General features: G+C 43.7%; 55 protein-coding genes and 2 tRNA genes (1 of these 57 running past the window's edge). 26 read left to right on the top strand and 31 right to left on the bottom strand.

What is annotated here, in order from left to right; all coding sequences use genetic code 11:
• A protein-coding gene (locus VXQ92_RS12655) for a DedA family protein (RefSeq protein WP_064102442.1) crosses the window boundary here: on the top strand, position 1 shows a 1-nt sliver of it. Its footprint begins 617 nt before the window's first position; a 1-nt sliver of its 618-nt coding sequence is all that appears in the window; its start codon lies off the left edge, out of view; the stop codon is cut by the window's left edge — 1 of its three bases falls inside, at position 1.
• Between the two features lie 29 nt (positions 2-30).
• The gene (locus VXQ92_RS12650) at positions 31-462 is read left to right on the top strand and encodes an ABZJ_00895 family protein (protein ID WP_144724353.1); all 432 of its coding nucleotides are present in this window, start codon (positions 31-33) and stop codon (positions 460-462) included.
• Positions 463-525: 63 nt separating this feature from the next.
• On the opposite strand, the gene VXQ92_RS12645 is transcribed toward VXQ92_RS12650, so the two are convergent.
• Complete coding sequence (locus tag VXQ92_RS12645) at positions 526-1,050, bottom strand: YecA family protein (protein ID WP_416681968.1); 525 nt, start codon at positions 1,048-1,050, stop codon at positions 526-528.
• A 71-nt stretch (positions 1,051-1,121) separates the two neighbouring features.
• A complete protein-coding gene (locus VXQ92_RS12640) occupies positions 1,122-1,328 on the bottom strand; it encodes a PA3496 family putative envelope integrity protein (RefSeq protein ID WP_064096359.1) in 207 nt (68 codons plus the stop codon).
• 374 nt (positions 1,329-1,702) lie between these two features.
• Between VXQ92_RS12640 and rpoD the strand changes: the two genes are divergently transcribed.
• The 6 genes from rpoD (at position 1,703) to VXQ92_RS12610 (ending at position 8,274) form a co-directional block, all read left to right on the top strand.
• Entirely contained in the window at positions 1,703-3,616 is a 1,914-nt protein-coding gene (gene rpoD / locus VXQ92_RS12635) for an RNA polymerase sigma factor RpoD (protein WP_416681984.1), read from the top strand.
• 114 nt (positions 3,617-3,730) lie between these two features.
• On the top strand, positions 3,731-4,018 hold the full coding sequence (locus VXQ92_RS12630) for a YbeD family protein (RefSeq protein WP_064096361.1): 288 nt from the start codon (positions 3,731-3,733) through the stop codon (positions 4,016-4,018).
• 149 nt (positions 4,019-4,167) lie between these two features.
• Positions 4,168-4,827 carry a lipoyl(octanoyl) transferase LipB gene (gene lipB / locus VXQ92_RS12625; RefSeq protein WP_064096362.1) on the top strand — a complete coding sequence of 220 codons (660 nt, stop codon included), beginning with the start codon at positions 4,168-4,170 and terminating at the stop codon, positions 4,825-4,827.
• A 74-nt stretch (positions 4,828-4,901) separates the two neighbouring features.
• The gene (locus VXQ92_RS12620) at positions 4,902-5,435 is read left to right on the top strand and encodes a hypothetical protein (RefSeq protein ID WP_416681967.1); all 534 of its coding nucleotides are present in this window, start codon (positions 4,902-4,904) and stop codon (positions 5,433-5,435) included.
• Between the two features lies 1 nt (position 5,436).
• Positions 5,437-6,621: an iron-containing alcohol dehydrogenase gene (locus VXQ92_RS12615; protein ID WP_064096364.1), complete on the top strand. Its 1,185-nt coding sequence runs from the start codon at positions 5,437-5,439 to the stop codon at positions 6,619-6,621.
• A gap of 264 nt (positions 6,622-6,885) precedes the next feature.
• A complete protein-coding gene (locus tag VXQ92_RS12610; protein WP_064096365.1) occupies positions 6,886-8,274 on the top strand; it encodes an APC family permease in 1,389 nt (462 codons plus the stop codon).
• A gap of 69 nt (positions 8,275-8,343) precedes the next feature.
• Here the strand turns inward: VXQ92_RS12610 and VXQ92_RS12605 are convergent, their stop codons facing one another.
• From VXQ92_RS12605 to rplU, 8 genes are all read right to left on the bottom strand, one after another.
• On the bottom strand, positions 8,344-8,823 hold the full coding sequence (locus VXQ92_RS12605) for a hypothetical protein (RefSeq protein WP_416681964.1): 480 nt from the start codon (positions 8,821-8,823) through the stop codon (positions 8,344-8,346).
• An 88-nt stretch (positions 8,824-8,911) separates the two neighbouring features.
• The gene (locus VXQ92_RS12600) at positions 8,912-9,388 is read right to left on the bottom strand and encodes a tRNA (cytidine(34)-2'-O)-methyltransferase (RefSeq protein ID WP_064096367.1); all 477 of its coding nucleotides are present in this window, start codon (positions 9,386-9,388) and stop codon (positions 8,912-8,914) included.
• Positions 9,389-9,419: 31 nt separating this feature from the next.
• Positions 9,420-10,793 carry a siroheme synthase CysG gene (gene cysG, locus VXQ92_RS12595; RefSeq protein WP_144724351.1) on the bottom strand — a complete coding sequence of 458 codons (1,374 nt, stop codon included), beginning with the start codon at positions 10,791-10,793 and terminating at the stop codon, positions 9,420-9,422.
• Between the two features lie 75 nt (positions 10,794-10,868).
• The gene (gene serS / locus VXQ92_RS12590; protein WP_064096369.1) at positions 10,869-12,140 is read right to left on the bottom strand and encodes a serine--tRNA ligase; all 1,272 of its coding nucleotides are present in this window, start codon (positions 12,138-12,140) and stop codon (positions 10,869-10,871) included.
• 100 nt (positions 12,141-12,240) lie between these two features.
• Positions 12,241-12,999 carry an RsiV family protein gene (locus VXQ92_RS12585; RefSeq protein WP_416681962.1) on the bottom strand — a complete coding sequence of 253 codons (759 nt, stop codon included), beginning with the start codon at positions 12,997-12,999 and terminating at the stop codon, positions 12,241-12,243.
• Between the two features lie 166 nt (positions 13,000-13,165).
• Entirely contained in the window at positions 13,166-13,861 is a 696-nt protein-coding gene (lolA, locus tag VXQ92_RS12580) for an outer membrane lipoprotein chaperone LolA (RefSeq protein ID WP_416681961.1), read from the bottom strand.
• Between the two features lie 247 nt (positions 13,862-14,108).
• Entirely contained in the window at positions 14,109-14,363 is a 255-nt protein-coding gene (gene rpmA, locus VXQ92_RS12575) for a 50S ribosomal protein L27 (RefSeq protein WP_004280639.1), read from the bottom strand.
• A gap of 19 nt (positions 14,364-14,382) precedes the next feature.
• Positions 14,383-14,694, bottom strand: a complete 312-nt coding sequence (rplU, locus tag VXQ92_RS12570) for a 50S ribosomal protein L21 (RefSeq protein ID WP_004651211.1) — start codon at positions 14,692-14,694, stop codon at positions 14,383-14,385.
• Between the two features lie 444 nt (positions 14,695-15,138).
• On the opposite strand from rplU, the gene sdsA reads away from it, so the two are divergent.
• From sdsA to VXQ92_RS12525, 9 genes are all read left to right on the top strand, one after another.
• Complete coding sequence (gene sdsA, locus VXQ92_RS12565) at positions 15,139-16,116, top strand: All-trans-nonaprenyl-diphosphate synthase (RefSeq protein WP_416681959.1); 978 nt, start codon at positions 15,139-15,141, stop codon at positions 16,114-16,116.
• Between the two features lie 15 nt (positions 16,117-16,131).
• Positions 16,132-18,174 (top strand): site-specific recombinase, encoded by a 2,043-nt coding sequence (locus tag VXQ92_RS12560; RefSeq protein ID WP_416681957.1) that lies wholly within the window; start codon positions 16,132-16,134, stop codon positions 18,172-18,174.
• 158 nt (positions 18,175-18,332) lie between these two features.
• Positions 18,333-18,935: a phosphatase PAP2 family protein gene (locus VXQ92_RS12555; RefSeq protein ID WP_416681955.1), complete on the top strand. Its 603-nt coding sequence runs from the start codon at positions 18,333-18,335 to the stop codon at positions 18,933-18,935.
• 37 nt (positions 18,936-18,972) lie between these two features.
• Positions 18,973-20,235: an efflux RND transporter periplasmic adaptor subunit gene (locus VXQ92_RS12550; RefSeq protein WP_416681954.1), complete on the top strand. Its 1,263-nt coding sequence runs from the start codon at positions 18,973-18,975 to the stop codon at positions 20,233-20,235.
• A 13-nt stretch (positions 20,236-20,248) separates the two neighbouring features.
• Complete coding sequence (locus tag VXQ92_RS12545; RefSeq protein WP_064096376.1) at positions 20,249-23,425, top strand: efflux RND transporter permease subunit; 3,177 nt, start codon at positions 20,249-20,251, stop codon at positions 23,423-23,425.
• A complete protein-coding gene (adeK, locus tag VXQ92_RS12540; protein ID WP_064096377.1) occupies positions 23,425-24,897 on the top strand; it encodes a multidrug efflux RND transporter AdeIJK outer membrane channel subunit AdeK in 1,473 nt (490 codons plus the stop codon). Before VXQ92_RS12545 ends, adeK begins: the two co-directional genes overlap by 1 nt.
• 106 nt (positions 24,898-25,003) lie before the next feature.
• On the top strand, positions 25,004-25,360 hold the full coding sequence (locus VXQ92_RS12535) for a YbjQ family protein (protein WP_064096378.1): 357 nt from the start codon (positions 25,004-25,006) through the stop codon (positions 25,358-25,360).
• Between the two features lie 3 nt (positions 25,361-25,363).
• Entirely contained in the window at positions 25,364-25,804 is a 441-nt protein-coding gene (locus VXQ92_RS12530) for a YbjQ family protein (RefSeq protein ID WP_064102450.1), read from the top strand.
• Positions 25,805-26,020: 216 nt separating this feature from the next.
• The gene (locus VXQ92_RS12525) at positions 26,021-26,695 is read left to right on the top strand and encodes a DUF1345 domain-containing protein (RefSeq protein WP_064096380.1); all 675 of its coding nucleotides are present in this window, start codon (positions 26,021-26,023) and stop codon (positions 26,693-26,695) included.
• Positions 26,696-26,809: 114 nt separating this feature from the next.
• On the opposite strand, the gene VXQ92_RS12520 is transcribed toward VXQ92_RS12525, so the two are convergent.
• From VXQ92_RS12520 to VXQ92_RS12510, 3 genes are all read right to left on the bottom strand, one after another.
• Positions 26,810-27,307: a DUF2505 family protein gene (locus tag VXQ92_RS12520; RefSeq protein ID WP_064102452.1), complete on the bottom strand. Its 498-nt coding sequence runs from the start codon at positions 27,305-27,307 to the stop codon at positions 26,810-26,812.
• 150 nt (positions 27,308-27,457) lie between these two features.
• Positions 27,458-27,733, bottom strand: a complete 276-nt coding sequence (locus tag VXQ92_RS12515; protein WP_064102453.1) for a hypothetical protein — start codon at positions 27,731-27,733, stop codon at positions 27,458-27,460.
• Positions 27,734-27,979: 246 nt separating this feature from the next.
• Complete coding sequence (locus VXQ92_RS12510) at positions 27,980-28,465, bottom strand: hypothetical protein (RefSeq protein ID WP_144723990.1); 486 nt, start codon at positions 28,463-28,465, stop codon at positions 27,980-27,982.
• 383 nt (positions 28,466-28,848) lie between these two features.
• Between VXQ92_RS12510 and VXQ92_RS12505 the strand changes: the two genes are divergently transcribed.
• Positions 28,849-29,316, top strand: coding sequence for a GNAT family N-acetyltransferase (locus tag VXQ92_RS12505; protein ID WP_416681982.1), 468 nt, complete (start codon positions 28,849-28,851; stop codon positions 29,314-29,316).
• Here the strand turns inward: VXQ92_RS12505 and VXQ92_RS12500 are convergent.
• The 5 genes from VXQ92_RS12500 to VXQ92_RS12480 all read right to left on the bottom strand — a co-directional run bounded on the left by VXQ92_RS12500 (position 29,313) and on the right by VXQ92_RS12480 (position 34,130).
• Entirely contained in the window at positions 29,313-31,124 is a 1,812-nt protein-coding gene (locus VXQ92_RS12500) for a diguanylate cyclase domain-containing protein (protein WP_416681980.1), read from the bottom strand. The genes VXQ92_RS12505 and VXQ92_RS12500 overlap by 4 nt on opposite strands.
• 231 nt (positions 31,125-31,355) lie before the next feature.
• Positions 31,356-31,694 carry an FKBP-type peptidyl-prolyl cis-trans isomerase gene (locus VXQ92_RS12495; RefSeq protein ID WP_004280661.1) on the bottom strand — a complete coding sequence of 113 codons (339 nt, stop codon included), beginning with the start codon at positions 31,692-31,694 and terminating at the stop codon, positions 31,356-31,358.
• A gap of 85 nt (positions 31,695-31,779) precedes the next feature.
• Entirely contained in the window at positions 31,780-32,403 is a 624-nt protein-coding gene (locus VXQ92_RS12490; RefSeq protein WP_416681951.1) for an MgtC/SapB family protein, read from the bottom strand.
• A gap of 87 nt (positions 32,404-32,490) precedes the next feature.
• Positions 32,491-33,021: a YaeQ family protein gene (locus VXQ92_RS12485; RefSeq protein ID WP_416681949.1), complete on the bottom strand. Its 531-nt coding sequence runs from the start codon at positions 33,019-33,021 to the stop codon at positions 32,491-32,493.
• A 101-nt stretch (positions 33,022-33,122) separates the two neighbouring features.
• Positions 33,123-34,130 carry a CobW family GTP-binding protein gene (locus VXQ92_RS12480; RefSeq protein ID WP_416681947.1) on the bottom strand — a complete coding sequence of 336 codons (1,008 nt, stop codon included), beginning with the start codon at positions 34,128-34,130 and terminating at the stop codon, positions 33,123-33,125.
• 389 nt (positions 34,131-34,519) lie between these two features.
• Between VXQ92_RS12480 and VXQ92_RS12475 the strand changes: the two genes are divergently transcribed.
• Together VXQ92_RS12475 and VXQ92_RS12470 are read left to right on the top strand one after the other, a co-directional pair.
• On the top strand, positions 34,520-34,765 hold the full coding sequence (locus VXQ92_RS12475; protein WP_416681946.1) for a hypothetical protein: 246 nt from the start codon (positions 34,520-34,522) through the stop codon (positions 34,763-34,765).
• A 347-nt stretch (positions 34,766-35,112) separates the two neighbouring features.
• Positions 35,113-36,717, top strand: coding sequence for a bifunctional 3-(3-hydroxy-phenyl)propionate/3-hydroxycinnamic acid hydroxylase (locus VXQ92_RS12470; RefSeq protein ID WP_416681944.1), 1,605 nt, complete (start codon positions 35,113-35,115; stop codon positions 36,715-36,717).
• Positions 36,718-36,910: 193 nt separating this feature from the next.
• On the opposite strand, the gene VXQ92_RS12465 is transcribed toward VXQ92_RS12470, so the two are convergent.
• The 7 genes from VXQ92_RS12465 to VXQ92_RS12435 all read right to left on the bottom strand — a co-directional run bounded on the left by VXQ92_RS12465 (position 36,911) and on the right by VXQ92_RS12435 (position 43,202).
• On the bottom strand, positions 36,911-37,525 hold the full coding sequence (locus tag VXQ92_RS12465; protein ID WP_064102548.1) for a glutathione S-transferase family protein: 615 nt from the start codon (positions 37,523-37,525) through the stop codon (positions 36,911-36,913).
• Positions 37,526-37,747: 222 nt separating this feature from the next.
• Positions 37,748-38,641 (bottom strand): DNA-binding transcriptional regulator HcaR, encoded by an 894-nt coding sequence (gene hcaR / locus VXQ92_RS12460; protein ID WP_416681943.1) that lies wholly within the window; start codon positions 38,639-38,641, stop codon positions 37,748-37,750.
• Between the two features lies 1 nt (position 38,642).
• Positions 38,643-39,842, bottom strand: coding sequence for an MFS transporter (locus tag VXQ92_RS12455; protein WP_416681942.1), 1,200 nt, complete (start codon positions 39,840-39,842; stop codon positions 38,643-38,645).
• Between the two features lie 31 nt (positions 39,843-39,873).
• The gene (locus VXQ92_RS12450; protein ID WP_416681940.1) at positions 39,874-40,437 is read right to left on the bottom strand and encodes a TetR/AcrR family transcriptional regulator; all 564 of its coding nucleotides are present in this window, start codon (positions 40,435-40,437) and stop codon (positions 39,874-39,876) included.
• A 427-nt stretch (positions 40,438-40,864) separates the two neighbouring features.
• On the bottom strand, positions 40,865-41,386 hold the full coding sequence (locus tag VXQ92_RS12445) for an acyl-CoA thioesterase (protein WP_064096393.1): 522 nt from the start codon (positions 41,384-41,386) through the stop codon (positions 40,865-40,867).
• Between the two features lie 286 nt (positions 41,387-41,672).
• Entirely contained in the window at positions 41,673-41,849 is a 177-nt protein-coding gene (locus tag VXQ92_RS12440) for a hypothetical protein (protein WP_171254955.1), read from the bottom strand.
• Positions 41,850-42,197: 348 nt separating this feature from the next.
• Positions 42,198-43,202: a patatin-like phospholipase family protein gene (locus tag VXQ92_RS12435; RefSeq protein WP_416681938.1), complete on the bottom strand. Its 1,005-nt coding sequence runs from the start codon at positions 43,200-43,202 to the stop codon at positions 42,198-42,200.
• Between the two features lie 123 nt (positions 43,203-43,325).
• On the opposite strand from VXQ92_RS12435, the gene chrA reads away from it, so the two are divergent.
• Positions 43,326-44,531, top strand: a complete 1,206-nt coding sequence (chrA, locus tag VXQ92_RS12430; RefSeq protein ID WP_416681936.1) for a chromate efflux transporter — start codon at positions 43,326-43,328, stop codon at positions 44,529-44,531.
• A gap of 54 nt (positions 44,532-44,585) precedes the next feature.
• On the opposite strand, the gene VXQ92_RS12425 is transcribed toward chrA, so the two are convergent.
• Positions 44,586-46,061, bottom strand: a complete 1,476-nt coding sequence (locus VXQ92_RS12425) for an alanine/glycine:cation symporter family protein (RefSeq protein ID WP_191730547.1) — start codon at positions 46,059-46,061, stop codon at positions 44,586-44,588.
• A gap of 45 nt (positions 46,062-46,106) precedes the next feature.
• Positions 46,107-47,345 carry a sodium/glutamate symporter gene (gene gltS, locus VXQ92_RS12420; RefSeq protein WP_416681935.1) on the bottom strand — a complete coding sequence of 413 codons (1,239 nt, stop codon included), beginning with the start codon at positions 47,343-47,345 and terminating at the stop codon, positions 46,107-46,109.
• Between the two features lie 899 nt (positions 47,346-48,244).
• Here gltS and VXQ92_RS12415 point away from each other — a divergent pair.
• On the top strand, positions 48,245-48,952 hold the full coding sequence (locus VXQ92_RS12415) for a nitroreductase (protein ID WP_416681934.1): 708 nt from the start codon (positions 48,245-48,247) through the stop codon (positions 48,950-48,952).
• Positions 48,953-49,029: 77 nt separating this feature from the next.
• Here VXQ92_RS12415 and VXQ92_RS12410 read toward each other — a convergent pair whose 3' ends face one another.
• Entirely contained in the window at positions 49,030-50,247 is a 1,218-nt protein-coding gene (locus VXQ92_RS12410) for a multidrug effflux MFS transporter (protein WP_416681933.1), read from the bottom strand.
• A 138-nt stretch (positions 50,248-50,385) separates the two neighbouring features.
• Between VXQ92_RS12410 and yccS the strand changes: the two genes are divergently transcribed.
• The 4 genes from yccS (at position 50,386) to VXQ92_RS12390 (ending at position 56,854) form a co-directional block, all read left to right on the top strand.
• Positions 50,386-52,560 carry a YccS family putative transporter gene (gene yccS, locus VXQ92_RS12405; protein ID WP_416681932.1) on the top strand — a complete coding sequence of 725 codons (2,175 nt, stop codon included), beginning with the start codon at positions 50,386-50,388 and terminating at the stop codon, positions 52,558-52,560.
• A gap of 85 nt (positions 52,561-52,645) precedes the next feature.
• Positions 52,646-53,206, top strand: a complete 561-nt coding sequence (locus tag VXQ92_RS12400) for a YcxB family protein (RefSeq protein ID WP_064096401.1) — start codon at positions 52,646-52,648, stop codon at positions 53,204-53,206.
• Between the two features lie 170 nt (positions 53,207-53,376).
• On the top strand, positions 53,377-55,959 hold the full coding sequence (locus VXQ92_RS12395) for a PepSY domain-containing protein (protein ID WP_416681930.1): 2,583 nt from the start codon (positions 53,377-53,379) through the stop codon (positions 55,957-55,959).
• A 100-nt stretch (positions 55,960-56,059) separates the two neighbouring features.
• Entirely contained in the window at positions 56,060-56,854 is a 795-nt protein-coding gene (locus VXQ92_RS12390) for a YdcF family protein (RefSeq protein ID WP_064096402.1), read from the top strand.
• A 24-nt stretch (positions 56,855-56,878) separates the two neighbouring features.
• Here the strand turns inward: VXQ92_RS12390 and VXQ92_RS12385 are convergent, their stop codons facing one another.
• The 3 genes from VXQ92_RS12385 to VXQ92_RS12375 all read right to left on the bottom strand — a co-directional run bounded on the left by VXQ92_RS12385 (position 56,879) and on the right by VXQ92_RS12375 (position 57,671).
• On the bottom strand, positions 56,879-57,340 hold the full coding sequence (locus tag VXQ92_RS12385; RefSeq protein WP_064096403.1) for a DUF2750 domain-containing protein: 462 nt from the start codon (positions 57,338-57,340) through the stop codon (positions 56,879-56,881).
• A 72-nt stretch (positions 57,341-57,412) separates the two neighbouring features.
• A tRNA-Val gene (locus VXQ92_RS12380) sits at positions 57,413-57,488 on the bottom strand.
• 106 nt (positions 57,489-57,594) lie between these two features.
• Positions 57,595-57,671, bottom strand: a tRNA-Asp gene (locus VXQ92_RS12375).

Below are 57,671 nucleotides of genomic sequence, written 5' to 3'. Positions count from 1 at the left end.
AATAGACCTCAGCATAAGGAGGTCAAAACGATGTCGCATTATCTGAAATATTTTGCCACCGTTTATCTGATCTTGGTTCTATTGGTGGGCCTATTCGTCTATTTATTTGGTCTGGGCGCTATTCTCCTGATTCCTGCCCTGATTGCTTCTGCCTTTCTCAGTGCCCGGTACTTCGTTAAACACCAACACCGCTTACCAACCCAGGAGGAGAAAAAACCACTCATCTGGGGTTCTACGATTATTGCCATGACCTTTGAGTTTATATTTTTATTTGTGCTGATCTGGATGTCCCCTCAGACAGATGAAATTTATAGAACCATCGCTTATACAGGAAGAGGACCTAACTCATTTCTGGTGGCTGCCAGCATTGCCTTACATGCCTTGCTGTTCCATATCGCCTACAATGGTTATGCCCGCTATAGTCTGTCCAAACGCGCAGGTCTGGAGAAAAACCGGGATTGAATATCTTTACCCATGTAAAAGTCCAAAGCTAAAAAAAGCACCGTGCGGTGCTTTTTTTATGAATTATTCTGGCGTGTGGTACATCAGATACAATTCATTCAGGTTTTCTGGAATTTCTTCTGCAAGCTCATCCATTAACTGGCCGTTGCGACGGAAAGTTTCCATTTGTGGATCTTCATCATCGATGCCGCTGAAGACCATGATTGGCAAGGTTAAATCAACCAGTTGTTCTTCAAACTCTTCAGTAAACCAAGCATCTTCGTTCAGGAACATGGCATCTACAAAGCCCACGCTCCAGTCACCCAAGCTTGATTCGGTATCTGCTTCTTCAATTTCAAACGGGAATGTAATCCCTTCTTCATTGGCTAAGCTTTGACGAATAGACTCTAACCATGCTTGCACCTGACTGATGATTTCTGCAGGCACTTTCTTTTGATTGTTATCAAAAAGTTCGTCTAACCATTTGTCAAATTTTGGGCCTACTGCAATAGCACATAAGAAACCATGGGTTGCTGCGAAATCTAGACCGTGTTCATTCTGGTCACCATCTAGATATTCACTCAACAGGTCTAAATCTAAAGCACTCATCTAACATCCAAACTTAGAAAACCGAAAGGTTTAGCATAGCATTTATTCAGGCGATGCTAAATCCGAATTCGTTAATCTTCGTCATCAAAATCATCGTCATCGTCGAAGTCGTAGTCAAAATCTTTGAGTTCGCGTTCCAAGCGACGCTGTGAAAGTAAATCATCAATCAGACGACGTTTTTCCAACGACTCTTTGGCACTCAGCTTACTGGAAGCCTCATCGAAATTAACATCATCCTCACCGAAGTTATCATCTAGTTCAAAATCTGTAGAAGACACTAAAACTTCCTCATAGTGAAAAATGTAAATGGTTTTAGCGCTATTTATCTTGCCTATAATCACAAGTCAAGTTTTATTTAAATTTTCCTAGGTTAAAATTGTAAATAGGGCTTTTTTTCTAGCTCCATTGTGTGGCATGATATAATCCACCCTGCGTCCTTATGTTTTTTGACTACACATTTTTTTGGTCAAATATACATATGCATGGGTTGGACTTGAAAATAACAAATTCATCCCCACCTTAAATTACTGAATTTCATTTTAAATATTTTATCAGTGAGCTTTAATGCTAATTACCCTGATGAAATAAGTAGGCTATTCACTAAATTTAATGAGCTTAAATCGTGCATACCTAATTGTACGATTTTTTTACTATCACAGATTCAACGAAGAGTAAGCAAAAGATGAGCGATATGACTTCCCCTACTTCTCAAGTAGCGGCTCTGATTAGCCGAGGCAAAGAACAAGGTTACTTAACCTTCGCTGAGGTTAACGATCATCTGCCGGACTCCATCACAGAAAGCGAGCAGATTGAAGACATTATTCAGATGCTGAATGATGTGGGTATTCCTGTACATGATCGCGCGCCTGAATCTGATGATACGATGTTCGAGGACACTGCAGAAGCTGCCGATGAAGTTGCAGAGGAAGAAGCTGCAGCAGTACTTGCATCTGTAGAAAATGAGCCAGGTCGTACAACTGACCCTGTGCGTATGTATATGCGTGAAATGGGTACCGTAGAGCTTTTAACACGTGAAGGCGAAATTAGCATTGCAAAACGCATCGAAGAAGGTATTCGTGATGTTTTGCATTCGATTGCTTACTGGCCAAATGCAGTTGAAGTAGTACTGCAAGAATACAAAGATTATGAAGCGGGTGAACGCCGTCTTGCTGACCTTTTATCCGGTTATTTAGATCCCGAGTCAGATGAAGAAATTCCTGAAGTTCTAGAAGAAGAAGCCGTTCTTGTTGAGGAGACTGACTCGACCAAATCGACCAAAGACGTAAAACTGGACGATGATGAAGAGGAAGAAGAAGCTGAGTCAGATGACGAATCAGAAGCAGATTCTGGTCCAGATCCTGAAATTGCCAAAGCGCGTTTCACTGAACTCGAAAATGCGTGGCTGAAAACCAAAGCAGCCATTGAAAAATATGGTCGTGATAGCAAACAGGCTGAAGAAGCCTTACAGGCCCTTGCCACCGTATTTATGATGTTCAAATTCACTCCGCGTCTATTTGATATCATTTCTGAAATGATTCGTGGCACGCATGACCAGATTCGTGGTGCAGAACGTGAAGTGATGCGTTATGCGGTACGCCGTGGCCGCATGGACCGTACCCAGTTCCGTACCAGCTTCCCTGGTCAGGAATCGAATCCGGCCTGGTTAGACGAACAGATCGCGAAAACACCAGCAGACCAGAGAGCCTATCTGGAAAAAGTACGTCCAGACGTATTGGCCTTTCAGCAAAAGATTGCCGATATCGAGAAAGAGCTAGGTCTTGATGTGAAAGGCATTAAAGACATTGCCAAACGCATGGCTGTGGGGGAAGCAAAAGCACGTCGTGCCAAGAAGGAAATGGTTGAAGCAAACTTGCGTCTGGTAATTTCGATTGCCAAGAAATACACCAACCGTGGTTTGCAGTTCCTGGATCTGATTCAGGAAGGTAACATCGGTCTGATGAAAGCGGTAGACAAGTTTGAATACCGTCGTGGTTATAAGTTCTCGACCTATGCCACTTGGTGGATTCGTCAGGCAATTACCCGTTCGATTGCGGATCAGGCACGTACCATTCGTATTCCGGTCCATATGATCGAAACGATTAACAAGATCAACCGTGTATCTCGTCAGCTTCTACAGGAAATGGGACGTGAACCGACTCCTGAAGAACTGGGTGAACGTCTGGAAATGGACGAGGTCAAAGTACGTAAAGTTCTGAAGATTGCGAAAGAACCAATTTCGATGGAAACCCCAATCGGTGATGATGAAGATTCGCATCTGGGTGACTTCATTGAAGACAGCAATATCACTTCACCGATTGATGCGGCAACCTCTGAAGGCCTGAAAGAAGCAACACGTGAAGTTCTGGAAAACCTCACTGAACGTGAAGCCAAAGTCCTGAAAATGCGTTTTGGTATCGACATGCCGACCGACCATACTTTGGAAGAAGTAGGTAAACAGTTTGACGTGACACGTGAACGTATTCGTCAGATTGAAGCGAAGGCGTTACGCAAGCTTCGTCATCCATCGCGTTCTGAACACTTACGTTCATTCCTTGAGAATGATTAAGATTTGATGCTTGATGTGGAGACTTGAAATTTAATCATCAGTCTCCATTTTAAGTAGCTAAGACAGACCCAAACGCCTGCATCATTGCAGGCGTTTCAAATCAGGGGGACTACCATGTTAGACCGTACACCATCTCGCGAACTTCAAGAACATCTTTGGGTGTTCCCAATGGACTATCCAATTAAATTAATTGGTTTGGCTGGCGAAGAACTCCATCAGGCCGTGAATGATATTTTTGTAAAGCATTTTCCTGACTTTGATGGCAGCCAAATGACTGTAACGCCTTCACGTACTGGTAAATATCATTCGATCACTGCCCAGCTGCGCTTCCTGGAATTAGAACAGGTTCATGCAGTATATGCTGACTTGGCAGCATGTCCGTTGATTAAAACAGCACTTTAATCAAAAACACAAAAGACACGCTTCCGGGCGTGTTTATTTATGCCCATTCAAAGCTGAGCTATGGCTTAAATATTGTTGATCTCACCCCTATTTCATGCCGAAATCATTATAATTATTGGCAGTATTTTTCATTATCAAGGACCCTCCCTGTGACTGATGCGCTGCAAAAGCCCGAGCTGATCATTCGTCAATATCATGATCTTACCCTGTATGAAGATCGTTTTCTGGAAATGAAAGCATTTACGGAAACGCGTGACGAAAATAGCCCTGATCAATTGTGGATTCTGCAACATCATGATGTCCTTACCCAGGGTCAGGCAGGTAAACCAGAACATATTCTAATACCTAGCAGTATTCCGGTAATTCAGACCGATCGTGGTGGTCAGGTCACTTGGCATGGTCCAGGCCAGTTGGTGGCTTATTTCATGTTTGACCTGAATCGCCTGGGCTGGAATGTGCGCACACTAGTGTCTTATGCTGAAAACCTGATGATTGATCTACTAAAAAAATATGGCATCGATGCCTATGCCAAACCAGATGCACCCGGGGTATATGTGGCTGAGCGCAAAATAGGTTCTCTCGGTTTTAAAATTCGTAAAGGCCGCAGTTATCATGGTCTTTCCTTGAATCTGGATTGTGACCTGAGCGGATTCAATACCATTAATCCTTGTGGATATGCAGGACTAGAAATGGTACGCATGAGTGACCTCCTAGACCAGCCACCCCAATTCAATCAGTTGTGCACTGAAATTATTGAAACTTTGCACCACAGCGGTTACTTTAATCAGGTAACTGTCGAGCAAAGATAAAGCCTTTGCATTTCACCCTTAAATAAATTAGAGTATTTACTCTAAACCAATAATATTGAGATAGGGATCATCACGTGATTGCAACTAAATCCGTAAAACCCGCTTTGCAGCTTGCCTATGTCAAACTCATGATGGATGTGATTGGCCGAGGTCTGGTCATGGCAAGTCAGGTGGATGAAGAAATAAAACAGGAAGTGGCTCATTTTCCAGTGAATTTTAGTCTTTCCATGAAAGTTTTTCCGCACGGCCCGGCCTTTGTGGCGCGGGTCACTCAGGATAAACAACTGGAACTGGTGAAAAATCTGGAAAAAGCGCCCGATCTGACCATTACCTTTAAGCACCTGCACCATGCCTTTTTAGTATTTTCTTTTCAGGAAAGTACCTCTCAAGCTTTTGCCAATGACCGCATGATTGCTGATGGCGATATTTCCAATGCCATTCGTCTGGTTCGCTGCCTGAATAAAATGGAAGCCCTGATTTTGCCGAAAATGGTGGCTCAACTGGCTGTTAAAGAATATCCAAACAATCTGAGCCTAAAAGAAAAACTAAGTGAAGCGAGCAGCATTTATCTGAAAATCGCTCAATCCTATTTGAAACGGAGTGTATAACATGGCTAAACCTTATTATGAATTTTTCTGTCCGGTCAAAATAATTGCCGGCCATGCCGCGTTAGAACATATTCCGTTTGAACTTGCAACCTTGGGAGCAAAACGTCCGCTGATCATTACTGATAAAGGTGTGCGCGCCAACAATCTGCTGGCACCGATTGAAGCTGCATTTGAAATGGCAGATGCTGCAATTGTCGCCATTTTTGATGATGTACCACCCGACTCCAGTTTGGGTACAGTTCGCAGTGCGGCAAAGCTATACCGTGAAAATTACTGTGATGCGATCATTGCCGTGGGCGGTGGTTCAGTTATTGACACCTCCAAAGCGACCAATATTCTGGTCTCTGAAGGGGGTGATGATCTGCTGAAATACTCAGGTGCACATAACCTGCCCAAACCGCTGAAACCGTTCTTTGTAATTCCAACCACTTCAGGTACAGGTTCAGAAGTGACCATGGTCGCTGTCGTGTCGGATACTGAAAAGAATGTCAAAATGCCGTTCGCTTCTTATTATCTGATGCCGCATGCCGCGATTCTAGATCCACGCATGACCCAGACCTTGCCGCCGCATTTAACTGCCATGACTGCGATGGACGCCATGACCCATGCAGTCGAAGCTTATACTTGTATGGCAGCCAATCCGATTTCGGATGCCTATGCGACCGCTGCCGTCAAGAAGATCAGCACCCACCTATTTAATGTATTGGACAATCCTACCGATGCACAAGGCCGTCTGGAACTGGCTCAGGCATCGACCATGGCGGGCATTGCATTTTCCAACTCAATGGTGGGCATTGTACATTCTCTCGGTCACTCATTAGGTGCAGTGGCTCACTTGCCGCATGGTTTATGCATGAACCTATTCCTGCCTTATGTGCTGGAATACAACAAAGATGTCAATGGTGACAAAATTGCAGATCTACTCTTACCTTTGGCTGGTGCAGATATTTATGCACAAACACCGGCGCATCTACGTGCTGACAAAACCATTGCAACGATTATGACCATGCGTGACCGGATTTACAGTCTGACCAAATTACCACGTACATTACGTGAAACCGGTAAGATTTCTGAAGCCCAGCTCGATGAAGTTGCTGAAAAAGCACTAAATGATGGTTCCATCATTTACAACCCGAAAGAAGCCAACTTGGAAGATTTAAAATCAATCTTAAAAAAGGCTTGGTAATTACTGAAAAATAAGCCAATATAGCAAAAATTTAAAGCCTGATGTTTTTTTAGACATCGGGCTTTTATCTTGCAGGAAATAGCCGTTTTTTGCTACGAATGGCACACTTCGTGCAAATCTAAATTTAAAAAATAGCTAGCAAAAGCCGTAATTTTAAAGTAGATTGGCGCGCTTTTATAGAAAATTGTAGGGGGGATCGTTCGTCTCAAACGATCCTTATTAAATATGACTGATCCTTGATCAACGATTAAGAGGATAACGCCGTTGACAAATTTCTCTGGGACTCAATCGGCAGCTAAACTGCAAAAAACGCTAGGACTCTGGCACATCATTATTATTGGTTTAGCTTACATTCAACCCATGACCTTATTTGATACCTTTGGTTTGGTATCTGAAGAAAGTCATTTGCATGTTCCTACTTCTTACATCATTGCCCTCATTGCAATTTTGTTTACATCGATCAGCTATGGTCACATGATTCGTCGCTATCCTTCTTCGGGTTCGGCCTATACCTATGCGCAAAAATCGATTCACCCGAATATTGGCTTTATGGTGGGATGGTCTTCATGGCTTGATTATCTGTTATCACCAATGGTCAACATTATCTTGGCGGTGATCTATCTTGAGGCTTTGTTCCCGGATGTCAACCACTGGGTCTGGGTCGTCGTATTGACTGCCTTCATGACCGGGGTAAACTTGCGCGGTGCACGCTTCGTGGCCAACTTTAACAGTCTGATCGTACTGGTACAGTTACTGGTTATCGGCATCTTTACCTGGATGGTGTTTACCAAACTGCAGGCAGGCTTCAATGCCGATGGTCCGATCACGGCTGAACAGCGTTACCAGCTTTGGAGTCTCGAGCCTTTCTGGAATGAACTGACATCAGTCGGTGCACTGATTACCGGTGCAACTTTACTGTGCTTCTCATTCACTGGTTTTGACTCTTTAAGTTCTCTGGCAGAAGAAACCAAAGACACTGAAAAAACTTTGCCTAAAGCAATTTTCCTGACTGCTTTAATCGCCGGGATTATTTTCATTATTAGCACGTATTTCATGCAGCTGTACTTCCCTTCTAATCCAGGTTCTTATTTTAAGAATATTGCTGAAACTCAGCCAGAAATCCTGTTACTCGTAGGCGGTTCATTGTTCCAGTCTTATGTTCTGACTTTTGCAATCATTACAGTAATGGCATCAGGGATCTCAGCACATGCAGGGGTATCTCGTCTGATGTATGTAATGGGTCGTGATGGCGTGATCAATAAGAAGATCTTTGGTCATATTAGCCCGAAAAGCTACACGCCAAACTACAATATTCTGATTGTCGGTGCTGTGGCCTTAACGGCAGGCTTCATGGATCTGGATATCGTCATTTCAATGATCAGCTTCGGTGCCTTGACAGCGTTTACTTTCGTTAACCTGTCGGTGATTTCACGTTATGCACTGCGAGATGGCCGCACTAAAACTGCGAAAGACATTTTCAGCTTCGTGGTCATTCCAATGCTTGGTTTTTTCAGTATCTTTGCAATGTGGCTGGAAATTGAAGAAACTGCGCTGAAATACGGTTTATGGTGGGCGATGTTCGGTATTCTGTACTTGGGCTACAAAACCAAGGGCTTTAAGCACCCTGCTCCACAACATAACGAATTTGAATAATCGGTATTGTTCATCCTTAAAAAAGGCGCTTCATGCGCCTTTTTTATTTTTTTGCTTTTTTCAAGCTGACTAATTTAGAAGGCAACCAAAACCCATTTGAGTATCGACCCGATTATTTTTGTAGCCCAGTTTTTCAATAAACAGGCGACGGTTAGACAACATCTTCTGCTCTTCCGGAGCTAAACGGGCTTTATTCTGGACAGCCAGTTGATACATTTCATCCACAACACCCTGGAAGATATCACAAACTTCTTGGCGCTTGGCCTGTTTTAGTTTACGTCCCTGCCAGGTCCATTGAAAATCATCTGCATCCAGGCTCTGTCCCCATTTTTCAATACGGGCATCCAGGCGTTTCTGCATGTCGCGAAGGCTCTGCTGGATTTCCGCTTGAGTAATAGGCCGATTTTCAGTTGTCAGGGTTGCAGCACTACCGTCTTCCGCACTCACAGAAGCAGCAATGATGCTAAAGCAACATGTGATGACAAGTTTTACTAGAGGCTTCAAGGCAGTACCTTTTGCTATATTTGATGACGTTTCAAACCTAAGCATACAATGAAGTGCAAAACCTTTTATCTATTTGTTACACAAAATAAAAAAGCCACCCGAAGGTGGCTTTTTAAATTATTGTAGATTTCAGTTAAAGTGCTTTAAAACCCTGTTGACGCCAAGCCTCATACACAATCACTGCAGTCGCATTTGAAAGGTTCAGACTGCGCGAGTTCTCTGCCATGGGTAAACGAATCCATTGCTTTTGCGGGAACAGCATACGCACCTGCTCCGGTAGGCCACGAGTTTCCGGCCCCATTAACAAGGCCACAGGACGGTTTAAGTCCGAGGTATGTGGCGTTGCAGAACCTTTAGTAGTGAGTGGATAGACTGCATCCGGACCAATGCCTTTACTTGCCAGATCAGCCAGACAGTCTTCGATATTTTCCCAAATCTGCATATTGGCATATTCGTGATAATCAAGGCCGGCACGTTTCAGCTTTTTGTCATCCAGTTCAAAACCCAGCGGCTTGACCAGATGCAACTGCGCTCCGGTATTGGCACACAGACGAATGATATTGCCTGTATTTGCAGGAATTTCAGGCTCATATAAAACAACGTGGATCACAGAATTTCTCTACTTGGGTTTAAGTGACAGCTTATTGCCACTTTAATTGTTCACGCAAACGCACAACTTCACCAATAATGGTCAAAGTCGGAGCTTGAATCTGATGTTCGGCCACCTTGGATGCAATGTCCGTCAGGGTGCCCACTACGACTTTTTGCTCAGGGGTCGTACCTTTAGAAATTAGCGCTACCGGCATATCGGTGCGTTGACCATGAGCAATCAACTGCGCACAGATTTTTTCCAGTCCCACCAAGCCCATATACAGCACCAAGGTCTGGTTTTCATAGACCAGTTCACTCCAAGGCAGTTCAGGCGAACCTTCTTTTAAGTGACCGGTCAGGAAACGTACACTTTGTGCATAATCACGATGGGTCAAGGGAATACCGGCATAGGCTGAACAGCCTGAAGCTGCAGTAATCCCTGGAACCACCTGAAAAGTAATGCCTGCAGCGAACAGTTCTTCAATCTCTTCACCACCACGCCCGAAGATAAAGGGATCACCACCTTTCAGACGGCAAACCCGCTTTCCTTCACTGGCATATTTGACCAATAAAGCATTAATCCCATCCTGCGGCACCGCATGGTTGGAACGCGCCTTACCAACATAGATCTTTTCCGCATCACGACGACATAGATCCATGATGGGTGCTGAAACCAGACGGTCGTAAATCACCACATCGGCTTGCTGCATCAAACGTAAGGCTTTTAAGGTCAGCAGTTCTGGATCACCAGGACCGGCGCCCACCAGATAGACTTCACCTTTTGGTTGTTGCCATTCCTGTAATGCTTGCTCGATCAGGCGATCTGCTTCTGCAATATTGTCGTTAAACACCTGTTCTTTCAGTGGACTGGCATATAAGTCTTCCCAAAAAATACGGCGTTCATCCGGATTGACAATTTTAGCCTTAACCGCACTGCGCCATTTTCCTGAAAACTCGGCTAGCTTGCCCATTTCATGCGGAATAGTGGTTTCCAGTTGAGTACGGATCTGCCGCGACAACACGGGCGACGTACCATTCGATGCGACTGAAATTACCAAAGGTGAACGGTCAATAATCGCTGGCACCATAAACCGGCAATGCGGTGGATCATCGACGCTATTGACTAGGACATTTTCCGCTTCACACAGTTCAAAGACCTGACGATTGGTCTCGGCATCATCAGTCGCCGCAATCACCAGTCGATATTGGCGTAATGCAACTTCAGGATAAAAAGCTGCCTGCACATAGTGTCCTTGGCTATTTTGCACAATTCGCAGCAGACTCTCTTCGATTTCAGGTGCAATCACATGAATGATCGCACCTGCTTTTTGAAGTAAAAGTGCTTTACGGTATGCAATATGCCCACCACCGACAATCAGACAAGGTTGCTGCTGCAACTTTAACGAGATTGGAAAAATATCCACGAACTACCTCAAAATTTTAAATCTGACTGTCTATGCAATTTTCATGCACATTTATAGGGATGCAAAGATCGACAATTAGTCGATATAAGTCGCACCACCCATATATGGACGTAATACTTCAGGAATCTCAATCGAGCCATCGGCGCGCTGATAGTTTTCCATCACTGCAAGTAAAGTACGACCCACGGCCAGACCTGAACCATTCAAGGTATGCACAAATTCAGTTTTCTTCTGATCAGCACGGTAACGCGCTTTCATGCGACGCGCCTGGAAGTCCCCCATGTTTGAGCATGAAGAAATTTCACGATAGGTACTTTGGCTTGGTACCCAAACTTCTAGGTCATAAGTCTTGGTCGCGCCAAAGCCCATATCACCACCACACAGGATGATCTTACGGTATGGAAGACCTAATGCCTGCAAAATACCTTCTGCATGACCAGTTAATTCTTCTAGTGCCTGCATCGAGGTTTCAGGTTTTACAATCTGAACCATTTCCACTTTGTCAAATTGATGCTGACGGATCAAACCACGCGTATCACGACCATAAGAACCAGCTTCACTGCGGAAACATGGCGTATGCGCCGCATATTTCAGTGGCAGACGGTCTGCATCAATAATTTCATCACGCACAAAATTCGTTACTGGCACTTCAGCAGTCGGAATCAGATAAAATTCTTTTTCGCCCTGCAGTTTAAACAGATCTTCTTCAAATTTTGGCAGCTGACCAGTCCCACGCAATGAATCTGCATTGACCAGATAAGGCACATAGGCTTCGGTATAGCCATTTTGGTCTGTGTGTGTATTCAGCATGAACTGGGTAAGAGCACGCTGTAAACGTGCCAATGGACCTTTCAGTACGCTAAAACGTGAACCGGTCAATTTGGTAGCGGTTTCAAATTCCAGACCGCCCATCATTTCGCCAAGATCAGTATGGTCTTTGATTTCGAAATCAAATTCACGTGGCGTACCCCATTTCAGGATTTCCACGTTATCGCTTTCATCTTTACCTGCCGGTACAGATTCGTCTGGCAAGTTTGGAATAGACAATGATTTTTCTTCAAGCTCAGCTTGCAGTTCAGCCAGTGCAGCTTCAGCAGCTTTGATTTCATCACCAATCGCTGACATACGTGCCATGATTTCAGATGCGTCACCGCCGGCTTTTTTAATTTGACCAACTTGTTTCGCACCCGCATTACGCTCAGCTTGTAGCGATTCAGTTTTGGATTGAATTTCTTTGCGGCGAGCTTCAAGTGCAGCCCACTCTTCGACATTCAGTTGAACACCACGTTTTGCCAAGGCTAAATTTACAGCCTCAATATTATTTCTGAGTAATTTCGGGTCGATCATAGCCAATCTTTTGTTAAGAAAAAAACTGGCTATAGTGTAAGCTCTTAACGTCAAAAAATACAGCGACCAGAACCCAAGCTTCGCCCTATTAGCACAATATTTAGGAAGTTGTCTGCTGCAAAATGGCCCAATATTCTGGCCGAATCACTTTTTTTAAATCTGCATAGGGTACTTTTAATTCAGGCATGCCTGCGGCTGTCGGAGCCAACTCACCCGCCGGATACACTATCACCAGACCAGAGCTGTCAAAATAATAGTTATCACTCAGCTTTAACTGTTGCCGTTGAATCCCTTGTTTATTCAACCATGGGGCATTGGCACGATACATCACCTCAAGCAGTTTCTGTTCGCTGCCATTGAACAAAAATTGATGTAAAGCCAGACGTTTTTTCTGCTGTAAATCAAAATTGATATATTCAGTATGAGTCATCGGTTGAACATGATTCCGAGGTAAATTGGAACTTTTTAAGGCAAAAGTGGCCAGATGAGCGCGCTGAGCCATAAATTCCACCTTGATCGACCGCTGATCCAGATAATGCGGTTCATGGGCTTTTTTAGGATTTTTCTGGATAACTTTAATGAATGCAACAGGTTCGGTATGCTGAATGCGCTCAACAAAATATTGATTAATCCAGTCAATATTGGTGTCTACCGTCTGCAAATCAAAGCGTATACACCCCTCTATTTCACACACCACTTTGGCCGCCCCCTTGAGTGGAACTGCTTTAGTTTCAATCTGCACATTCTGGTCTGTTTCAGGAATAGCAACTGAACTGGATTGAGGCTGACAACCCAGTATGCCCAGACCAATCAAGAACACTAGGTACACCCTGGAAATTTTAAACCGATTGATCTTCATACTGAGCTCCTAAAATTTTGCAATTTCATTGACTCGACTTTTATTTATTTTAAGATGCGCTGCCATCCAGATATAGCTAAACCTTGTATCCAGTCCAACCGTATCCTGATCTCTGGCAATAAAAAAGCAACCTAAGTAGGTTGCTTTTATCGGTTCATTTTAAAGTTTATTGATCAATGATGTCTGTACCCTTGGGTGGGGTGAAGTTAAAAGTAGAAGCAGGAATACTGCTATTCACTTTTACATTGTTAAATTTGATTGTGGTGGTTTGCCCCAATGAATCCTGCAAAATCATCAAATTTGGTGCTTTATTCGTTCCAAAACTGATCGTCAAGCTTTCAAATACACCATCGGTATTTTTAGGATAAAGCGTGTAATAGGTTTTACCCTTATTTGGCTGAGTGACCCGGTAAGACTGCATAATCTGTCCAGTATTACCTGACAGCAATAATGCCGGTGTGTTGGCCACCTGTTCATCTAGACTTTGACGAACCGCCTGCTGCAAATCAGGATCATAAATCCACACAGTTTTACCCGTAGTTGCAATTACCTGCTTGGATGGTGCAGTTGTTTCCCAATAGAATTTACCCGGACGCTCGACTTTCATCACCCCTTTAAAGGTTTGATTCATATGCTGTGCAGTCAGACCTTTCTTCTGAGTTGCTCTCGGGTTAGTCACCTTGGAGCTTTGTTCGAAGTTTGCCGTCATACTACGCACATGATTAAGCTGTTTCACCAGACTTGCAGTTGCCTGCTGCTCCGAAGCTGCTACAGGGGCAGCAAACACGGTTGTACTCATCACCGGAGCTAAAGTCACTGCACCCAGCGCCATCGCACAGACGGTTTTACGAAGCATATTCATAATTTCACCCTTATATTTTGCGTCATCGCAATTTATTTGATAACTCATCTTAAACGAAAATTAAAAGCTAAAATGATAGAAAATAAGAACTTTTGTATTGTTATTAATTCGAAACCGGTTTTTTTGTTCATCATCATGAAGATTTCAGAACAATTTTTACATTATGGAATGTCACTTAACCTGAACATTAATTTTCAGGCATAAAAAAACCCACAAAAATTGTGGGCTTTTTTTCTATCTCAGCGGATTACGCGTCAACAGATACGTAGCGACGGCCAAATTGACCTTTCACTTCGAATTTTACTACGCCATCAGCAGTAGCAAATAATGTATGGTCACGGCCCATACCTACGTTTTGACCAGCGTGGAATTCAGTACCACGTTGACGAACGATGATGTTACCTGCAGTTACAGTTTGACCACCGTAAACTTTAACACCTAACATCTTAGGATTCGAATCACGACCGTTCTTAGTCGAACCACCGGCTTTTTTAGTTGCCATGTCTATTTACTCCTCGTAATTAGCCTGAAATAGCTGTAATTTTCAACTCAGTGAACCATTGACGGTGACCTTGTTGTTTACGGTAGTGTTTACGACGACGCATTTTAACAATACGGATCTTGTCGTGACGACCATGGCTAACTACTTCAGCAGTTACAGTAGCACCAGCAACAACTGGAGCACCGATTTGAATGCTTTCACCGTTAACAAGCATCAATACGTCATCGAACGTAATAGTCGCGCCAGTTTCAGCTTTCAATAATTCTACTTTAAGGGTTTCACCCTCAACTACACGGTGCTGTTTACCACCGCTTTGGATTACTGCGTACATAATGTACTCCAAACTAACCCGTGTCGTCGTGCCGATAAAGGAATATATCGAACTTAAGACGTACGCCACTGGGGGGATATCTAAGGGCGAGGATTTTAAGGGATATTCAAAAAAACAACAAGCCATTTTACTGAAATAATAATGACCCGTTTACGCTAATTATTTAACTATTAAATATTTTCTATCAAATCAAGCACTCAAGATATATTCAGCAACAAAATACTACAGCAGAAATCTGGCGCATTTGATTAATATACTCAGCCGGATGAAGGGGGTGCGTCCTGACCTTTTGTGATTTTTTATGGCTCGAAATAGGGAGCAATTTCTCTTAAGATCTATAAAAAGCTGATTTTTAGTGGAGTTTATGCATTTCTTAGGTTTCACTCATGTTATAAATTGTTAAACTACGTCCAGCGATTTACCAGACCAGAGGTTTTCTTTCACATGACCATCGACTTTAAGCAAGACATTCTCGCTCCTGTTGCTAACGACTTTGCTGCGATGGACACATTCATTAATGAAGGAATTACCTCAAAAGTTGCGTTGGTGATGGCCGTCAGCAAACACGTGGTAGAAGCCGGTGGCAAACGTATGCGCCCGATTATGTGTCTTCTGGCTGCCAAGGCGTGTGGTGCTGAAAATTTGGAACCACACCGTAAACTGGCTGCAATCATTGAAATGCTGCATACCGCAACACTGGTGCATGATGATGTAGTCGATGAATCAGGTCTGCGTCGCGGTCGCCCAACTGCAAATGCGACCTGGAATAACCAGACTGCTGTTCTAGTCGGTGACTTTCTGATTTCACGTGCTTTTGATTTGCTGGTCGATCTGAACAATATGGTATTGCTCAAGGATTTCTCGACCGGTACCTGTGAAATTGCTGAGGGTGAAGTGCTGCAACTGCAATCCCAGCATCAGCCGGAAACCACTGAAGCGACTTATTTGAATATTATTCATGGCAAGACCTCGCGTCTGTTTGAACTGGCCACCGAAGGGGCTGCTATTTTGTCGGATAAAAACGAATTCCGTCAGCCTTTAAAAACCTTTGCCGGACATTTCGGTAATGCTTTCCAGATTATTGATGACATTTTGGACTACACCTCCGATGCGGACACGCTCGGTAAAAATATCGGTGATGATCTGATGGAGGGCAAGCCCACCCTGCCATTGATTGCGGCACTGAAAAACACCACCGGTGAGCAACATGAAATCATCCGTCGCAGTATTGCAACTGGCGGTACGGAACATCTGGAGCAGGTCATTTATATTGTTAATGAATCTGGTGCACTGGATTATTGCCGTCAACGTGCGACTGAAGAAACTGAAATCGCAATCAATGCCCTGCAGGCCTTACCTGACTCTGAATACCGTCAAGCCCTGATTAATCTGGCCAAACTGGCCCTACACCGAATTCAGTAATTTTTAAATTTGCCTATGCATATTAATTTTCTTGATCTTTTCCAAAACATGCAGCATCAGCTTGAACAACCTCAGGCAGTTCTGGATGAAAATCTTCTGATTGAGCTGGTTGAAAGAATCAGACCGGAAGACAGTAGAAATACCGAGGAGATCGAAGCAAAATTCAATGCATTTATTCGGGCTCTATTACTTACCCCGAATGCCGTTGCGACGCTTCAGACCTTTACCCTTCGGATCATTAATCGTTATAAACAGACGGGACTGTTTTCCGATACTGGCATTTTATCCCTGGATGGTTTCTGGAACCAGCTGAACCAGCGTATTGGCGCGCATATTTTGCCGCTTATTCCTGACCCTCAGCAGCTACAGGAATTGTTCCGCAAGGTTTTTTATCATCGTACCGATAAATACTGGCTGGATTATTTTGATGCGGCAGACTGGCAGCGTTTGTTTTCGATCCTGAATCAGGGACATTCCAACCAGCCTGAAAAAACCCGGATTAAGGATGAGCTGATCAAGGCCCTGACTATTCTGTCTTATCGAATCAGCGGTATCGGTCTGCATCCCGAATTTATTAATGCCCAACCTGAACTGATGGAATATGAATCTCCTTTTCTGGTACAGAACCGTGAGATCAACGAATTTATTCAGGAATACAAGAAACGTTATAACACGGTAGCACTGGTCGATTCGATTATCCCACCGGATGCCTCACAAGCGCTGGTGATGCTGGAGCAATGTCATGATGTAGCGGCCAAGGTGCGCCGCTCTACCAGACGGATTGGGGTCAGTGTCAGTCTGACCTATATGTTGGCTCTGCTGGAACAGTGTCTGGAACGAGTCGAAATCCTGCTGAATATGGTCATGGATGATGATGACCTTCGTTATAAGTCCATTGGCCTTTTTATTGCGGATATCACTGAAGCAATTTACAGTGAACGCAGTGTCCGTGCCTTACTGGCAACCAATAGTGAACTTTTAGCTTTGCAGGTCACCGAAAATGCCAGCAAGACCGGTGAGCATTATGTCAGTACGGACAAGCAGGGCTTTCTCGCCATGTATAAGTCGGCCGCAGGTGCAGGCGTAATCATTGCCATTATGGCCACGCTAAAAACATTAATGGCTCGTGTTTCTATGGCACCCCTGATGCAGGCCTTTAGCTACAGCATGAATTATTCGCTAGGCTTTATGCTGATTCATGTCCTGCATTTTACCGTTGCGACAAAACAGCCGGCGATGACGGCTGCCGCGCTGGCTGCGACAGTACAACAGCGCAAAGGCACAAAAATGGCTCAGATTGCCGAGCTTGCGGCGCTGATTGTGAACATTATCCGCACGCAGTTTGTTGCCATTTTAGGCAATATTTCGATCGCGATTCCGGTAGCCGCTCTGATTGCCTTAACTTGGGATTATGCCCTGCATGAACCCTTAATGAGCCATGCCAAGGCAGCCAAAACCCTCCATGACCTAAACCCCTTTACTTCTTTAGCTATTCCGCATGCTGCAATTGCTGGAGTCTGTCTGTTCCTGTCCGGATTATTAGCAGGTTACTTTGACAATATGGCAGTTTATCGCAAGGTAGGACCTCGCCTGAAAGCAGATGTGCGTTTAGCCCAGCTTATGGGGCAGCAACGCCTGCTGCGCTTTGCTGACTATATCGAGCGTAATCTGGGGGCACTGGCGGGTAATTTTCTGTTTGGTATTATGCTGGGAAGCATGGGGACACTCGGTTTCATTTTGGGTCTACCACTGGATATTCGTCACATTGCCTTTGCATCAGCTAACTTTATTCAGGGTCTGATCAATATTAATGGTCCTGATGTCGGCTTGATTGTCGTATCTTTCCTCGGTGTCTTGCTGATTGGCCTGACCAACCTCTTTGTCAGCTTCAGCCTGACTATTATTGTAGCATTGCGTGCGCGACGGGTTCGTTTTGAACAGTGGAAACCGCTAGCAAAACTGGTCATGACTCACTTTCTGACTCGCCCCAGTGATTTCTTCTGGCCCCCTAAGCAAACACTTGAAATTGACGAAAATCATACATCTACAAAGTCCTAAAACTGTGATAATTTCGACATATTTGCTTCCAAATTCCTTACTAAGAGAATGGAATTCGCATAAAATACACACACTTGAAAAAAAGTGTACTGACAAGTACACTTCACTTCAGACAATGAGCCGATCCTTTATCGGTGAGAGGGACAGAGATTCTCGGTATGCCTTACTTGTTGCTTTTTGTCGGAATTTTGCTTTTATTTTTCAGTGTTTTATTTCTTAACCTTCCAGTCTTGAGCCAGTTTGACTTGCTCAGTGTACAGTGGATGAGCGAGCATCGCACCGGAACTTTAAATCAGATTGCAACATACTTATCAGCAATAGGTGGCATGCCATTTGTATTATTTTTATCCATACTATGGTGTATTTATTTACTGTGGTATAAAAAGCGTACAAACATAACTTTTATATGTATCGGAATTATCGGAGGAATACTCCTAGCTTGGCTGTTGAAATTTGCGATTGCCCGACCAAGACCATCAGCATCCCTCCATCTGGTGGAAAGCTTTGGAAGTTCTTTTCCAAGTGCCCATAGTCTGTATGCAGCCTGTCTGGGATGTCTGGCAATTTATATCTATCGGCAACATTCCCGGTATTACATTATTGTGATGGGCGCAGTGTTATGGATGCTGATGATGGGAATTTCAAGAGTTTATCTGGGCGTACATTTTCCTTCAGATGTCATTTCTGGCTGGAGTATCAGTTTTATTTGGATTTCGTTGTGGTATATGGTGTGGATCAAATATTGCACGGCGCACAAATAAAAAAATATTTAGATAAAAATCTAATTGAGGTGGAATAATGATGTCTGCAAAGCTTTGGGCACCGGCCCTGACTGCTTGCGCATTAGCAACAAGTCTTGCACTTGTTGGTTGTAGCAAAGATCCCAAAGAGGGCCAGCAAGCTGGCGCTCAACAAAAAATGCCACCGACTGAAGTCGGTGTTCTTGTTGCACAACCGCAAAGTGTAGAGCAGTCTGTAGAGCTCTCGGGTCGTACAACTGCATTTGAAATTTCAGAAGTACGCCCGCAAGCCAGTGGCGTCGTTCTAAAACGCTTGTTCACTGAAGGCAGTTATGTACGTGAAGGTCAGGCGCTGTATGAAATCGATTCAAGCTCCAGCCGTACTACAGTAGACAACGCCCGTGCAGCGATTGCCAGTGCTGAAGCAAATCTGGGTGTATTGCGGGTCAAAGAAGGACGCTACCGTCAACTGGTCGGTACAAATGCCATTTCGAAGCAAGAATATGATGACATCGTAGCACAGGTAAAACTAGCTGAAGCCGAGTTGAATGCTAATCGTGCCAGCCTGCGTAATGCTGAAATCAACCTGGGTTATTCAACGGTACGTGCCCCGATCTCGGGTCAGACCAACCGTTCGTCTGTGACTGCAGGCGCATTAGTCACGGCCAACCAGCCAGATCCGTTAGTGACAATTCAGCGTCTGGATCCGATCTATGTCGATATTAACCAGTCCAGTACTGAACTTTTGCGTTTACGTCAGCAATTGAGTAAAGGCGACCTGAACAGTTCAAACAATACCAAAGTCAAGCTAAAGCTTGAAGATGGCAGCACCTACCCGGTAGAAGGCCGTCTTGCATTCTCGGATGCCAGCGTGAATCCTGAAACAGGTACAGTCACCTTACGTGCAGTATTCCCGAATAAAAACCACCTGCTTCTTCCTGGCATGTTTGCAACTGCACAAATTGTGCAGGGTGAAATCCCGAATGCTTACCTCATCCCTCTGGCAGCCCTCACTCGTACCCCTACAGGTCAGGCGATGGCAATGCTGGTCAGTGCTGATGGTAAAGTGGCATCGCGTCCAGTGACTACAGTCGGCACTCAAGGCGCTGACTGGATTGTGACAGAAGGTCTAAACCCAGGTGATAGAGTGATTGTAGACGGTATTGCGAAAGTTAAGCCTGAACAACAAGTCATTGCTAAACCTTATCAACCTCAAGCTGCTGCTCCACAAGGTGCTGCACCGAAACAGCCTGCAGCGAGCGAGAAAAAGGCAGATGATGTTAAAGAGAAACCTGAACAAAAACCTGCTGCAAATGCATAAGGAGTAATGGTTCATGGCTCAATTCTTTATTCATCGCCCGATTTTTGCATGGGTGATCGCATTGGTAATTATGCTGGCGGGTATTTTAACCATCAGCAAAATGCCGATTGCGCAATATCCGACTATCGCTCCGCCAACCATCACCATTTCTGCAACTTATCCAGGTGCATCTGCTGAAACTGTTGAAAATACAGTAACCCAGATCATTGAGCAGCAGATGAATGGTATGGACGGATTACGTTATATTTCGTCCACCAGTGCGGGTAATGGCTCTTCGTCTATTGCTGTAAACTTTGAACAGGGTATAGACCCTGACCTGGCGCAAGTTCAGGTTCAAAACAAATTACAGTCTGCTACCGCACTACTTCCTGAAGATGTACAGCGTCAGGGTGTGCGTGTTACCAAGTCTGGTGCCAGCTTCTTACAGGTACTGGCTTTCTATTCGCCAGATGGCACCCTGACTGCAGATGACATTAAAGACTATGTGAACTCCAATATTTCTGAACCTTTAAGCCGTGTCGAAGGCGTTGGTGAAGTTCAGGTCTTTGGTGGTTCATATGCCATGCGTATCTGGCTCGATCCAGCCAAAATGGCAAGTCTGCAAGTCACTCCAAGTGATATTGCCACCGCAATTCGTACCCAGAATGCACAGGTTGCCGTGGGTCAGCTCGGTGGAGCACCTGCAGTAAAAGGTCAAGTACTGAATGCGACAGTCACAGCACAAAGCCTGTTACAAACCCCGGAACAGTTCAGCAATATTTTCCTGAAAAATACCACGTCAGGTGCACAGGTTCGCCTGGGCGATGTAGCACGTGTAGAACTAGGTGCGGACAACTACCAGTTTGATTCCAAATTTAATGGTAAACCGGCCGGTGGTGTAGCCATTAAGCTAGCTACAGGCGCCAATGCCCTAGATACTGCAAAAGCAGTTGAAGAGCGCTTAAAACAGTTACGTCCAAATTATCCTGAAGGGATGGTGGATACGCTGGCTTTCGATACCACGCCTTTCATTCAGTTATCGATTGAATCTGTGGTTCATACCCTCATTGAAGCGATTATTCTGGTCTTCATCGTCATGTTCCTATTCTTGCAGAACTGGCGTGCGACCATCATTCCAACCATGGCGGTTCCAGTCGTGGTATTGGGGACCTTTGCTGTTATTAATGTCTTCGGCTTCTCGATTAACACCCTAACCATGTTTGCCATGGTATTGGCGATTGGTCTTCTGGTCGATGATGCGATTGTCGTAGTCGAAAACGTGGAACGGGTAATGACGGAGGAACACCTCGATCCGGTTTCTGCAACTGAAAAGTCAATGAAACAGATTTCTGGTGCATTGATTGGTATTACTTCGGTACTTTCTGCAGTATTCGTGCCTATGGCATTCTTCGGTGGTACGACCGGGGTTATTTATCGCCAGTTCTCGATTACCCTTGTGACTGCAATGGTTTTATCACTCATTGTGGCGCTCACCTTTACCCCTGCCCTGTGTGCGACCCTGCTGAAACAGCATGATCCTAACAAACCGGAAAGTAATGGTGTGTTTGCACGCTTCTTCCGCTGGTTTAACAGCAGCTTTGAAAAGATGTCGGTGAAATATCAGGGCGGCGTTAACCGCATGACTCACAGCAAAATTTTTTCGGGCATCATTTACGCTGTAGTACTGGGTATTATTGTTCTTATTTTCCAGAAACTGCCTTCTTCGTTCCTGCCGGATGAAGATCAGGGTGTAGTAATTGCACTGGTACAACTACCACCGAACGCAACGCTGCAAAGAACTGATAGTGTAGTCAATACCATGACTAACTATTTCCTGGAAAACGAGAAAGATACGGTTCAGTCCGTATTTAGTGTGGCAGGTTTCTCCTTTACCGGTGTAGGTCAAAACGCAGGTCTGGCTTTCATTAAACTGAAAGACTGGTCTGAACGTACCAATCCGGAAGCTCAGGTCGGTGCGATCATTCAACGTGGTATGGCATTAAACATGATTGTGCAGGATGCTTCTTACATCATGCCGCTACAGTTACCTGCAATGCCAGAACTGGGTGTATCCGCTGGCTTTAACCTGCAGCTCCAGGCAGCAGGTGGCCAGACTCATGAACAGCTTCTTGCAGCCCGTAATGCAATTTTGGGCATGGCGGCAAAAGATCCACGTCTGGCGGGTGTACGTCCGAATGGTCAGGAAGATACACCTCAGTACCATGTGATTATCGATCAGGCACAAGCGGGTGCCATGGGTGTGAGCATCGCTGAAATTAACACCACCATGGGCATGGCTTGGGGCGGTTCGTATATCAACGATTTCGTAGATCGCGGTCGTGTCAAGAAAGTCTATGTACAGGGTGAAGCAGATGCGCGCATGATGCCGCAAGATCTGGATAAATGGTATGTCCGTAATAATCGCGGTGAAATGGTTCCTTTCTCGGCATTTGCAACAGGTGAATGGACCTATGGTTCACCACGACTAGAACGTTACAATGGCGTATCGTCTATGAACATCCAGGGTACTCCGGCGCCAGGTGTCAGCTCGGGTGCAGCCATGCAGGCCATGGAAGAAATTATCGCGAAGTTACCGGAAATGGGCTTGCCAGGTTTCGACTATGAATGGACAGGTTTATCTCTGGAAGAACGTGAATCTGGTGATCAGGCTCCATTCCTGTATGCCCTGTCGTTATTGATTGTATTCCTGTGTCTGGCAGCCTTGTATGAAAGCTGGTCAATTCCGTTCTCGGTGCTGCTGGTGGTGCCATTAGGTATTGTGGGTGCATTATTACTGACCTTTGGTGGGATGATGCTGTTCCAGAATCCAAACCTGTCCAATAACATCTACTTCCAGGTAGCGCTTATTGCAGTCATTGGTCTTTCTGCGAAAAATGCCATCTTGATTGTCGAATTCGCTAAAGAGCTGCAAGAACAAGGTGAAGAATTATTTGATGCTACCTTGCATGCGGCAAAAATGCGTTTACGCCCGATTATCATGACCACTTTAGCCTTTGGTTTTGGTGTATTGCCGCTTGCGCTGTCTTCAGGTGCTGGTGCTGGTAGCCAGCACTCGGTAGGTTATGGTGTACTCGGTGGTGTTATCAGCTCGACCTTATTAGGTATCTTCTTTATCCCGGTATTCTATGTATGGATTCGAAGTGTCTTTAAATACAAACCAAAAACACAAAATCAGGAGTATAAGTCGTAATGCAAAATCTATGGTCTATTACAGGTCGTAGCATTGCGGTATCTGCCCTTGCGCTGGCTTTGACTGCCTGTCAAAGCATGCGCAGTCCAGAACCCGTTGCGCAGGCAAATATCCCGAGCAGCTATACCAATGCGTCTGGTACTTCTGTAGCAGAACAGGGTTATAAAGAGTTTTTTGCTGACCCGCGTTTACTGCAGGTGTTGGATTTAGCGCTGAACAATAACCGTGACCTGCGTACTGCAGCACTCAATATTCAACGTGCGCAGCAGCAGTATCAGATTAGCGAAAATAACCAGTTACCTACGATTGGTGCCAGTGGCAGTGTACTGCGTCAGGACACTTTAAATAACAGTGCCCAGAACCGCGGTCCTATCACCAGTTATAACGTGGGGCTAGGCGTAACCGCATACGAACTGGATTTCTGGGGCCGTGTCCGTAGTCTGCGTGATAATGCGCTTGATACATTCTTTGCGACCCAGAGTGCACGTGATGCGACCCAGATTTCCCTGATTGGTCAGGTTGCACAAGCATGGCTCAGCTATTCGTTTGCCAATGCCAATCTGGCTTTAGCACAACAGACGCTGCAAACCCAACTTGAGTCTTACAATCTGAACAGGAAACGTTTTGACGTTGGGATCGACAGTGAGCTTCCTGTACGTCAGGCACAAATTTCAGTAGAAACAGCGCGTAACGATGTTGCCAACTACCGGACTCAGGTGGCACAGGCACAAAACCTGTTAAACCTTCTGGTGGGCGAGCCAGTGCCAACCAGTTTATTACCGGCACAACGTGTTACCCGTATTACTTCCAATACTGCACTAGGTGCGGGATTGCCAAGTGATCTGCTGATTAACCGTCCGGATATCCGTGCAGCAGAATATCGTCTGTCTGCAGCAGGTGCCAATATTGCGGCAGCTCGCGCACGTCTGTACCCGACCATCAGCCTGACCGGCTCTGCAGGTCTGGCGTCAACTGATCTGGGTGATCTGTTTAAGTCTGGTAGCTTTGTCTGGTCAGTAGGCCCAAGTCTGGATATTCCAATTTTTGATTGGGGTACCCGTCAGGCCAATATCCGCATTTCTGAAACTGATCAGCAAATTGCCCTGTCAGATTATGAAAAGTCGATTCAAACTGCTTTCCGTGAAGTCAGTGATGCCCTGGCAGTTCGCCAGAATATTGGTGATCGTCTTGCAGCTCAGCGCCGTCTGGTTGAAGCAACCAATACGACCTATCGTTTGTCACTTGCACGTTTCCGTGCCGGGATTGACAGCTATCTGAGCGTACTGGATGCACAGCGTGCTTCTTATGCTGCAGAACAGGGTTTATTATTACTTGAACAGGCCAATCTGAACAATCAGGTTGAAGTCTATAAAACCCTGGGTGGCGGCTTAAAAGTCAATACGACCGACATCGTGCCAAACCCACCGTCTGTGTCTGAACAACGCCGCGCGGCCGAACAGCAAGCGCAATAAATTCCAGACAGATCAAGAAAAGCTCACTTCGGTGGGCTTTTTTATTGCATTTTCAAGGCAGTTTTCCTATTGTCATAGGCTAGCGATTTATTTAGAAAACATACACATGTTACTTAGCAATCTGGAATCTGTACCGGGACATACCATTCGCCAGCAAATAGATGTCGTTTATGGAAGTACCGTACGCAGCAAGCATGTCGGACGTGACCTACTGGCCGGGCTAAAAAATATTGTGGGTGGTGAACTTACTGCCTATACCGAACTACTGGAAGAATCCCGTCAGGAAGCGATGAACCGTATGATTGAAAAAGCTCGCAGTATGGGGGCCAATGCAGTTGTCGGCATTCGCTTCTCGACTTCTAATATTGCCCAGGGTGCTTCTGAGCTCTTTGTTTATGGTACAGCCGTAGTGGTTGATCCGGTCATGCCAAAATTACCCGATCCTTTTCCGCAGGCAGATTAAAGCATGGACGGTTTAATTTTCCAGGTCATCATTTTTGCCATCCTGTTTAGTGTCGGGTTTGGATTTGGCCGTTATAACGAACGTAAACATTTTCGCTATCTGGATGAACAGGAACAACGTCTGGCATATATTCAGATGAACAGTAGTCGCTTTATCATGTCTGAATATTCTGGACAAATGATCAGTAGCAATGTGGTTATTTCCCATGATTATTTTAAATATGCCATTGCCAGTGTCCAGAATATGCTGGGTGGCCGTCTGACCAGCTATGAAAGCGTGGTAGAGCGCGCACGGCGTGAAGCAATTGTACGTTTAAAACTTGAGGCTGAAAAAATCGGGGCGACCCAGATTATGGGAATTCGTCTCAGCACCACTGAACTCGGCATGCAAGGCGGTATGGTGGAAGTCTTTGCTTATGGTACTGCACTAAAACAGCCTTCTTGACCGAACTGAATGTCTACCCAGAAACTCTGCCGAGCTGATCCAGCCCTGCTACACGATCCTGGTAGTAAAATGACTAAACCTGAATCGATACCGCTTTAAAGAGGAAATAGAGCGATAGGCAGTCATTGAGTCCGACTTCAAACCGCTGGAATCATCTTTATTCCCTATTATTCTGTGCTAGGATATTAAGTAATCAGCAGAATAAATATAAATAAGATGATGCAGTTTCTCGACTATATAAAAACTACACTTCAATTCCATCTGTATTTCTTTATTATTTTCCCAGCCATCTTGGTATTTTATCTGATCTTACAGACCCTCACTCCTTTAAGCTGGTCCAGCTGCCTATTAAGCAGCTGGAATATCGCGATCTATGCTTATTTGTTTTTTACTATAAAAAAGCTTTGGCACATTGACCATGCTCATATTCTGCAACGTGCCATGCAACAGGATGCCGGTAAATGGATCATTCTATTTCTGGTGATCATTACGCTGGTCATTTGTTTTATTGCAATTATTATTGAAATTAACCATTTACCCAAAACTCCCCTGATTCGAACCGGCCATTTAATCCTGTCTGTTATCACTATTATCTCAGCCTGGTTCCTGATGCATACGATTTTTGCCATTCACTATGCACATGATTTTTATTTGGCTCTGGAAAAACAGCAACAAGGCGGACTGGATTTTCCCAACACCGCGAATCCGACTTATCCGGACTTTCTATATTTTAGCTATATCATCGGAACTTCTGCGCAAACGGCAGACGTCTCCATTACTTGCCAATCTATGCGAGTGTTAAACACCCTACATCTACTTTTGGCTTATGGATTTAATACCACCATTCTGGCTATCAGTATTAACGTCACGGCAAACTTTATCAGCAATTAAAAAGTGTCCTGAAAGAGGCAGCACACTGAAAATAGCCATCTACTGCCTCCATCTACTAGCATTCTCTAGTCTCTATATGACCGGTTTTAAAGTTAATTATCTTGCTTCATAATTTCAGGCAGTCAGGTTTTTACGCAATTCATCTTCAACAATGCTGAGTTCAATTTCACTAAATTTACGAATCTCACCTTCGGCATGCTTTTCTAACATTCCACCCAGCAAAGGTACTTTAACTTTCACCGTCCAGTTTAACTGAAACTGGATCTGATCTTTATCTCCAGTGACTGCACGCTGACAGGTAGCCTCAATCGGCAAATTGGCCCCAAGTTGTACCGTCGAGGTCATTTCATCCAGATTACTGACATCGGTACGCTGCAAACGGAATGCATCTTTAAGTAGTTTTTTTGCCATATCCGGAATATTGACATCCAGGTTATAAGCACGTTTCAGGGTATACATATGCCCCTGCTTTTCCGAAACCAGGATCTCCAGATTTTGAGCAGGAATTCGATGACAAACTGCCTCATGTAAACGGATATCATTGGCCAAACGCTTAAACTCATCAATGGACACGCCATTAATAATTGCTTTTACGGTGAACTGATGTGCCATGCTATTTTTTCCTTATTTTTATTAAGTTATTTACATACACTACTTTTGACAGCAGCGAATAAAAGACCAAACACAGAGATGACTCTGCAATTTATATCAACTCTACAGTAGATGTCATTATTCTTTTATCGGGAAACAGCGGCAATCCGGTCAATGTTTGCAACATAGTTTTGCAGAGAACTGTTCCTGAACACAGCTGATCCGTAGCTGCATTTCGCCATAACAGATCAATGCATAAAACTCTTCGGCACCATCGTCCAGACCTGAAGCAAAATATTCAGTACCAGAGGGAAAAGCCTGCAACCAGTCAGCCTTATAAAAATCTGCAACTGATTCAAACTGCAAATACAATTCAGGCTCAGCCTCGATTTTCATCGCCAGAGCCATAAATTTCTGTAATTGTGCTTGATGAAAATCAATAATCATGAACTTCCTGCTTCACTCCCCAGATTGTTCTTAAATAACTGTGCCACGGCTATGCATGAAAAAGACAGAAAGTTTTGCGGTTTTTTTCTCTAGCACCATGGCATAAAAGAAATGGGTTATATGGGATATTCTCGCCCAGATAAAGACAAAGCTGGTAAAAAGTTCCATCTGATTTCATCAAGTTAAATCGACTGAGGTACACGGCTTGAGATCTTTAATATTAGAGAGCGAATAAAAGTTGTCTACCTAGGCACAGTCTGGATGCAAAAGGTCAGTACGGATTTCCTGCCGGTGCTCTTCTGCAAAACGGTCAACATGCACGTAAAATATTCCATAGCGGCCGACATAATATTCTAGTGATTGATCATAGAAATTCCAAAAAATTGACCATTCCCCTAAATCCATCTGACGGATCTGGGTACTACAGTGCATTGGCATCTTTTGTAATACTTCCTGCTGTAACTGTTCGGCCTGTGCTCGATTCCCAATATGCACCTGCCGTTGAAAGAATAGCTGTGCCACATCATCAAACAGTTCCAGCTCATATGCATCCACTAGATACACCTGCTGCTCTTGCTCGATGACTTCTTGCTCTGTAATGCTCGAAATCTGTACCTGTTTTTTTAGGCACTTATGAGCCAGATGACGCTGAGCCTTATACATTTTCCTGCCCACAATCCAGGCAGCATTCAAAATGAATAAAACACATAACAGGAGGAGTAATTTCAGCATAATTGATCATCTCATGTGACTGATTCTTTTTTATTTTATTTTTATCGCAGCAGGCGCAGCATTTACTGGAATAGCCCACGTGGATCCAGAATACGTCTATTTTTTAGACAGTGCAAATTTAAGGCTTATTTTTATAATTTATCTTCTTTTCTGGAGCATTTTCACCCCCTTCTCGAGTTCATTTTTATTTTAAGATTTAATTTACTTTGATTTTTATCTTTAGCTTCATCATGAAACTTAGGCACTTGAGATAATAAAAAAGGACAAATCCATAACAGACCTGTTCTTCAGGCGTATGGATATCAGCAAAAATTCTCAAAATCACTACAATATTGTTCTGTTTTTTACCTAGTGTTTTTTTATCAAATAAACCCTTCCTATAAATATTTGAGAAAATGAATAAGATTATGATTCGGGAAGGGAAGATCGAAGATATACCTCAGATTATTCAGGTGATTCATGACAGTATTCAGTCCTGTGTTCTGGATCATCAGCGTGAAGTCAGCAAAATTCAAACCTGGCTAGAAAAATTTGATCATGCCAGCCTGATTGTCGACATGCTTTATAACGATTGCTGGGTTTACCTTGTACATGACAAGGTGGTCGGGTTCTTATTGGTCAGTGATACTGGAGAAATCCGGATGCATTATATCGCCCCTAACTACCAGAGACTGGGATTTGGTACCCAGTTGTTTCACCAGATGCATCACACCTTATTAAAGAAAAAAATTCATCAGATTGAAATACAGTCCACCCAGACTGCTTTAAGTTATTATCAACGCTGTGGCTTTCATCTGCATTCTGCCGGGTCAGAAGATGAGGTATGCCTTCTTTATAAATATGTTTTTTAATCAGTCTCTTTCTTAATTTTTAACTGATCACGCCCTGCCTGTTTGGCGGCATAGAGTTGCACATCTGCAGCTTTCATCAGCTCATGAATATCTGCATATCCATGTGTTTGTGCAGTCCATGCTACTCCCATACTGACCGTAATATATTTTTTTGAATCTGGCCGGTTTAGATGTTCCATACGTTGTTCCCGAATCTGCTCTAATACATTTTCCAGATTTTTCAAGGCAGTTTGAACCGGTATACCTGTGAGCAGAATCGCAAACTCTTCGCCACCATAACGTGCCAGATAACCCGACGGCGGCAAGGCTTGCTGGATAATCCTGACCAGATTTTTCAGGACTTCATCCCCCTTTAAATGGCCATAATAGTCATTATAGTTTTTGAAATAGTCGACATCGAGCATGGCAAAAATCAGCGTATGTTGCGACTGCTGCCGGGTCTGCAAAAACTGCTGCTGGATTTCATGATTTAAAGCGCGCCGGTTAAAGGCACCTGTCAGTGCATCAGTATTCATCTGCTGCTCTAATTTAGCATTCAGTTCATGCAGTTGCTGGGTACGTTCTTTGACTTTTTGATCGAGTGAATTGTTGAGTGCGATCAGATTCAGGTTCAACTGTTCAGTCTCATAAGTTTGATGCGCATAATGCCTCGACTGCCGGAACATGATTAATAGCGCGTAGATACTGGTTGAGATAAAGAACAGATGCGTCGTTTTAATTACATTGATCAGCAATAGATAATCATTCAAAAAAGTCAGACAGAGGAAAATAATCGCAATCAGATTCAAACGCGAATAATGTTCTTTATAACGTAGAGTCTGATAAAAGCCGTACATAAAATTGGCAAGAATGACTAAAGCATAGATCGCACTAAACAGAGCCAGACGCTCAAATATTTCCGGAGATGAAAAAAGGGTGATAATAATATTAAAGACCAACAATATAACTGCAATATAATAAATCACCGGATTCAAATAGCGCCGGTTAAACAGATGCATATAGCTGAGAAAAAAGAATGCCGCAAAAAAAGTAAACAGATACTCTAATCGGCTTCCCCACAACCAGTTGATATTGGTAAACACTGAATAAGCATAGGGTGCAGAAAACAGGTTATGCATGGCCAAAAAGACAATAAACCAGCCAAAAACAAAAATACTTTTACTGTTGCGTTCTCGAGATCCTCTGAATACCGAAAACAGAATAGTAAATACCCCTACCCCAAGTACTGCACCGCACACCATGGCAATACTCATCATGAGCTGCTGGAATTGGCGATTGATTGTCGCCGCAATGCCGATCTGCATCGGTCGTTCGAGGCCGCCATGCAAATGGGTATAATTCGAGGCCTGAATACTTAAGGTAATATATTCAGTGTCTGGAACAAAATAGCCAATCCGCGGTGCTTTTTCAGTCACCTGTTTTTCAGGTGTGGTACTGATTTCTCCGAGTCGAACGATAAACTGTCCATTGACATACATTCGATAGGCGCCGTACTGGGTTGGAATCCGGATCGCAATCCGTCGTCCGAGAAACTCTTTTGGAATTTTAAAATGACCAATGAAAGTCCCATAACCCGCATTTGAGCCTGCCAAGGTTTTAAAAGAAGCTGGCAATTGAACGGTTTTTGACTGGAGTATGGAGCTGGGCTGGATTATAAACTGGTTCGGGTAGAACCACCATTTTCCCTGCAAAGAACTACTGCTATGTTCGGTAAAATGGACTTCTGTAACCTCATTTTGAGATTGCTGCTGAAATGATGGCGATGTGAGTTCGTTCTGAGCGATCGCTGGACTAGTTATGCAAGTCAGCCAGCTAAAGGTCCAGATAAATACGATAAAAAAGATATTCCTTATCAATTTATGCAAATACGTTATATCTCAAGATAATTGTTTATTATTCTTATAATTTACAAGGAATATTTATGATTTCAAATGTTTTTTGTATTTAGTCCGGTACAGCCTGTATTGGGCCGACTGCACCGGAAAAGCTCAAATATTTTAATTAGAGAAAACTATTTATGTCTCGCTAATTATATTGTTTTAATCACGTGTTTTTACATCAAACAATTCAATTTCAAAAATCAGGTTAGAATTGGCTGGAATGACCTTCCCCATTTTACGTTCGCCATAAGCCAAATGTGCAGGTACCATCAGTTTACGTTTACCACCAACTTTCATTCCCAGAATGCCCTGGTCCCAGCCTTTGATCACACGCCCTGTACCAATGACAGTTTCAAAATAATTGCCCCGGTCAATGGATGAATCAAACTTGGTTCCATCTTCCAGCCATCCAGTGTAATGCGTGGTAATTAAAGCGCCTTTTACCGCTTCTTTCCCTTCACCTACTTTTAAATCAATAATTTCAAGTTCGTTTATCATCGTCATTTACCTGAGATTAGCACTAAATTTAGAGTTCAGTATAAACTGGATTGAGCTAAATTCCTTGGCCTTTAGCTTCAATAGGTCAAAAGCTGAGTTTCTGAATCTTTTTATCCTGTAATAAATACTGGGTTAATTTCTGATGATTTTTAGCTGATCCCATCAGGATCCAGCGGCTTGTAATCAGCTGGTCGATTTTTTGCTGGCTGGAATGAATTACTTTTAATTTGTATTGTTTAAACAGTTTTTCATAATGTTCCGGCTCATGCTGCTCGAAAGGACAGACAATTTCGTAGTTACGTTCATGATTCAGATGCTCGATACCACGTTGCACATAGACCAATAGGACCAGTACGATCAACACGATCACCGTTGTCCAAATACTTAACAGTTCATAACCCGCACCGACTGCCATGCCCAGTGCCGCTGTCATCCAGATCGTGGTTGCAGTGGTAATACCAGAAACCCGGTTATCATCTTTTAAAATTACTCCGGCTCCCAGAAAACCCAAGCCGGTTAAAACATTGGCTGCCAGACGGTCAGGGTTGTCCACGCCGATTTTTAAAGAAATAATGGTAAACAGACAGGAACTCAGACTGACTATGATCATGGTGCGCAGTCCGGCAGATTTACTGTGATATTCCCGTTCTGCCCCAATGATTGCACCAATCACGACTGCTAATAGCAACTCATAAAGTTCATGATACATGCTTCGTCCAGAGAACTTATTTTTCTCTCCAGATATACGAAATAGTGAGGCAAGGATACAAGTTGAAACTTGCATCCTTGTGAATTCTTATTGTAACTGTTCCCACTCTACAATCACTTGACCCTGATCACCAATCAAGGTCCATTCCCCATCCATCACATTTAACTGTAACTGCATGGTGCGTGCACACAATTGTGGTAATGCATCAGTGGTTGCAGTGGATAATTTCCATACTTCCACATTTTTTAAGGTTTTTAACTTGCTGCTACGCTTATACCATTCATCTACCGCAGAACCATAGGTCACGACTGCGACCTGCTTGCAACGCGCACTGGCCTTTTTGACTTTATCTTCGTCCGGACTGCCCACTTCAATCCATTTGACCAGTTGCCCGGTCAGATCCTTTTCCCAGAGTGCCGGCTCATCCGTTTCGAACAGATCCTTGGTAAATTCCAGTGCTTCATCGGCATAGCGCGCATAGGCCAGAATACGCACCATCAAGCGTTCAATGGTTTCCGAAGGATACAGTGCCATCGTCAGTTGATAGTCTTCATAACGATGCGTATCCATATCCGCAATATTCAAATCAACTTTATAAATCGTCGCTTTTAACGCCATCACACAATCCTCAAATTTGGCGCTTAGCATATAAGATTTAGCACAATTTTGCTGAACAGATTTAGGTCAAAGATTCATTCAGCGCACTAGAAACAGTGCCATTATTTTTCTGGATCGATACGGCATTGCATCAGGGCAGTTTCAAATGCCAGCCAATCGCATGACTGTTGATAAATCACTTCCACCCGGTTATCAATACCTTCATCTGCCGACTGATAATTGAACTGTTCCGGATTGAAATTAAAACTTTTCCAGCCCTGATCGGTATGGAAAATCCCCTTGATTCTAAGCCAGTCTTTTTGTTCACACAGCAGATCCAGCAGATCATAAAAATTAAACTGCCAGCGTTTTGGCAATTTCCAGCCTGCGACCTGATATCCCTGGGCACTTTCTACATAATGATAAGGCATCTGTTGAATGACTACGGAAGTGTCTGCGGACGAGATCGTCTGTTGCTGTTTTATCAAAGGCTGAATCTTACGGGCAGAACCCTGATACTTCTGCTTGATCTGTTCGATATCGAGTTGTCCGTGCTCGGTGAACAGCCACTGTTGCGCATAAGGTTGATATTCTGCCTGAAGTTGCGTGAGCGCTGCGTTATCTTCGGCTGTCATCAAGTCAGCATGTGAAATCACCACGATATGCGCTGCCTTGAGTTGGTCTGCATACAGGTTTTGCTGGGTCCAGTCCCGGTCATGCAAACGCGAACCATCTACCACGGTGACTAAAGCCTGCATGTTCAAATGGCTATGCCAGTGCGGTTCGGTCAGCTGTTCCAGTAATTGTCCCGGGTGCCCCAGCCCGGTAGGTTCGATAAACAGGCGATCCGGTTTCACTTCTGACAGCAAGCGCGATAAGGCGATCTGCATCGGCAATTGACTACTGCAACATAGACACCCGCCTAGTAGCTCTTTGACTGCATAACCCTGATCTTGCGGCAATAACTGCTGGTCTACCCCAATCTGGCCAAACTCATTCATCAGCACTGCCCAGATTTCCTGTTCCGGTTTCTGCTGTAGTAAATGTTTGAGTAGTGTGGTTTTACCTGCACCTAAAAATCCGGAAATGATATGGACAGGAATAGCCTGTGATGCTGACAGAATTTTCAAAATCGGCTCTCAAGAGATTGAATAGAAATAGCAATGCTCTGCATTATAAAGCACACCCAGATTATAAAATGCGTCTTCTTAGTAAACACATGATGAAATTACAAAGACCAAAATTCATGGAATGATCCAGAATTATCAATTTGCTATGTTAACTTTTATTGCCAATTTAATTTTTGAAATATTCATACACATTTTTATTGAATAAAACCCTGCATAATTAACAGAAATAAAACAACTTTCTCAGTTTTGTATTGCTTCGGTTATTGCCTACGTGTCGCTTTTGTTAATTGGTTTGCCTCGTAAAATTTCAGTGCTTAGGATGAGCATCTGTCGAATTGATGTGATGGTCAATTCCGCAGATTAATAACCTGAATAAAAGGATGCCAAAAATGAACTATGCACAAATCTTACTCGCCACGACTCTTACTGCTGCTGCAGCTACCAGTTTTGCAGACAGCAAAACCACAGATGCAAAAACCACCACTGAAGAAAAAGTGGTCGTGAGCACCCAAGAATTACCTGAATCAAATGCGCCGGTTGCAGGTGCATCTGCAGAGCAGCCTGCTGCCTCTGAAGCAGCTGCGTCTGAAGCTACTGCAGAAAGTACAACACCAGCAAAACCTGCTGCACGTTAAGTTATTAGATGACTCGTTTAACCCTATAAGGATATTCGTGACAGTATTTCTCCAGTAGGCTGTGTCCTAGGCTGTCCGATATTTTTCGATGCTGAATCATGCTTGATGCTGGTTCAGCATTTTTATTGCACAGAATCTATTTAGAGCCATAGTCAAAACTGATCACAGAATTAATAGCAGCTATCAAATTTATATTAATTTTATTTTTAAATTCAATTGATTATCTAAAAATAATCTATCAAATTCAATATTAATCATATCCTTCAGCTACTATCGCATAACTTGTTTCTGGTGTTCAGCTGCTCCTTAATAGCCTTAAATGCAAGTCGATTGAATGGACATTCGCTATGAGCAATACCAATTACACTACTGAAGTGGCAATCCTGGGTGCCGGCCCCGTAGGCTTAACCCTTGCCAACTATCTAAGCAAACAAGGCGTAGTTGTCACGATTGTCGAGCAACTGGATAGTTTGATTGATTACCCACGTGCGATTGGAATCGATGATGAATCCTTGCGTACTATTCAGTCTTTAGGTTTAGTCGAACAAGTTTTACCACATACCACCCCAAATCATGCAATGCGCTTCTTGACTCCGAAAGGACGCTGTTTTGCTGATATTCAGCCTTTAACGCGTGAGTTTGGCTTCCCGCGCCGTAATGCTTTTATTCAGCCACAAGTCGACAACGTGCTGCTGCAGGGCTTGAAACAATATAAAAACACCCAAGTGCTATTCTCACGTCAATTGACCCATTTTAGTCAGGATGCTGAAGGCGTGACACTCAATCTGCAAAATAAAGATGGCGTTGCAGAAACCGTACGCGCTCAATACCTGATTGCCTGTGATGGCGGTAATTCTTATATACGCCGTAACCTGGGTATTGCATTTGAAGGTGAGACTGCACCGAATCAATGGATTGTAATCGACCTTGAGAATGACCCTCTCGCTACACCGCATATCTATTTATGTTGTGATCCGGTACGTCCTTATGTATCGGCAGCATTGCCACACAGTATTCGACGTTTTGAATTTATGGTCATGCCAGGTGAAACTCAGGCAGAACTGAGCAAACCGGAAAATATTGCCAAACTTCTGTCCAAGGTTTTACCAAGCACGGATGGTATTGAAGTGATCCGTCAGCGTGTTTATACCCATAATGCCCGTATTGCTGACAAATTCCGTGTCGACCGTATTTTGCTTGCCGGTGATGCTGCGCACATTATGCCGGTATGGCAAGGACAGGGTTATAATAGCGGTATGCGTGATGCCTTTAACCTGGCCTGGAAAATGGCAATGGTCATTCAGGGCAAAGCGACAGCTGAACTGTTGGATTCTTACCAGATCGAGAGGAAAGACCATGCCAAAGCCATGATTGATCTCTCCGTTATGGCCGGCCATGTACTGGCACCACCGAAAAAATGGCAGGGTTTTGTCCGTGACGGTATTGCCTATGCCCTGAACTATATCAAACCCATCAAACAGTACCTGCTGGAAATGCGCTTTAAACCGATGCCTAAATATCATGACGGCGCACTTTTGAGTAACGGTGCCAAGAACTCTCCAGTCGGCAAGATGTTTATCCAGCCACAGGTTAGACTTGAGTCAGGTGAAAAAGTTTTACTGGATGACGTAATTGCTAATGATTTTGCAATTATTGCTTGGGGTGTAGACCCGCAATGGGGTATTTCGGATGCCACCATGCAAGTCTGGAAAAAATTAGGCGTCAAATTTATTCAGGTCATTCCCGAAGTTCAACTGGACAATAAAAACCGCAAGCAATTTGAAGGCGTGATTACCGTTGGTGACATCGGCACTGATATTCGCAGCTGGTTCGGTAGAACCACTGAGTCAGTCGTTATTTTACGACCTGACCGTTTTGTGGCAGCCTTGGCGATTCCACAAACACTGGATCATATCAGCCAGCAGCTGTTTAAAAAGCTACATGTAAAATAATTACGAGCATAAAATACATTTACTGAATTATATTCAGAGGTCTGACCACGTGAAAGCGTGGTCTTTTTTTATGTGTATTTTTCTTGCATAGGGCTGGTTTATAAGTTGCTTTCTTTAAGGTCAATGTCTCATTATTCAAGAAAAAGAGCATGTCTGTCAGAAAATATATGAACCACACTTTTTTTTATTGAACTTAGGCATTGATTTTCTGTAACCAGGGTATATCTTTCATTGAGTCACGCTGCGCCAGCAACTGAATAAAGGGCTTGAACTCATCCAGATAGGGCAATATTTTCAAAGAAATGGCAAAAATCAGCCAGTACCCCAGAAATACATCTGCAGCTGAAATTTTCTCACCCAGCAGATATGGATTGGCTTCTTGCATACCTTTTTTGAGAAAGGCTAATAGGCTCTGTGCATGACCAAAGCTCAAGCTCCGTGTTCTTTGCTCAATCTGTTCATCCGGTACGCCCAATCCTTTTAAATCCATAAATTCCGTTAAAGGGCCATGAGTAAAGAACATCCATTTCAGATAAGCGCCGCGCTTGGGATCATCCAGAGTCGGTGCCAAACCTTTTTCTATATATTTATCGGCCAGATAGGTAAAGATGGCCGCAACTTCAGTAATTATCACGTCCTGATCGACCAGACAAGGTACTTTGCCCATGGGATTAATCGCTAAATATTCGGCCTGATGCATGTTTTCATAAGGTACGTTTATAATTTCAACCTGGTCTGTAATGCCCAACTCCTGTAATAAAAGCATTACAGTCATGCCACGGGACTGGGGATTGCTATATAACTTCATCATTTTTATTCACCCTCTGCTGTTATTTTAATTTTTTAATGCAACTTTTTTTTATTGGCTGCCTTTGATTTCTCTCAATGCAAGAAAAATCAAAGATATCATGTTAAAAAAAATCTAGTATAAAGTGCTTCGATAGCCTGTGAAGAACGATTATGTGACAGATTTATCTGCCGAAGCCTTTTTGCTGTTTAAAAACCTGCGGTGCTATCAGGTCTTTCTTTTTTAAAAGAAACCCATATAAAACTGTTCTTTCAGGATTTTTAAAATGAGTTCAAGCAGCTCGTTTTTCTGTCCTTTACGATAACTGGCATACAGATTAATCATCGGCAAGGGTTCAATGGTATTTTTGACGATAATTTTATCCCCCAATAACGGGATCACATAAGCCGGAACCAGGCTCCAGCCCACGCCCATCCCGACCAGATTGACATTGAGCAGGATATTGGTTGAGTGCTGGATCACATTCACATTCAGTTTGGATTGCTTGAAAAAGTCAGTGATGATTTTATGGAGTTGTGGTGAAGCATCTTCATCACTAATTACAAAATCCTGATGATTAAAGCTCTTGATACTCACATGGCGCTGCTCGGCAAGCGGTGAATCCTTGGGCATAATCAAGGCCAGCGGCTCACTAAAAATTTGCACATGTTCCAGCTCATCAGACTCATCGACATAGCGGGTAAAGGCAATATCAATCTCGCCTTTTTTTAAGGCCTTTAACTGGCTGGCATCGGTCAGGCTATGAAAATGAATTTTAATATTCGGGAAATGTGCGCGTATATTCGGCATGATATAGGGGAAGATTTTCATTTCCGCGACAGGCACGAAACCGATATTCAACTGATCCTGCTGTGCATTTGCGATCTGTCTAGCGCTCTGTATAGCACGCTCTGCATGTTCAATACTCAATAAGGCTTCTGTCAAAAATGCCTGCCCAGCCTCAGTCAGCCCGACCTTACGGTTATTGCGCTCTAGTAACTGTACGCCGACCTCACGCTCAAGATCCTTGATTTGCTGGCTGAGCGAAGGTTGTACCGTATTTAATTTTTCTGCGGCACGGGTGAAGTTCAGCTCCTGTGCCACGGTCACGAAATAGCGTAAATGTCTTAATTCCATCTTATAACTCCAAGCTTGCCGGGCGCTTATGTCGCTTTTTGGCAACATACTGACGATATACCCATATTGTCATCATGACGAGTACAGCACTTAATATATAGGTGGTTTCAAAGCCCCAAGAAGCAATCAATATTCCAATGACTACTGAACCAATCGCCAAACCCAGATCAAACAGGGTAAAGAAAGTTGAAATTGCATGTCCCATACGCTGCGTATCAACCGACTGAATCGCTAGCGTCTGCAGACATGGGAACAGCGAACCGTAACCAATGCCGATAAATACTGCCGACAACCACAATATCCATTGATTGGAAATCAGACTGACGATCACCAGACCAATAGCAAAAAACACAAAAGAAGGATAAATAACAGCACTTGGTCCCTTACGGTCATAAATCTTCCCGATCCAAGGTCTAACCAGCAGCATAGAGGCAGCAAAGACAATAAAGAATACACTGGTATAATCCAACAGCTGCTTGGTTTCACTAAATGCAGTAATAAAGCTCATGATACCTGAGTAGGCAAAAGCCGTCAGCAAGGCGACAAAACTCACCGCCAGAACTTTGACTTCCAGAATATCCTTCAAGCTCAGGCTATTCTTTTCTTTACTTATGGCATCACGTTTAGGTAACTCTGTAATTTTCAGCATCCAGCAGAAAATGAGTCCCAGAGAAATAATAACGGCGAGAACGCCAAATAACACCTTGAAACTGGTGATCTGAATGACAGTCAATGCCAGCAAGGGCCCAAACACTACACCCAGATTGGTCGACATGACGAAATAACCCATGCCCTCACCTTTGCGCTGATCAGGAATAAACTCATTGGCGACGGGTACTGCTACCGTAGTCAGAATACTGAACCAGATGCCATGTAAAAAACGCACCACTAACAGCGACCACATGCTGTCCACCAGTAAATAGCTAAAGGCAAATAAGGCAAAAACTATGCCTGCACTACGCATGGTGATTTTTTTGCCGAACTTTTCAATGATCATGCCGGAAAATGGCCGAATGGCAATCGATGAAGCCAGGAATAGCGTCAGTGCCAGACCAGCTTCTTTTACTGAGCCACCCAGATCTTTCATGATGTAAATCGGTAAAACCGTCAGCAAGGCAAAGTAATAAACGAACAGGAAAAAATTATTAAATAAACACAGGATAAATGAGCGATTCCATAAACGCTCAGCATTAACTGACATAATCACCAACTTTTAAGAAATAAGATCAAACTCAGGCTTGAACAGCAGCAGGATTCAGCACCAACTCGACCAGATTCTGGATATAGTGTTCATCTGGAATGCGGTTGAAAAAAATGATCTGGTAATGAATCGGGCCGTACAAGGTATCCAGCATCAAATCAAAAGGATAATCCGCACGGATTTCTCCGCGTTCAATCGCTTGCTGAATCAGTTGATGAATCTGTTGTCGCCGAGGTAAAAGATATTGCTGAAAAAATCCACCTGCCAGTTCCCGGTGATTGGCAATGACCACCAGTAAAGCCCGCCCTACTGGATGATTCAGTGCCTCTGATAAAAAAACGAGTTGTTGAATAAGATTGCTTTTCAAACTTTTGGAGGTATCCAGTTCAAATACTGAAGCGGTCTGTTGCTTAAAAGTATCCAATACCAGTTCCGATTTATGCTTCCACCAGCGATAAATCGTGGACTTGCCTACGCCAGCGCGTGCAGCCACATCTTCAATGGTCAGCTGATGATATTCACATTCTGCTAGCGCATCTGCGACTGCCTGTAAAATGCATTGCTGTCGTCGGGAACTTCTCTCGTCATTACTCATATTTTTCTGCTTAAGCCTTAAAAACGAAACGATACGTATCGTTTTATATTAGAATAAAATGTTATAAAGCTCCAGCCATAAACTAAAATTAATACAAAAAAAGAACTTCAAAAGATTAAGGAAGAATAGAAAAGAAATTGACTGATTTTTATTATTTTAATGCTGATAGAAATTAGATATATGGAAACGTCATTTCCGTATTTGAGACAGGACTTAATCAGACAATAGATGTTTTCACGACAGATTAAAAAACTGAATGTTAGCAAACCAGTTTTTTAGCGAAGAGTATTGCTCCGCAAGACAGGTTTCTTGCGAAGCTCCATTTTTTATTTTGCCGAAACAAAAGTAGCATCTAGACTGCATCAATTGAATTTGAAAAGAAAAACAACGTTATTCACTATAAATGATTAAGAGGTTATTTCTATATTTAACTTTGTGCGGTCTTTTTATAAATGCTGCATGAGGGATGATGGTTCTCTTGTAAACGCGCTATTTTGCGCTGTTCGGCTGCCTCAAAACGGCAACGCTTCCAGTCATTGTTCAAGTTTAAAGCTGGAATCTGTTTGGGTTTACCATGCTCATCTACTGCCACCATCGTGAAATAACAGCTATTGGTATGACGCACGGTTCTCTTTTGAATATTCTGTGCTTCTACACGAATACCAATTTCCATTGAGGTACGGCCAACATGGTTAACACTGGCCAAAAATGTTACCAGTTCACCGACATGAATTGGCTCTTTAAAATTCACCTTGTCTACAGATAAGGTCACAACATAACTACCCGAATAGCGACTTGCACACGCATACGCCACCTGATCCAATAATTTCAGAATGGTTCCACCATGAACATTACCTGAAAAATTTGCCATATCTGGCGTCATGAGAACTGACATCGTTAACTCTGACTGGTCATCTGCTAATGCTGCAATTTGATCTAAAGGGGCCATCGTTTTCTTTGAACTCTTTGAATGATAAGGTTATCATTTATTATTATAGCGTTTTTAACGTGAATAAAATGTTCAATTCGGCAAATCGGGCATCATAATTATTGATATAGAAAATGTATTCATACAGAAAAAAATATATTTAATTGCTTAAAATGTGAATTAAAAACAAAGTATAAATTATTCAATACCTGTTTAACTGGGGGGCTGACAGGCCTGTAATTGAATAATCCATACTCCCCCTCCATCAAACCAAATACTTAAAAAATAGAGGGAAATTATTAGAAATTTAAAGCTTTAGTGGTCTGAGCATTTCCTGAACTACATTTTGATAACTCAAAATTTGTTGGCCATCCAAGATGGTTTCAACAGTGAAAGAACCGTCCTGATGGGCAGCTGTTACTGTAAAAATATAATGTTCGAATTGTGCCAGTTTGACCTGATGTCCAATTTCTATATGTGTCATGCTGTCTACATCTGCTGAGTGTTCTGTTTTAACTACATTCTGGCATGAACGGGGGAATTTTTGAATATTTGATCAACTTAAGTATACGAATAATAATGCTAAAATTAGAACTCAGGATTAATAAAGCTTATACCTTAAAATAATAAATTTATAATTCAATAGCTTATATTTCAAATTAATTTTGTATTTGATAAAAAATTAAAGCTACTTATAGACATCAGCACTTATCTCATCTTTCATAACAATTAGTGAGCTATTAAAGCTGATGATGTTTAATCCTCGTACTGAATATCACCACCTTCTCCTTTGATAAAATGGCAATATTCAGAGAATTCTTATAAGAGATTTTTATTGGGAGTAATGATCCTTGACCACAAACTGCGGAATACGGTGCCCTCGGGCATAGTCGTGTTTTTGATAGGCCTGTGAAATTTCCATCAACTTTAATTGAGCTGCCTCAATACCAGCCTGCATGGTCAACTCTCTGCCACGCACATCAAAAATATGGCCTTTTTCACGCAGATCTGGCTGAATCACCACATCTGCATGCTTTAATTCTTCATGCGCCAGATGTTGCTGCATAATATTGATGTTCTGATTAAACAGTCCCCAGACATTGCTGGTTTCGGTATGAATAGGCTGTGCCAGAATATCCACCGCAATCACAATATCGGCTCCCAGGTCACGCGCCACATCTACCGGTACCGGGCTGACCAGCCCACCATCCACATATTCTTTACCTTGAATAACGGTTGGAATAAACATACTTGGAATCGAGACTGAAGCCCGTACTGCCTGTCCGGTATTGCCATAGTTAAAGACCACTTTTTTACCTTCTTTAAGTGCCGTGGCTACGACAAACATCGGGATTTTCATGGCTTCAAGCGGTGTCTGATCGACCTGTAAATTGACATAGTCTTCAACTTTTTTGCCATCAAAAAAGCCTTTTTTAGCCAGTTTAATATCACGGACATCATTGGGTCGCATCGTTAAGGCAATATTGCGCAGTTCAATCGCCGGCTTGCCACTCGCATAAAGGGAGCCCACGATGCTGCCCGCACTGGTTCCGACAATAAAATCGGGTTGAATACCTGCTTGTTCCAGTACTTCCAGCACACCAATATGTGCATAACCACGCGCACCGCCACTGCCCAGAACCAAAGCAATCACTGGACGTTGTTGGGTCTGCTTGATCTTTTGAAAATCAATTTGATTTGGACGTGCCTGTGCTTCTCCACGTTGCGCAGCAGCTTGCAGAGAACTGGTAGCCGACGGGGCGGGCATTTGGGTCGTTTGGCAACCACTTAGGCCAAATACACCCAGTATTACCATACTCAACACATATTTCTGCATGCAGAGAATGTCCTCATTAATCTAAAGCAGCATAGTGTATAAACACATGCATAAATAGTCTGTAGAATTTCGTTAAACTGTCATGCAGTTCAGCTACTTTATCTTCATTTTTCCTATAGCCATATGCCTTCGACCTCGCTGTACCGGATTTTCCTGATTTTCCTGCAACTGGGCTGCATTTCATTTGGTGGTCCGGCGGCACATTTGATATTTTTTCACCGAAAATTTGTGACCCAGCTGCAATGGCTGAATGACACCCAATACAGTCAACTGGTCGCTTTGGCGCAACTTTTACCTGGGCCGAGCAGCAGTCAGGTAGGGCTGTCGATCGGTTATCTGCAACGTGGCTATAGCGGTGCAGTGATCGCATGGCTGGGTTTTACCCTGCCCTCAATGATTCTGATGGCCTTGGTAGCGCTCTTGGGTCAAAGCTATTTTCATATTTTAAACTCAAACAGCTTTCATACCATCCAGTTAATTGTATTTTCTGTAATCGCCTGGGCTTTCTGGCAAATGCTGAGAAGCTTCTGTAAAACGGCCTGGCAATATGCGGTCTTAATCCTCTCGGTGATATTACTGATGGTGGTCTCAGCGAGTTTTAACCAGATCCTGGTGATTATGTTGGGCGCGATCTGTGGAATCTTGGCGGGACATTTTTTTCAATCAGATTTGAAATCCAAAGAAATCAATAAAATGGCAATCAGCTCGCCATATATTCGATCTGCCGCTGCACCCTATTGGTTACTGGCATTTATCTTGCCGTTTTTTCTGCTCCCCTTAGCTGGAAAATTATGGGGTGAATCAGACCTGCTATTTTTTTCCAATTTCTATCAAACCGGTTCATTGGTATTTGGTGGTGGTCATGTGATTCTGCCTTTGCTATATCAGGACTTTGTCACAACCGGTTTAGTCAATGCACAATCTTTTGATCTTGGCTATGCATTTGCCCAGCTGATGCCGGGGCCTTTATTCAGTTTTGCCAGTTATATTGGCGCTTTGCTGCCTTGGACGCCCTATGTCTGGCTGAATGCAGTGCTAGCGACCTGTACAATATTTTTACCTTCATTTTTTCTGATTTTTGCCACCTTACCCTACTGGTCATGGCTGATACAGCAGCGCCATATTTATCAGGCGGTGATGGGCATCAATGCTGCAGTGGTGGGGCTGTTACTGTATTTATTGCTGGATCTTTCACAACGTTATTTTAGTTATGGCTCCGATCTGGTCTTTGTCGCGGTGATGATTGTCCTGCTACGTTCAAAACTACCAGTCTGGTTCAGCCTGATTTTCGGCTTCGTGCTTTATCAAAGTTACTTAAATTTCTTCTAAATAAAACTTTGGCATAAAAAAGCCCCGAATGTTCGGGGCTTTTTGCTTCAAGTCTTACCAGATATCTGATTTAACCTTGTCTTTAAATTTAGGATGGTTATCCAGTTTAAATTCAGGTTCCTTCACACCACGCTTCAGCTGACCGGTATAGTCTTTGAGAAGCATCAACAGGAATGGCATCAGCAACAGGATTGAGATCAGGTTGATACTTGCCATCACGCCCATAAACAGATCTGCCATATTCCAGATCAATGGCACACTCGCGATCGAACCGAAATACACCATCACCAATACAAATAAGCGGAAAATCAACATGACCCAACTATTGTTATTGATGAACTGAACGTTGCCTTCGGCATAAGCATAGTTACCAATAATCGAAGAATAGGCAAACAGGAACAGAATTAGTGCCAGGAAATCATCACCCCAGGCACCAATCTGGCTTTCAAGTGCCATCTGGGTCAAAGTCACCCCTTCAAAGCCTGCATTTTCATATACACCTGAAACCAGAATAATAATGGCGGTACATGTGCAGACCACAAAGGTATCAACAAATACACCCAGCATTTGGATCAGACCCTGATTCACTGGATGCTTGGCATCAGATGCCGCAGCAGCATTCGGTGCTGAACCCATACCGGCTTCGTTAGAGAACAGACCACGCTTAATGCCCATCATCATCGCCATAGATACCATAGCACCAAAGAAACCGCCAGCAGCAGCTTCAAACTCAAAGGCTTTAGTGAAAATAAGCTGGAAAATCGATGGCAAGATATCGTAATTGATTACTGCAATATACAGGGCCACTGCCAGATAGAGTACCGCCATGAGCGGTACAAAGCGTTCAGCGACTTTAGCAATCCGTTTGATTCCACCAAAAATGATCAGGGCTGTCATTACGACCAGAACCAATCCAATCCAGGAAATTTCAAAATCAAATCCGCCCAATGGTAAAATGACATTGGCCTGATTCCAGCCCCAGGCATGAGAGGTTGCCCCAATAATCGCATTGGCCTGAACGGCATTGAATACAAAGCCATAAGTGGTGATCAGTGCGATCGCAAAGACAATCCCCAGCCATTTCTGCTTCAAACCTTGGGTAATATAATAGGCAGGCCCACCACGGAATTGCTGGGTCTTACTATCCCTGACTTTAAACAGCTGTGCCAGTGAGGATTCAACTAAAGCAGAGCTCATGCCCAGAAAGGCAGTAAACCACATCCAGAACACGGCACCCGGCCCGCCAATCGCAATTGCAATTGCAACACCCGCGACATTACCTACCCCGACCCGGCTAGCAAGACCAGTAACAAAGGCCTGGAATGGCGTAATACCATGCGCATCTCTGACCTTGCCACGGCTGCCCTTCATCACTTTCATACTGTGCCAGAACAAGCGAATTTGAACTGCACCTGTCGCTACAGTATAGAAAATACCGACTGCGACCAGAAACACAACCAAAAAGTCCCATAAAGGGCCATTCAGGGCATTAATCCAGCCCAGCAAGGTTTCATTTAACTGATCATTCATGTCACGTCCTTATGAGCCTATGACTCATCGTATCAAGCATAAAAATCATGCAAAAAACTTCAAAATCATCTGAATAACAGTGGCATTGATCAAATCAACAAAGAATGCGCCACATAATGGCACGATCAGGAAGGCTTTATGCGATGCACCGTACATATTGGTAATTGCCTGCATATTGGCAACCGCTGTTGGCGTTGCACCCATACCAAAACCACAATGACCCGCTGCAAGTACCGCAGCATCATAGTTTTTGCCCATGATACGGAAAGTGACGAAAGCTGCATACAAAGCCATGGTGATGGTTTGCGCACCCAGAATCACCATGAGTGGTCCTGCAAGGTCAGCCAATTGCCATAACTTTAACGACAATAATGCCATCGCCAAATACAGTGACAATGACGCATTACCAAACACATCAATCGCGCGATCAAAAATCTGAACCTTGAAAATGCCTTCCAGTACATTACGCAGGAGTACACCGCCGCCCAATGCCCAGACAAATGTTGGCAGTTCAAAAGCAGTACCTTTACTGAAACCTGTCATAAACTCTGCAAAAGCCAAACAGCCTGCAAACAGGCCCAATGTGGTAATAGCATTATCGGCAGTAATCAGACGCAGACGATGTGGATATTCAAATTGTACGTATTCCTCTGAAATGCTATCCATTGGGGTGTTGTCACGCTTTTCGATCTGCTGATCGGTACGTGCAGTAGCCAGGTTATAACGGTTGATCAGCAACTTGGCCAAAGGTCCACCAATGATCCCGCCGATGATCAGACCGAAAGTCGCACTGGCCATACCCAGTGCCAAAGCACCCTGAATGCCATGTTCAACTTCAAAAATCTCCCCCCATGCACCCGCAGTACCATGACCGCCGGTTAAGGTAACTGAGCCTGCAATCAGGCCAATCAGTGGGTCAATACCAAGCAGTGTTGCCAGACTCATACCGACTGCATTTTGCAAAACAATAAAAATCGATATAGCAAACAAGAAAATTACCAGACCGACACCGCCTTCACGCAACTTGGAAAAGTTGGCACTCAGACCGATCGAGGCAAAGAAGATCAACATAAAACTGGTTTGTAGCTCTGAACTGGTGGTGATGCTGTATCCCCACAGTGAATGCACCAGTAATGAGATGATCGCAGCAACCAAACCGCCTGCAACCGGCTCAGGAATGTTGTAGCGCTTTAAAAAATCGATTTTATTAACCAGGAACCGCCCAAGTAATAAAACAATCACTGCGGCAATCAGGGTATAAAATGCGTTAAAAGTAAAATCCATAATTTTTTGCCCAAGATGATTCTGAATTTTTTATTATTCTAAAAGTCGTAGAGTTGACTATATGTCTAGCTCTCTCATTAGATATGCATCCGTTACATCCGGATTTAATCTATGACCTTTAGAAAACAAAACGTTTATCATCTCTTTCAAACTTATGAATATCATCGTCACGATCATATTCAACAAATGAGAGATTTATAAAAGCAACACCATTTCTATTCCGATACTCAGTCTTTTGGAAAATTGCAGGCAATCTTCAAACAGACGTACATGCTAATAAAAAAACTGTGTTTTAAGCTCAAAAAACATTCACTGATTGATGAGTGCTTTCAACCTAAAGGCTTCATTCAAGCCATCTGGAATAGCGTTATTTCAAACAGATCTTGATCATGCAAAGCATGAATTAAGATGAAAAGTCGTACATTATGCTGTTTCTTTGTATAACGTTATATTGTTTTTTATTAGCAATAGTTAATAAAACTATAAAAAATAATTATAAGTTCTCATTTTTTATATGAAGATTAAACTATCTTTTAATTCAAAAAAAATATTAGTCTCTTACTCAAAACAGAATAACACCGGAATCCTGAAATTAAATTAACTCGATTTTCAGGCAAAATAAATGTGTTCTCTGTGTGAAATTGTTATTGTTAAATTGTTCAAACACTTGGGATTTAAGCTATTTTTTTCACTTAAAGACAATTTTCATAACGATCTTTATTCTGATCATTTAGAGGACTAAACTCGTATTTTGGAAGGCCAAATAAGTGCTCTTTGGCTATTTTTTGGATAAATCATTTTTATCAGCCGGTAAACAATGAAATTTTCCTATCCCCCCTTCTGTTTGTTTAGTTTATAGTCATTGCCAACTCAATAAGGATATTTGACTGGACTTTACAATGGATCAAAATTTTGTTCATGCGGTAGATCACACCATTACCTCTCGTCATTCAGTACGTGCTTTTTTAAATACACCCGTGAATACCGACACCTTAAAAGAGATTTTGGCCGTTGCCAGCCGTGCCCCTTCAGGAACCAATACCCAACCCTGGAAAGTGTATGTGGTAACTGGCAAAAAGCGCGATGAAATCGTGCAACGTGTCTGTCAGGCACAAATGCAAATCTATGCAAATCCGGAATTGTCACAGCAGTATCAGGAAACTTTTGCCTATTATCCTGAACAATGGATCTCGCCATTTATTGAACGTCGTCGTGAAAATGGCTGGGGTTTATATGGCTTGCTTAACATTCAAAAAGGTGAAAAGGAAAAAATGGCACGTCAGCAGTTACGTAATTTTGAACTATTTGATGCGCCTGTCGGCCTGTTCTTTACTGTCCATCGTTCTTTGGCGATTGGTTCCAAAATGGATGTTTCAATGATGATGCAGAATGTCATGCTGGCCGCAAAAGCCCGCGGTCTGGACACTTGCCCGCAGGCTGCCTGGAATCATTTTCACCCGATCGTACTTGATCTGGTGGGTGCTCCAGCCGATGAAGAGCTGGTCTGCGGTATGGCACTGGGCTATGCCGATCCAGAGCAGATTGTTAACAGCTTTATTACCCCGCGCGTTCCCGTAGAGGAATTTGCCGTGTTTATCGAAGAGTGAGGCAGGCAGGGCTAAGTCAATTGACTTAGCCCTCTGTCCAGACCAGTATTTTTATTGCCTGAGAGAACATCCAGCATCTATGCATTTTTTAGGCTGGGCATTTTTATTTTAAAAATTGTCCAAGCAGAAATACAGACAAAAACCAGCATGATCAATGCCATATTCAGTAAAGCCTGCCAGAGCATAAAATTCAGTAATACGCCGGCCAGTAATCCACAGACAAATTGCATACTTCCCATAATGGCACTGGCAGTTCCTGCCCGCTCGCCCTGTTCAGCCATTGCCAGAGCCATGGCATTCGGACCAGTAAAACCGATGGCTGCCACTATGACAAACATGCCTGGCAGTACCCAGAGCACAGAGTTTACGTCCAGACAGCCCAGCAGGATTAAAGCTGACACACCGGCAAACTGCAGACAGGTGCCGATTTTCAGACGCTGCAATATCGAGAAACGTCCGGCCAGCCGCTTATTCAATGTCGAAAACAGCATGATGCCGACCGCATTTGCACCAAAAGCATAGGCAAACTGCTGCTCGGTGAGCTGATAACGATCCATCAAAATGGCCGAAGAAGCACTGATATAACAGAACATCACCGCACCGGAAAAACAGCCGGCATAAAGCGGGCGCCGAAAGCTGGGATCCTGAAAAATGCTACGGTATAGGCTTAATACCTGTTGAAAATTCAGCTTGAGACGGCGTTCTGGTTCCAAGGTTTCTTTAAAAAGAAAGTGCACACAAGCCAGACTCAGCAAACCACAGCCCATCAATACCAGAAATATCGTGTTCCATTCATAAAATTTTAGTATCCAGGCCCCCAGACTCGGGGCAATAATTGGTGCAATCGCAGTCACAATCATCATGCTGGCAAAGGCCTGAGCTGCTGAGTGCATATCCAGACGATCACGAATTGCAGCACGTGCCATGACCACGCCAACACAGCCACCGAGAGCTTGTAAAATCCGGGCAGTGATCAGACTCCATTCATCCTGCACAAAGACACACAGCAAACTTGCCCCAATGTATAAGCACAGCCCAAAATACAGTGGCGGTTTACGTCCAATCCGGTCACTGATCGGTCCATAAATCAGCTGTCCGACAGCCAGACCAAAGAAATAGGCCGGCAGGCTATTGGAAACCATTTGAGTACTGACACCAAAATCTGCAGCCATGGCCGGCAAGGCAGAAAGATACATATCAATGGATAAAGGCCCGAGCGCACTCAGTGCTGCCAGCAACACAATCCAGGACATGGCATAAGGTTGTTGTACTATTTTATTCGATGTCATAAGCATGAAGATTTAAAGCGCTAATATGCAGACAAATTAACACAGTGCATAGTATGATTTAGCCTGAAATGAAGATTTATAAATCTACTATTTTCATTAGTATATTCAGATTCAGCTGTAAAACTGCAGCATAAAGGACGACCTTTGAAATCTTGGCTCACTCGTCTCAAGCAAACTACCTATAACACGACCTTAATGTATAACCTGCGCATGATGACGGCATTTGCAGGTACTGCCTTTGTCCCCTATTTTATGGGACAACAATTATTGACCATTCCACTGACTTTAGGGGTGGTTGCAGCCGGTTTAAGCGATATTGATGACCGCTTTTCTGTGCGGATTTTAAATCTGCTCTACACCTATATTGGCTTCTTTATTACGGCGGTTGGGGTATATCTGCTTTATCCACATCCAGTCCTGTTTGCCTTGGCATTGATTGTGTCCTGTATTGCACTGATTCTGCTAGGTTCTCTTGGCAGGCGCTATGCCACGATTTCCTATGGTTGTCTGGTCATTTCCGTTTACTCGATGCTCGGGGTGGAGCTGTTTGATGAATGGTATAAGCAGGCTGGCCTGCTGGTGATTGGCGCGATGTGGTATGGCTTGCTGTCAACGCTGAGTTTCCTGGTCTTCCCTACCCGACTGGCGCAAGACAAGCTTGCCATCTCCTATTCTGCGCTCGGTGACTTTTTATATGCCAAATCCAATCTTTTTGATGTGGATATGACCCCTAAAAGCTATCAGCAGAGCATGATTGAACTGTCGATGGAAAATGGCAAGCTGATTACCATTTTTAACGAAATGAAAACCGCCCTTCTGACCCGTCTGAAAGGTGACCGTGGGCAAAAAGATACCCGTCGCAGTTTGCAGTATTATTTTGTTGCGCAGGATATTCACGAACGTGCCGATTCGGCACATATTGACTATCAAAAACTGGCCAAGATTTTCCAGCATAGCGATATCCTGTTCCGCTTCCAGCGTATCATGTCAATCCAGGGCAAGGCCTGTAAGGATCTGAGTGAAAGTTTGCTGCAGCGCAAACCTTATGTACATAACCAGCGTTTTAAGCATGCATTTGATAACCTGAGACTGTCGCTAGATAAATTACGTCAGGATCAGCATTATGACCAGGTCTGGATCAACGCCCTATTTTCGCTGTTTCAGAACCTTAAATCGATTGATGCCCAGCTACGCAACCTGGAAACCGAACAAAGTATCAAGTCTGAACGCTTCAAACATATTGAAAACCAGCTCAAAGATGATGACCTGAAAGGCTGGGATGACATCAAAGTTCGAATTAAACAGCATCTGACCCCAGAATCAGTGCTGTTCCGGCATGCCATCCGCCTGTCAATTGTGCTGCTGATCAGCTATATCTTCGTACAGGTCAGTAATATTGAATATGGCTACTGGATTTTATTGACCGCCCTTTTTGTCAGCCAGCCAAACTTTAACGCCACCAAACGCCGTTTACGTCTGCGCATTATCGGTACTTTGGTCGGGATTATTCTCGGTTATGCCATTCTGTATTTTGTGCCCTCCATCGAAGGACAGTTATTACTTCTGGTACTGAGCGGAATTCTGTTCTTTGAATTGCGTAGTAAACAGTATGCACAAGCCACTGCCTTTATCACAATTTTAGCGCTGATCAACTTCAATCTGGATGGCATGGGCTTTGCTGCGGCCATTCCACGGATGATTGATACCTTAATTGGCTGTGCGATTGCATGGTTCGGTGTCAGCTTTATTTTTCCGGACTGGAAGTTCCGACGTTTACCGCGCAGTATCAAACGCAGCTTGCAGGCAGAAGTCAATTATTTGAATGAAGTCATCGAGCAGTATAAATCGGGACGTAATAATGGTCTGCAATATCGGATTGTCCGCCGTGCTGCCCACAATACCGATGCCGAGGTGGCTTCACTGATTTCAACACTGGCCACAGAGCCCGATATTGATCCGGTACAAAAATCACTGGCCTTTGAGTTCCTGTGTCTGAACCATACTTTTATCAGTTATATTGCTGCACTGGGAGCGCATCGGGGAAAAATTGAAGATCAGGACATCCTGAATCTACTGGACCACGCACTGGATAATATTCGTGATGCATTGCTGCAAGATGAAATGCCCGATTCGAGTACACAGAATATGATTGTGAATATTCGGCAGCGTCTGTCTCATGAACGGGAGCAAGATCAGAAATCCCTGATCATTTTGCAGCAACTGTCTTTAATGTTTAGCATTTTAAATCAGTTAAGCCAGCTCAAACAAAGTTTAAGTCATGAGTGGGATGAACAGGCAACAGAATTGGGTTCATTATAATTTGGCTGATTTTGGAACAATATACTCACTGAATTGGTACAATTAATGCTAAACTTTTTACAGTTTAAAATCTGCTAGTTTCCCTATGACCGCGAAAAATTTATACGCTTATACCCTCCAGCCTGTGAACTATGAAATTTCAGAAGCCGAGCAACGTCATGCTCAGCTGGTGATCTGGCGTAGTACCAATAAAATTGGCATGAAAGCATGGCTGATTATGGGTGCTGTTGTTGCACTTTCTATTCTGGGCATTCTGCTTCTGAAGAACTACTCTACCGTGTTCTGCTGGGTAGCGATTGTCTGTGTGGTGTTGTATTACCTGATCCGTACCTTTGGTCTGGAATGGTATGTTAAACGCAAGATGAATGAATTTCCGGTTCAGGAAATCAAGGGCGTTCGCCTGGGCGTACAGCCGCACGGTATCGTGATGCGCCAGAAAATGGGTATGCAAGAAGGTGTTGGCGCGATTAGCTGGAAAGACATCTATGAATGGTACAACACACCAGAATTTATGTTGGTCAATTTCAAGGTTAAAGGCCAGCAAGGTGCATACATCCTGCCTAAACGTCTGGATAGCAAAAACTTTTCTTTTGCCACGATTCGCAAACATCTTGAAGCAGAAGTCGGTCCGGCAAAACAAATTTAACTGCTTCATTCTTTCATAAAAAACCTCCTGCCTCGGCATGGAGGTTTTTTTAATCACACAATATTGAATGATAATGAGAATAAATATTATCTTCAACATCTATAATTTAGGCTTAAATTTCAGTTATAATTTTGGCATTATTTTTATCGCTTACCCTTAATCTGACCACCATGATTAAAAAGACATTTTTCCAAATCCACTGGTTTCTGGGGATTACAGCAGGTTTAATCCTCTCGATAATGGGGGTCACTGGCGCAATCTATTCCTATGAACAACAAATATTAAAATGGATGAATAGCGACAGTTATACGGTTCAGGTTCAACAACGTGACAAACTTACGCCTGCCCAGCTATATCAGCACTTTAACCATACTGCACCTGACATGAAGATCAACAGTATTACCGTGGCACAAGACCCAAGTGCTTCAAGTGCTGTAAATGTTGCTAAAGAAGGTGCACGGCGTGGCCAGAACATCATGGTCAATCCATATACCGCAGAAGTCTTGCCAGAGATTAAGGGACGGGAATTTTTCCAGTTTGTTCAGCAGTTGCACCGTAATTTAACAGTGGGCCCGGTGGGTAAACAGATTACTGGCGCCTGTACCCTGATGCTGATCTTTTTCGTACTGTCAGGCCTTTATCTGCGCTGGCCGAAACGTCATTCGATCAAGCAATGGTTGTTTATAAAACCTCAACTGAAAGGCCGTAATTTTATCTGGGATCTGCACGCGGTTGTGGGGACCTGGGTAGTGATTTTCTACCTGATTCTGGCCTGTACCGGCCTGTACTGGTCTTATGACTGGTGGCGCAACGGTATGTTTAAGGTGCTGGGTGTGGAACGCCCACAACCGGAAATGCAGGCCAATGCCGGCAATAACCGTGGTGAAGGCCGTCAGGGTGGCGAAAGAGGTTCACGTGGTGAAGGACGTGAAGAAACTGGTATGAATCCAGAAAATATCTCTCGCGCACTGGATCTGAGCTGGGCTGGTTTTAATACTCAATTTGCTCACAAATACTCGACTGTAACATTTAACCTGCCGAAAAAACCGGATGGCGAAATGCAGCTGAGCTTTGTCGACCCTGTAGTACAGCATGAACGCGCCCGGAACAATGCTACTTATAATTACCGGACGGCTGAATTCACCAAAGTTGAAATGTACGAAGATAAAAAGCTCAATGAAAAAATCATGAGCAGCATGTTACCGGTGCATCGAGGCAGTTTCTTTGGTCCGATCTACCAGTTCTTTGTCATGGTCGCAGCCTTGTTGATGCCCTTGTTCTTTGTGACCGGCTGGATGCTCTATCTGAAACGTCGCAAGCAGAAAAAATTAACCTTGGCTGCACGTCAAGCTACAATAATTCAGCCTTTAGATCCAAATGCCAAACCGTGGCTCATTGCTTATGCCACACAAACAGGAGTTTCCGAGCAGCTGGCCTGGCGTACAGCGACTGCCCTGCAGGAGGCGCGGCAACCTGTAACCGTCAAGCCGGTGCAGCAACTCACACTAGACGAGTTACAGAAAACCGAACAGGTATTATTTGTTGCCAGTACGTATGGCACGGGTGAAGCACCGGACCTGGCCTCTTCTTTCGAGAAAAAAATCCTGTCTGCAAAAGCTGATCTTAGTCATTTAAGCTATGCGGTATTGGCCTTGGGCTCTCGGGAATATCCGGACACCTACTGCAGCTTTGGTCTTCGAATTGACCAGTGGCTACACCAGAATGGTGCGCACCAGCTTTTCAAGACCATTGAAGTAGATAATGCCAATAATGAGCATATTCAGCAGTGGAATACTGCACTTGCACGGGTGACTCGACTTGAACTGCAAGCAATGAATATTGATAAGACTTTTGATCAGTGGATCTTGAGCAAACGTGAACTGCTGAATGCGGGTAGTCTGGGTGCCCCTGCCTTCAATATCGAACTGGTTCCCGAGCATGAAGCAGTCTGGCAGGCAGGTGATATTGCCGAGATCCAGCCAGGAAATAGCCCGGAACGTATTCGTGTATTTATGCAAAAATACCAGATTGCTGCCGGTACACAGGTCCCATCTCTGCAACAAAGCATTGAACAGGTGCTTTGGGATCGTGATCTGACTCAGGCTGAACCTTTTGATTCTCTGGATCAGCTTCTCATTCAATTACCGACCTTGCCAACGCGCGAATACTCGATTGCCAGCATTCCAAGCCAGCAGGTTTTGCGGCTGGTAGTGCGTCAGAAAACCGATGCCGAGGGCAATCTGGGATTGGGCTCCGGCTGGTTGACTCAACATGCAGCGCTGAATGCACCCGTTGCACTACGTATTCGCAGCAATGACTCTTTCCACCTGATTAATGACAACCGTCCGATTATCTGTATTGGTAATGGTACCGGTATTGCGGGACTATTAAGTCTGCTCAGTGCACGTAACCGTCAGGACTATACCCAGAACTGGCTGATCTTCGGTGAACGTCAGCGTGAACATGATTTCTTCTTTAAAGAAACCATTCAGGCCTGGCTGCAAATGGGAACTCTGAAACGTCTCGATCTGGCCTTCTCTCGTGACCAGGAGCAAAAAGTTTATGTACACCATAAACTGCGTGAACAGGCTGAAGAACTGAAAGCCTGGATTGCTCAAGGTGCAGTAATCTATGTCTGTGGTAGCATCAATGGTATGGCCAGCGATGTAGATCAGGCGCTGACTGATATTCTCGGTGAAAGCGTGCTAGATCAATTACGTCTGGATGGCCGTTATCGCCGTGATGTATATTAATATAAGCTGATATATAATAAAAACCGGGCTATTGAGCCCGGTTTTTATTTGAAGATACAGAAGTAATAATAAAAATATTGATAAGAAAAAGGAAACGTAGATGCTCAAGCAACTGAAACGAAGTCTCAGCCTGATTTCTGGCTTGGTTCTCTGCATATATAGTATCTGGTTAATGAACCAGGGGCAGAGGCATTTTGCCATCCCCCTGTTTCTCATGATTGGTGGAGCACTTATCCTGTACACCCTGCTTTTTTCATCTATTCAGCGCTGGAAACAGAATTCCCGGTTCAGGACATGGTTCTGGAACTGTCTCTGGGGCGGTTTTTTTTGTTGGATCATCAGTGTCGCGGCCTTCTTCGCCTATATCCAGATGTCGATCAACTCCAATATTCCAACACAACCGGCTACAGCAATTCTGGTATTAGGCAGTGGCATTGACCAGGGTCAGCCTTCCCCCATTCTGAAAAATCGTCTGGACACTGCAGCAAAGTATGCAGAACGCTATCCCAATATTTTGATGATCATGACCGGTGGACGAAATCTCTGGGAAAGACAGAGCGAAGCTGAAGTCATGCAAAATTATATTCATAGGACCTATCCGCGGCTCAAAAATCCGATCAGTTTAGAAGATCAAAGCAGAAGTACCCAACAGAACCTGCAATATTCTCAAGTGATCTTGAAACAACAGAATATAGGACAACATGAACCCATTGCGATTGTCACCAGCGATTTTCATAGCCCTCGCGCGCGGGCCATTGCCAGACATCAGGGTTATCAACACGTCATCAGTCTGAGTGCCAGCACTCCCCAGAATATCCGCTACAATTCCTGGCTCCGTGAATATTTTGCTTTGATTAGTGGCTGGCTGCTAAATGAATATTCATTATTTCAATAAAAAAAATATTGAAAAACAGGAAAGTTAATTTAAACGAATCTGTCTGGGCAAAGGCATGTCCGGATTTTTAAACAGTTCCGGCTTTTGCATATAGATCTGATACAGATAGTTCTTAATATCAAGTAATAGTTTTTCTGGTGCCACCAGAATATTCTGCCCTTCTGGCGTCAGATCAAGAGACACAATGGTACTTTCCTGGCGTAAAAAAGGAATGACTTTTTCTACAAAATCCTTGAGGCTAATTTCCTGAATATCGTAATTCACCCAATTATCTTTAATGAGCAGTCGCGCCAGACTTTTACTGTGCCAGCTGGCAAATGCACGTTGTCCGGTAGGCGTGGCACACAAAGCCCAGCCATCCTGATAAAGCGCAAAAATGCCAGCATTGGCAACAATGGCTTCAATATATTGCTTATAAAGTTGTTGAGGGTCGTATACCGTATGTTGAAATTTGGACGCTGCCTTGCGCTGATAGGGATTTCTCATGGTCGTGAAATCTTAATATTATTATAATAGAATCAGATTCTAAGGAAAAAACAGAATTGAGGCAAGAAGATATGGTGGGCGCTGACGGGATCGAACCGCCGACATTCTGCTTGTAAGGCAGACGCTCTACCAACTGAGCTAAGCGCCCTGAGAGAAACAACAGCGTTGTTTTTAATGACGCAAGACTAACAAGAAATGTTGTCTTGGTATCTGGAAAACTTAGATCTCAGGAATCCAAGCTTCTCATCTTAAGATGGCGCAGCGGACGGGGCTCGAACCCGCGACCCCCGGCGTGACAGGCCGGTATTCTAACCAACTGAACTACCGCTGC

Source organism: Acinetobacter sp. 228 (assembly GCF_048147885.1).
The sequence above is the reverse complement of the archived record's forward strand: the minus strand, read 5'-3'. Positions and strand labels throughout refer to the sequence as shown.

Coding starts and splice junctions, on each gene's coding strand:
- VXQ92_RS12435 (WP_416681938.1), bottom strand. CDS start 43,202: ATGCAGAAATATGTGTTGAGTATGGTAATACTGGGTGTATTTGGCCTA.
- rpmA (WP_004280639.1), bottom strand. CDS start 14,363: ATGGCAACTAAAAAAGCCGGTGGTTCGACTAAGAACGGTCGTGATTCG.
- VXQ92_RS12485 (WP_416681949.1), bottom strand. CDS start 33,021: ATGGCGTTAAAAGCGACGATTTATAAAGTTGATTTGAATATTGCGGAT.
- hcaR (WP_416681943.1), bottom strand. CDS start 38,641: ATGGAATTAAGACATTTACGCTATTTCGTGACCGTGGCACAGGAGCTG.
- adeK (WP_064096377.1), top strand. CDS start 23,425: ATGCAAAATCTATGGTCTATTACAGGTCGTAGCATTGCGGTATCTGCC.
- VXQ92_RS12555 (WP_416681955.1), top strand. CDS start 18,333: ATGCCTTACTTGTTGCTTTTTGTCGGAATTTTGCTTTTATTTTTCAGT.
- VXQ92_RS12470 (WP_416681944.1), top strand. CDS start 35,113: ATGAGCAATACCAATTACACTACTGAAGTGGCAATCCTGGGTGCCGGC.
- VXQ92_RS12545 (WP_064096376.1), top strand. CDS start 20,249: ATGGCTCAATTCTTTATTCATCGCCCGATTTTTGCATGGGTGATCGCA.
- VXQ92_RS12530 (WP_064102450.1), top strand. CDS start 25,364: ATGGACGGTTTAATTTTCCAGGTCATCATTTTTGCCATCCTGTTTAGT.
- chrA (WP_416681936.1), top strand. CDS start 43,326: ATGCCTTCGACCTCGCTGTACCGGATTTTCCTGATTTTCCTGCAACTG.
- VXQ92_RS12475 (WP_416681946.1), top strand. CDS start 34,520: ATGAACTATGCACAAATCTTACTCGCCACGACTCTTACTGCTGCTGCA.
- lolA (WP_416681961.1), bottom strand. CDS start 13,861: ATGAATATGCTTCGTAAAACCGTCTGTGCGATGGCGCTGGGTGCAGTG.
- sdsA (WP_416681959.1), top strand. CDS start 15,139: ATGACCATCGACTTTAAGCAAGACATTCTCGCTCCTGTTGCTAACGAC.
- VXQ92_RS12550 (WP_416681954.1), top strand. CDS start 18,973: ATGATGTCTGCAAAGCTTTGGGCACCGGCCCTGACTGCTTGCGCATTA.
- VXQ92_RS12630 (WP_064096361.1), top strand. CDS start 3,731: ATGTTAGACCGTACACCATCTCGCGAACTTCAAGAACATCTTTGGGTG.
- VXQ92_RS12400 (WP_064096401.1), top strand. CDS start 52,646: ATGACCGCGAAAAATTTATACGCTTATACCCTCCAGCCTGTGAACTAT.
- VXQ92_RS12395 (WP_416681930.1), top strand. CDS start 53,377: ATGATTAAAAAGACATTTTTCCAAATCCACTGGTTTCTGGGGATTACA.
- VXQ92_RS12440 (WP_171254955.1), bottom strand. CDS start 41,849: ATGACACATATAGAAATTGGACATCAGGTCAAACTGGCACAATTCGAA.
- VXQ92_RS12415 (WP_416681934.1), top strand. CDS start 48,245: ATGGATCAAAATTTTGTTCATGCGGTAGATCACACCATTACCTCTCGT.
- serS (WP_064096369.1), bottom strand. CDS start 12,140: ATGATCGACCCGAAATTACTCAGAAATAATATTGAGGCTGTAAATTTA.
- VXQ92_RS12495 (WP_004280661.1), bottom strand. CDS start 31,694: ATGATAAACGAACTTGAAATTATTGATTTAAAAGTAGGTGAAGGGAAA.
- VXQ92_RS12645 (WP_416681968.1), bottom strand. CDS start 1,050: ATGAGTGCTTTAGATTTAGACCTGTTGAGTGAATATCTAGATGGTGAC.
- VXQ92_RS12490 (WP_416681951.1), bottom strand. CDS start 32,403: ATGTATCATGAACTTTATGAGTTGCTATTAGCAGTCGTGATTGGTGCA.
- VXQ92_RS12510 (WP_144723990.1), bottom strand. CDS start 28,465: ATGCTGAAATTACTCCTCCTGTTATGTGTTTTATTCATTTTGAATGCT.
- VXQ92_RS12410 (WP_416681933.1), bottom strand. CDS start 50,247: ATGCTTATGACATCGAATAAAATAGTACAACAACCTTATGCCATGTCC.
- VXQ92_RS12445 (WP_064096393.1), bottom strand. CDS start 41,386: ATGGCCCCTTTAGATCAAATTGCAGCATTAGCAGATGACCAGTCAGAG.
- VXQ92_RS12385 (WP_064096403.1), bottom strand. CDS start 57,340: ATGAGAAATCCCTATCAGCGCAAGGCAGCGTCCAAATTTCAACATACG.
- VXQ92_RS12525 (WP_064096380.1), top strand. CDS start 26,021: ATGATGCAGTTTCTCGACTATATAAAAACTACACTTCAATTCCATCTG.
- VXQ92_RS12390 (WP_064096402.1), top strand. CDS start 56,060: ATGCTCAAGCAACTGAAACGAAGTCTCAGCCTGATTTCTGGCTTGGTT.
- VXQ92_RS12455 (WP_416681942.1), bottom strand. CDS start 39,842: ATGTCAGTTAATGCTGAGCGTTTATGGAATCGCTCATTTATCCTGTGT.
- VXQ92_RS12605 (WP_416681964.1), bottom strand. CDS start 8,823: ATGCTTAGGTTTGAAACGTCATCAAATATAGCAAAAGGTACTGCCTTG.
- VXQ92_RS12535 (WP_064096378.1), top strand. CDS start 25,004: ATGTTACTTAGCAATCTGGAATCTGTACCGGGACATACCATTCGCCAG.
- VXQ92_RS12520 (WP_064102452.1), bottom strand. CDS start 27,307: ATGGCACATCAGTTCACCGTAAAAGCAATTATTAATGGCGTGTCCATT.
- VXQ92_RS12465 (WP_064102548.1), bottom strand. CDS start 37,525: ATGAAGTTATATAGCAATCCCCAGTCCCGTGGCATGACTGTAATGCTT.
- VXQ92_RS12450 (WP_416681940.1), bottom strand. CDS start 40,437: ATGAGTAATGACGAGAGAAGTTCCCGACGACAGCAATGCATTTTACAG.
- VXQ92_RS12615 (WP_064096364.1), top strand. CDS start 5,437: ATGGCTAAACCTTATTATGAATTTTTCTGTCCGGTCAAAATAATTGCC.
- rplU (WP_004651211.1), bottom strand. CDS start 14,694: ATGTACGCAGTAATCCAAAGCGGTGGTAAACAGCACCGTGTAGTTGAG.
- VXQ92_RS12515 (WP_064102453.1), bottom strand. CDS start 27,733: ATGATTATTGATTTTCATCAAGCACAATTACAGAAATTTATGGCTCTG.
- VXQ92_RS12560 (WP_416681957.1), top strand. CDS start 16,132: ATGCATATTAATTTTCTTGATCTTTTCCAAAACATGCAGCATCAGCTT.
- VXQ92_RS12425 (WP_191730547.1), bottom strand. CDS start 46,061: ATGAATGATCAGTTAAATGAAACCTTGCTGGGCTGGATTAATGCCCTG.
- VXQ92_RS12585 (WP_416681962.1), bottom strand. CDS start 12,999: ATGAAGATCAATCGGTTTAAAATTTCCAGGGTGTACCTAGTGTTCTTG.
- gltS (WP_416681935.1), bottom strand. CDS start 47,345: ATGGATTTTACTTTTAACGCATTTTATACCCTGATTGCCGCAGTGATT.
- VXQ92_RS12650 (WP_144724353.1), top strand. CDS start 31: ATGTCGCATTATCTGAAATATTTTGCCACCGTTTATCTGATCTTGGTT.